The 57,671-nt window shown below is 66.5% G+C and carries 50 protein-coding genes (2 of these 50 running past the window's edge); 16 read left to right on the top strand and 34 right to left on the bottom strand.

Annotation, left to right across the window (positions count from 1 at the left end; all coding sequences use genetic code 11):
• On the top strand, nt 1-216 hold the 3' end of the coding sequence (locus tag DC434_RS01635) for an ROK family protein (RefSeq protein ID WP_116633527.1). The gene continues 1,005 nt to the left of window position 1, outside the view; only the last 216 of its 1,221 coding nucleotides appear in the window; its start codon lies beyond the left edge, outside the window; it ends in the stop codon at nt 214-216.
• 19 nt (nt 217-235) lie between these two features.
• Here the strand turns inward: DC434_RS01635 and DC434_RS20050 are convergent, their stop codons facing one another.
• The 8 genes from DC434_RS20050 to DC434_RS01605 all read right to left on the bottom strand — a co-directional run bounded on the left by DC434_RS20050 (nt 236) and on the right by DC434_RS01605 (nt 8,532).
• A complete protein-coding gene (locus DC434_RS20050; RefSeq protein ID WP_165807966.1) occupies nt 236-409 on the bottom strand; it encodes a hypothetical protein in 174 nt (57 codons plus the stop codon).
• 108 nt (nt 410-517) lie between these two features.
• Entirely contained in the window at nt 518-685 is a 168-nt protein-coding gene (locus DC434_RS20045; protein ID WP_165807965.1) for a hypothetical protein, read from the bottom strand.
• 125 nt (nt 686-810) lie between these two features.
• Complete coding sequence (locus tag DC434_RS01630; RefSeq protein ID WP_116633526.1) at nt 811-2,319, bottom strand: helix-turn-helix domain-containing protein; 1,509 nt, start codon at nt 2,317-2,319, stop codon at nt 811-813.
• Nucleotides 2,316-3,353, bottom strand: a complete 1,038-nt coding sequence (locus tag DC434_RS01625; protein ID WP_116633525.1) for a DUF917 family protein — start codon at nt 3,351-3,353, stop codon at nt 2,316-2,318. The genes DC434_RS01630 and DC434_RS01625 overlap by 4 nt, the downstream gene beginning before the upstream one ends.
• Before the next feature lie 4 nt (nt 3,354-3,357).
• The gene (locus DC434_RS01620) at nt 3,358-4,470 is read right to left on the bottom strand and encodes a DUF917 domain-containing protein (protein ID WP_116633524.1); all 1,113 of its coding nucleotides are present in this window, start codon (nt 4,468-4,470) and stop codon (nt 3,358-3,360) included.
• Nucleotides 4,467-5,561, bottom strand: coding sequence for a DUF917 domain-containing protein (locus DC434_RS01615; protein ID WP_116633523.1), 1,095 nt, complete (start codon nt 5,559-5,561; stop codon nt 4,467-4,469). Before DC434_RS01615 ends, DC434_RS01620 begins: the two co-directional genes overlap by 4 nt.
• Nucleotides 5,558-7,111 (bottom strand): hydantoinase/oxoprolinase family protein, encoded by a 1,554-nt coding sequence (locus DC434_RS01610; protein WP_116633522.1) that lies wholly within the window; start codon nt 7,109-7,111, stop codon nt 5,558-5,560. The genes DC434_RS01615 and DC434_RS01610 overlap by 4 nt, the downstream gene beginning before the upstream one ends.
• A gap of 56 nt (nt 7,112-7,167) precedes the next feature.
• Complete coding sequence (locus DC434_RS01605) at nt 7,168-8,532, bottom strand: cytosine permease (protein WP_116633993.1); 1,365 nt, start codon at nt 8,530-8,532, stop codon at nt 7,168-7,170.
• Nucleotides 8,533-8,676: 144 nt separating this feature from the next.
• On the opposite strand from DC434_RS01605, the gene DC434_RS01600 reads away from it, so the two are divergent.
• Nucleotides 8,677-9,420, top strand: coding sequence for an SDR family oxidoreductase (locus DC434_RS01600; RefSeq protein ID WP_116633521.1), 744 nt, complete (start codon nt 8,677-8,679; stop codon nt 9,418-9,420).
• A gap of 407 nt (nt 9,421-9,827) precedes the next feature.
• Here the strand turns inward: DC434_RS01600 and DC434_RS01595 are convergent, their stop codons facing one another.
• Nucleotides 9,828-12,449, bottom strand: coding sequence for a hypothetical protein (locus DC434_RS01595; RefSeq protein ID WP_133192761.1), 2,622 nt, complete (start codon nt 12,447-12,449; stop codon nt 9,828-9,830).
• Nucleotides 12,450-12,744: 295 nt separating this feature from the next.
• Between DC434_RS01595 and DC434_RS01590 the strand changes: the two genes are divergently transcribed.
• Nucleotides 12,745-13,956, top strand: a complete 1,212-nt coding sequence (locus DC434_RS01590; RefSeq protein ID WP_116633519.1) for an MFS transporter — start codon at nt 12,745-12,747, stop codon at nt 13,954-13,956.
• Between the two features lie 333 nt (nt 13,957-14,289).
• On the opposite strand, the gene DC434_RS01585 is transcribed toward DC434_RS01590, so the two are convergent.
• Nucleotides 14,290-14,817 (bottom strand): gluconokinase, GntK/IdnK-type, encoded by a 528-nt coding sequence (locus DC434_RS01585; RefSeq protein WP_243408752.1) that lies wholly within the window; start codon nt 14,815-14,817, stop codon nt 14,290-14,292.
• Nucleotides 14,818-14,982: 165 nt separating this feature from the next.
• Between DC434_RS01585 and DC434_RS01580 the strand changes: the two genes are divergently transcribed.
• Nucleotides 14,983-16,077, top strand: a complete 1,095-nt coding sequence (locus DC434_RS01580; protein ID WP_116633518.1) for a LacI family DNA-binding transcriptional regulator — start codon at nt 14,983-14,985, stop codon at nt 16,075-16,077.
• A 193-nt stretch (nt 16,078-16,270) separates the two neighbouring features.
• Here DC434_RS01580 and DC434_RS01575 read toward each other — a convergent pair whose 3' ends face one another.
• The 3 genes from DC434_RS01575 to DC434_RS01565 are packed head-to-tail and all read right to left on the bottom strand — an operon-like array spanning nt 16,271 to nt 19,874.
• Complete coding sequence (locus DC434_RS01575) at nt 16,271-17,137, bottom strand: ATP-binding cassette domain-containing protein (RefSeq protein ID WP_116633517.1); 867 nt, start codon at nt 17,135-17,137, stop codon at nt 16,271-16,273.
• Nucleotides 17,134-18,936 carry a dipeptide/oligopeptide/nickel ABC transporter permease/ATP-binding protein gene (locus DC434_RS01570; protein WP_243408751.1) on the bottom strand — a complete coding sequence of 601 codons (1,803 nt, stop codon included), beginning with the start codon at nt 18,934-18,936 and terminating at the stop codon, nt 17,134-17,136. Before DC434_RS01570 ends, DC434_RS01575 begins: the two co-directional genes overlap by 4 nt.
• A complete protein-coding gene (locus tag DC434_RS01565; RefSeq protein WP_116633516.1) occupies nt 18,933-19,874 on the bottom strand; it encodes an ABC transporter permease in 942 nt (313 codons plus the stop codon). Before DC434_RS01565 ends, DC434_RS01570 begins: the two co-directional genes overlap by 4 nt.
• A gap of 273 nt (nt 19,875-20,147) precedes the next feature.
• On the opposite strand from DC434_RS01565, the gene DC434_RS01560 reads away from it, so the two are divergent.
• Complete coding sequence (locus DC434_RS01560; RefSeq protein WP_116633515.1) at nt 20,148-21,140, top strand: D-2-hydroxyacid dehydrogenase; 993 nt, start codon at nt 20,148-20,150, stop codon at nt 21,138-21,140.
• A 217-nt stretch (nt 21,141-21,357) separates the two neighbouring features.
• On the opposite strand, the gene DC434_RS01555 is transcribed toward DC434_RS01560, so the two are convergent.
• On the bottom strand, nt 21,358-22,908 hold the full coding sequence (locus tag DC434_RS01555; protein WP_116633514.1) for an ABC transporter substrate-binding protein: 1,551 nt from the start codon (nt 22,906-22,908) through the stop codon (nt 21,358-21,360).
• Nucleotides 22,909-23,085: 177 nt separating this feature from the next.
• On the opposite strand from DC434_RS01555, the gene DC434_RS01550 reads away from it, so the two are divergent.
• Nucleotides 23,086-24,192 (top strand): mandelate racemase/muconate lactonizing enzyme family protein, encoded by a 1,107-nt coding sequence (locus DC434_RS01550; protein WP_116633513.1) that lies wholly within the window; start codon nt 23,086-23,088, stop codon nt 24,190-24,192.
• A gap of 33 nt (nt 24,193-24,225) precedes the next feature.
• Here the strand turns inward: DC434_RS01550 and DC434_RS01545 are convergent, their stop codons facing one another.
• From DC434_RS01545 to manD, 8 genes are all read right to left on the bottom strand, one after another.
• The gene (locus tag DC434_RS01545; protein WP_116633512.1) at nt 24,226-25,182 is read right to left on the bottom strand and encodes a DUF4862 family protein; all 957 of its coding nucleotides are present in this window, start codon (nt 25,180-25,182) and stop codon (nt 24,226-24,228) included.
• Between the two features lie 144 nt (nt 25,183-25,326).
• Nucleotides 25,327-27,534, bottom strand: a complete 2,208-nt coding sequence (locus tag DC434_RS01540) for a malate synthase G (RefSeq protein WP_116633511.1) — start codon at nt 27,532-27,534, stop codon at nt 25,327-25,329.
• A gap of 65 nt (nt 27,535-27,599) precedes the next feature.
• A complete protein-coding gene (uidA, locus tag DC434_RS01535; protein WP_116633510.1) occupies nt 27,600-29,429 on the bottom strand; it encodes a beta-glucuronidase in 1,830 nt (609 codons plus the stop codon).
• A 76-nt stretch (nt 29,430-29,505) separates the two neighbouring features.
• Entirely contained in the window at nt 29,506-31,182 is a 1,677-nt protein-coding gene (locus DC434_RS01530) for an MDR family MFS transporter (RefSeq protein WP_279303199.1), read from the bottom strand.
• A gap of 13 nt (nt 31,183-31,195) precedes the next feature.
• Nucleotides 31,196-31,990: an SDR family NAD(P)-dependent oxidoreductase gene (locus DC434_RS01525; RefSeq protein WP_207769869.1), complete on the bottom strand. Its 795-nt coding sequence runs from the start codon at nt 31,988-31,990 to the stop codon at nt 31,196-31,198.
• Nucleotides 31,991-32,007: 17 nt separating this feature from the next.
• The gene (locus DC434_RS01520; RefSeq protein WP_243408750.1) at nt 32,008-33,444 is read right to left on the bottom strand and encodes a mannitol dehydrogenase family protein; all 1,437 of its coding nucleotides are present in this window, start codon (nt 33,442-33,444) and stop codon (nt 32,008-32,010) included.
• Nucleotides 33,441-34,856: a glucuronate isomerase gene (gene uxaC, locus DC434_RS01515; protein ID WP_116633507.1), complete on the bottom strand. Its 1,416-nt coding sequence runs from the start codon at nt 34,854-34,856 to the stop codon at nt 33,441-33,443. Before uxaC ends, DC434_RS01520 begins: the two co-directional genes overlap by 4 nt.
• Before the next feature lie 35 nt (nt 34,857-34,891).
• Entirely contained in the window at nt 34,892-36,130 is a 1,239-nt protein-coding gene (gene manD / locus DC434_RS01510) for a D-mannonate dehydratase ManD (RefSeq protein ID WP_116633506.1), read from the bottom strand.
• A 324-nt stretch (nt 36,131-36,454) separates the two neighbouring features.
• Here manD and DC434_RS01505 point away from each other — a divergent pair, with 324 nt between their 5' ends.
• The gene (locus DC434_RS01505; RefSeq protein ID WP_116633505.1) at nt 36,455-37,534 is read left to right on the top strand and encodes a LacI family DNA-binding transcriptional regulator; all 1,080 of its coding nucleotides are present in this window, start codon (nt 36,455-36,457) and stop codon (nt 37,532-37,534) included.
• A gap of 505 nt (nt 37,535-38,039) precedes the next feature.
• Here DC434_RS01505 and DC434_RS01500 read toward each other — a convergent pair.
• The 4 genes from DC434_RS01500 to DC434_RS01485 form a co-directional block, all read right to left on the bottom strand.
• On the bottom strand, nt 38,040-39,386 hold the full coding sequence (locus DC434_RS01500; RefSeq protein WP_116633504.1) for a dihydrolipoamide acetyltransferase family protein: 1,347 nt from the start codon (nt 39,384-39,386) through the stop codon (nt 38,040-38,042).
• A gap of 22 nt (nt 39,387-39,408) precedes the next feature.
• Nucleotides 39,409-40,374, bottom strand: coding sequence for an alpha-ketoacid dehydrogenase subunit beta (locus DC434_RS01495; protein ID WP_165807986.1), 966 nt, complete (start codon nt 40,372-40,374; stop codon nt 39,409-39,411).
• 11 nt (nt 40,375-40,385) lie between these two features.
• A complete protein-coding gene (locus DC434_RS01490; RefSeq protein ID WP_243408749.1) occupies nt 40,386-41,513 on the bottom strand; it encodes a thiamine pyrophosphate-dependent dehydrogenase E1 component subunit alpha in 1,128 nt (375 codons plus the stop codon).
• 105 nt (nt 41,514-41,618) lie between these two features.
• On the bottom strand, nt 41,619-42,686 hold the full coding sequence (locus DC434_RS01485) for a histidinol-phosphate transaminase (RefSeq protein WP_116633501.1): 1,068 nt from the start codon (nt 42,684-42,686) through the stop codon (nt 41,619-41,621).
• A gap of 63 nt (nt 42,687-42,749) precedes the next feature.
• Between DC434_RS01485 and DC434_RS01480 the strand changes: the two genes are divergently transcribed.
• Genes DC434_RS01480 through DC434_RS01470 form a run of 3 tightly spaced genes read left to right on the top strand, consistent with a single transcriptional unit; the run spans nt 42,750 to nt 43,778 of the window.
• Nucleotides 42,750-42,956, top strand: a complete 207-nt coding sequence (locus tag DC434_RS01480) for a ribbon-helix-helix protein, CopG family (protein ID WP_116633500.1) — start codon at nt 42,750-42,752, stop codon at nt 42,954-42,956.
• Entirely contained in the window at nt 42,953-43,339 is a 387-nt protein-coding gene (locus tag DC434_RS01475; RefSeq protein ID WP_116633499.1) for a Fic family protein, read from the top strand. The genes DC434_RS01480 and DC434_RS01475 overlap by 4 nt, the downstream gene beginning before the upstream one ends.
• Nucleotides 43,340-43,373: 34 nt before the next feature.
• Nucleotides 43,374-43,778 carry a phage holin family protein gene (locus DC434_RS01470; protein ID WP_116633498.1) on the top strand — a complete coding sequence of 135 codons (405 nt, stop codon included), beginning with the start codon at nt 43,374-43,376 and terminating at the stop codon, nt 43,776-43,778.
• 129 nt (nt 43,779-43,907) lie between these two features.
• Here the strand turns inward: DC434_RS01470 and DC434_RS01465 are convergent, their stop codons facing one another.
• The gene (locus DC434_RS01465) at nt 43,908-45,197 is read right to left on the bottom strand and encodes a hypothetical protein (protein WP_116633497.1); all 1,290 of its coding nucleotides are present in this window, start codon (nt 45,195-45,197) and stop codon (nt 43,908-43,910) included.
• The gene (locus tag DC434_RS01460) at nt 45,194-45,457 is read right to left on the bottom strand and encodes a hypothetical protein (RefSeq protein WP_116633496.1); all 264 of its coding nucleotides are present in this window, start codon (nt 45,455-45,457) and stop codon (nt 45,194-45,196) included. Before DC434_RS01460 ends, DC434_RS01465 begins: the two co-directional genes overlap by 4 nt.
• 115 nt (nt 45,458-45,572) lie before the next feature.
• Between DC434_RS01460 and DC434_RS01455 the strand changes: the two genes are divergently transcribed.
• Nucleotides 45,573-46,112, top strand: a complete 540-nt coding sequence (locus DC434_RS01455; protein WP_207769868.1) for a low molecular weight protein-tyrosine-phosphatase — start codon at nt 45,573-45,575, stop codon at nt 46,110-46,112.
• Nucleotides 46,109-47,491: an adenylosuccinate lyase gene (gene purB, locus DC434_RS01450; protein WP_116633494.1), complete on the top strand. Its 1,383-nt coding sequence runs from the start codon at nt 46,109-46,111 to the stop codon at nt 47,489-47,491. The genes DC434_RS01455 and purB overlap by 4 nt, the downstream gene beginning before the upstream one ends.
• A 151-nt stretch (nt 47,492-47,642) precedes the next feature.
• On the opposite strand, the gene DC434_RS01445 is transcribed toward purB, so the two are convergent.
• From DC434_RS01445 to DC434_RS01435, 3 genes are read right to left on the bottom strand one after another with little or no spacing between them, the layout of a single operon-like run.
• Nucleotides 47,643-49,076 carry an MFS transporter gene (locus DC434_RS01445; protein WP_116633493.1) on the bottom strand — a complete coding sequence of 478 codons (1,434 nt, stop codon included), beginning with the start codon at nt 49,074-49,076 and terminating at the stop codon, nt 47,643-47,645.
• Between the two features lie 51 nt (nt 49,077-49,127).
• Entirely contained in the window at nt 49,128-49,481 is a 354-nt protein-coding gene (locus tag DC434_RS01440; RefSeq protein WP_116633492.1) for a hypothetical protein, read from the bottom strand.
• Nucleotides 49,478-50,173, bottom strand: coding sequence for an acyl-CoA synthetase (locus DC434_RS01435; RefSeq protein ID WP_116633491.1), 696 nt, complete (start codon nt 50,171-50,173; stop codon nt 49,478-49,480). The genes DC434_RS01440 and DC434_RS01435 overlap by 4 nt, the downstream gene beginning before the upstream one ends.
• A 313-nt stretch (nt 50,174-50,486) precedes the next feature.
• Here DC434_RS01435 and DC434_RS01430 point away from each other — a divergent pair, with 313 nt between their 5' ends.
• On the top strand, nt 50,487-51,419 hold the full coding sequence (locus DC434_RS01430; protein WP_116633490.1) for a hypothetical protein: 933 nt from the start codon (nt 50,487-50,489) through the stop codon (nt 51,417-51,419).
• Here DC434_RS01430 and DC434_RS01425 read toward each other — a convergent pair.
• Entirely contained in the window at nt 51,407-52,246 is an 840-nt protein-coding gene (locus tag DC434_RS01425; protein ID WP_116633489.1) for a sulfurtransferase, read from the bottom strand. The genes DC434_RS01430 and DC434_RS01425 overlap by 13 nt on opposite strands.
• A gap of 103 nt (nt 52,247-52,349) precedes the next feature.
• On the opposite strand from DC434_RS01425, the gene DC434_RS01420 reads away from it, so the two are divergent.
• Genes DC434_RS01420 through DC434_RS01410 form a run of 3 tightly spaced genes read left to right on the top strand, consistent with a single transcriptional unit; the run spans nt 52,350 to nt 54,379 of the window.
• Entirely contained in the window at nt 52,350-53,234 is an 885-nt protein-coding gene (locus DC434_RS01420; RefSeq protein ID WP_165807963.1) for a DMT family transporter, read from the top strand.
• Nucleotides 53,235-53,261: 27 nt separating this feature from the next.
• A complete protein-coding gene (gene ribA / locus DC434_RS01415; protein ID WP_116633487.1) occupies nt 53,262-53,921 on the top strand; it encodes a GTP cyclohydrolase II in 660 nt (219 codons plus the stop codon).
• Nucleotides 53,921-54,379, top strand: a complete 459-nt coding sequence (locus tag DC434_RS01410) for a MarR family transcriptional regulator (RefSeq protein WP_116633486.1) — start codon at nt 53,921-53,923, stop codon at nt 54,377-54,379. Before ribA ends, DC434_RS01410 begins: the two co-directional genes overlap by 1 nt.
• A gap of 19 nt (nt 54,380-54,398) precedes the next feature.
• Here the strand turns inward: DC434_RS01410 and DC434_RS01405 are convergent, their stop codons facing one another.
• Nucleotides 54,399-54,773 (bottom strand): hypothetical protein, encoded by a 375-nt coding sequence (locus DC434_RS01405; protein ID WP_116633485.1) that lies wholly within the window; start codon nt 54,771-54,773, stop codon nt 54,399-54,401.
• Between the two features lies 1 nt (nt 54,774).
• Nucleotides 54,775-57,671 carry the 3' portion of a tandem-95 repeat protein gene (locus tag DC434_RS01400; protein WP_133192760.1) on the bottom strand. The gene runs 2,191 nt beyond the window's last position, so 2,897 of the gene's 5,088 nt are visible here — the last part of the coding sequence; the start codon falls outside the window, past its right edge — the gene reads right to left on this strand; its stop codon occupies nt 54,775-54,777.

Here is a 57,671-nt window from a genome sequence, read left to right as displayed (position 1 = left end):
ATCGTGTGCGGCGCCGTCGCCGAGAGCGTCGAGCCCGTGCTGGCCGCGGCGCGCCGCGTGCTCCCCGGGGAGCTGCACCTGCCGGCACCCGAGATCCTCGCCTCCCAGCTTGGCGCCGAGGTCGTGTCGGTCGGCGCCGTCGCGACCGCCCGCCGGGCCGCGCGGGAGCAGGCGGTGCCGAGGCTCGCGGAGCAGCGTCTCCGCATGCGCGCCTAGCCTCGGCCTCCGGCTTCCTCTACTTCCAGCCGCGGAGGACCTTCTCCTCGAGGGAGATGTTCCCACCCCCGCGCCCCTGGTCCGGGTAGGCGCCGCCGCCGGCGACCTGCTCGAGCTGCTCTTCGGTCAGCTCTGCCGCTGCCGTCTCTTCGGGGGCGGGGGCTTCCGCAGCGATCTTCTTCTCGTCGGACATGTCGTCTCCTCACGCAGGCGAGGCCTTGTGCACTCGCAGAACAAGTGTGTTCCGCCGGCGAAGCCGCCTCCATAGACGCAGGTCGCCTCCTCTGCCGCGTCGGGCGCGCTAATTCCCGCCGCGGAGGGCCTTCTCGATCTCGGCTTTGTCCATGTGCCGCCCCGGAATCGGATGGCCGTTGCCGCCGGCGACCTCGGCGAGCTGCTCGTCGGTCAGTTCGGCGGACGCTGTCGCGCCGGCGCCGGCGTCGGCAGGGATCTTCTTCTCGTCGGACATGTCGTCTCCTCACGCAGGCGACGCCTCGTGCGCTCGCCGTCCCCAGTGTGATCCGCTGCCGAGGCGCTCTCCATAGACGCAGGTCGCCACCTCCGTCTGGTTTCCGCGACTCGGGGCGCGAGCCGTCAGCGCACCGCGCGGCAGGCGAGATGCAGCGCCAACCGCACCTCGGGATCGCTCATGTCCACGCCGAGCAGCTCCTGTGCGCGATGGATGCGACTGGCGACGGTGTTCCGGTGGAGACCGAGGGCGGCCGCGGTCGGAGCGAGGGCCGACTCATGATCCAGGTACGCCGACAGGGTCGTCAACAACTCGCCGCGTCCCTCCTGCAACGGCGCGAGGAGCGACTGCGCCGCCGGGACGAACGTGTCGTTGCCGGTCCATGCGAGCAGGAGCCGTTCGAGCCCGAGTCCGTCGACACGCACGAACCAGCCGGTGGCCGAGCGGTTCACGGCGATCTTCGAAGCATCGGACGCCTCGCTCAACGATGTCGTGAGCCCCGCGGAGCCGTTCGCCACCGACCCGACCCCGGTCGCGACGTTGAACGAGCGTCGGGCGGCGACGTGGAGCTCCCGCAGGGCCGCCACGCACTGCTCGATCTGCGGCGGCGCCGGCGGCTCGGTGAAGGTCAGCCAGCCGGTCACGCCGCGACCACCCGTGGTCGCGTGCGAATCGACGGAGATGCGACCGAGCTCGCCGATCACGAAACGGAGGAGCTGGAGCGCGTCCACACGGGTGCGCCCGATGAGCCGGAAGCCGAGGTGGTATCCGCTCGTCCGCCATCCGCGCTCGAGCATGCGGCGCTCCACATCGAGATCCGGTGTGCCGCGCAGATCGACGAAATCCCGCAGCACTCCCGACGACACCGAGGCGTCGTTGACCTCCTCCACCTCGTCGATCAGGATCCGGGCGGCGACGGCGGGCATCGCCACCTCGGCGGCGACCGCGAGCGCGGTGACCTGGCGCTCGTCGAGGCCTTCGCCGAAGAACGCCAGTCGCAGACCCTCTCTGCTCGGACTGTCGACACGCACGGAGGCCGCGGAGCCGCCCGGCGCACGCACGATGTCGAGCCACGGGGCGAAATCGATCGACGCGTGCACGTCCGGGGCCAGTGCTCCTCCGGATTCGAGCAGCACGCCCTCGGCATCGAGCAGAGCGACGCCGTGCCGCACGCTCGTGGAGAGGTGGCGGAGCAGGTCGGCAAGGCTGTCCGCGTGGTACTCGATCGACTGCGCGACCTTCCGCACGTAGTGCAGGGCGAGCGCATCGCGCGCTTCGACCAGCTGCCAGCAGGCCTTCGCCAGCAGGATCGGTCGATCGACGTGCAGCACGGTGAACCCGAGCCGCGCGGCGAGCGCGCGGGTACCCGGGCCGAACCCCTCGGCGCGGGGCACCGCGAGTGCCCGGAAGCCGCGATCGCGCGTGCGGCGGATGAGCGCGTCCTGCTGCCAGGAGCGGTCGGGCGGCGACTCGGTGAGGATGACCAGGCGCCCGGCACCGTCCGACGGCAGCAGGGTCTCGTCCGACTCCACGACGACGCCGGTCCACTCGACATCCTCCGGTCCGGCGATCGCACGGACGCCCCCGTTCTCGGGATGGGCGAGCAGGGCGCTCAGCAGGAGGGCGTCGCTCATGAGAGGCCGTCCAATTCATCCAGCCCGTAGACCGAGGGGACCACATGGCGAAGGCGCTCGGTGGAGTGCGACCACCACGCCGGTCCATCCAGCTGCATCACGGCGACGTACCGGCCCATCGACAGACTGGGGACCTCGAGGATGTCGCGCGAGATCGCGTCGAGCACGACCACCAGATCCGGGGCTGCGGCCTCGAGCCTTCCGTCGGTCATCAGCGCGAGGCTCTCGGACCGGGCCACGAGTCTGTGCACCTCGCCCGCGCTCCCCTCGATTCCGAAGACGGTGACGTGCGGATCCCGCTCGTCGATCTCGATCGCGGTGATGCGCCCCTCCGCGAGCAGCCGCCCGCCCAGCGTCCCGGCCAGATGATCGAGCGGCCCGGTCTCGGCGCCGAGGAACGCCTTTCCCAGCCGCAGCGCGTGCGCGGCATTGCCGACGATCGCGTGCTCGCGCAGGGACCCGACGGTGAAGCCCGCGAAGACCATGCCGCCGGCACCGCCCGCCTGGACGGTCGCCGCCCTCACGATGCGTTCGATGTCGAGCGCGCGGTCGGTCTCGACGAGGGCGACTCCGCCGGCACCCGTGTCGCACGTGACGATGATGTTCGGGACGCCGTCGACCAGGAGCGACATCTGGTCGAGCGCCGGAACGGCCCGGCCGGTCAGATCGGCGTCGACGATGATCCGCTCGCCGGCCAGCGTGAACGACGCGAGGCCGTTGAGTCCGCCGCCCTCGAGCGAGCAGACCACCGGAACGCGATATCCCAACCAGCGCTCCGCCGCGGCGATGAGCCGAGCGAAGGGGGCGGTTCCCGGGAGCCGCTCGCCCAGGAGGATGGTCGAACCGACGAAAGCGGCCCCGAGGACCGGGAGGTCGGGATCCAGCTCGTCGACGTCATGCAGGGTGATCGGCCAGTCCGGGGAATCCCGCAGCACGAGCTCGAGCATGGTCGTCCCGCCGCCACCGCCCGAGCCGAGCAGCGCGAACCCCGTTGCCAGCGCGGGGAGGCTGTCGAGATCGAGGGTGACCGGCATGGGCTCAGCCTAGGCTCGCCACCTCCGCTGCCTCCACCGGCGAGAAAGGCTCGGTCAACCCGAACGCCCCGGGCCCGAATGCCTGCAGAGCCTCCGGCGTGCGCATCATCTCCGGCGTCGAGATGCCGAGCACGCGCACGCGCTGCCCGTAGCGCAGCCCCTCCGTCGTGATCGGCTCCGCGGACTCGTGGTCCACCACGCAGATCAGGTCGGGCACGATGGCGACCACCTCGCCGTTGCGGCGCGCGATGAGGTTCTCGTTCTGGAAGGAGATCTCCAGACGGTCGTCACTCGACGGATCGGATGCCGAGACGATCGCGGTGCCTCTGGCGAACCCCTCGGTCGTGCGGCGCTCCACGTCGGTCACCTTCCCGACGAACAGCTCACGCACGTGCGGGTAGAGCGTCGTGGACAGCGTCGCCGCGATCGCCTCGAACGGGGATCGATGCGCCTCTCGCGCCTCCCGGATCGTCCGCCCCAGCGCGAGCGCCATCGAGATGGTGCGCGGGACCGCCGTACGCTTCACATCCGCGCCCGACATCGCGTACTCCGCGATGTGACCGACGCCGCCGAGGCGGATGGTGATCCCGCGCGCCAGCCACTCCATCTGCCGGTCGTCATCCCCTGTGTCGATGATCACGCGCTCGCCCCGTTCGCCCGCCAGAGCGAGCGGGGAGCCGTGCACACCGTAGACCGCGAAGGTCTCCATCGACAGCTCGGGGAACGCGCGCCCCATCCCGTCCGCATCGACGACCGGAAGGCCGGTCTCGGCGGCGACCATGAGGGGGATCATCGAGTTGATGCCGCCGCACTCGATCGGCATCGTCGCATCCGCCGTCCGCCCGAGGTGCTCCTCGAGCGTGCGCAGGGCGAGCGTGGCCTCGAAGCCGGCCGGGATCTTCTCGATCATCACGGTCGGCGCTCCCATCTGCGCCGTCGGGATCACGAACATGTCGTCGGTCAGATCCTCGGGGTCGAGGATCGTGATGGACCGATCGCCGAGGACCTGTTCGACCAGCATCTTGCCGATGTACGGGTCCCCTCCACCGCCGGTTCCGAGCAGCGTGGCGCCGCGAGCGAGGTCGGAAAGATCCGCACCGGTCAGCTGCCAGCTCACGCGGCATCCTCCTCGACGAGGGTCTCGACCCGGCCGTCGAATCGATGGGAGGGCAGGTCGTACCCGAAGTAGCCGGGCCCGACCATCGCCAGCGCGGCGGCGCCGTGCCAGCGCTCGTCGCTCGGTGCGGCGATCACGCGGACCCGCTGCCCGTAGCGCAGTCCCTCCGTCGTGATCGGCTCACCCGAGTCATGGTCGAGCACGATGATGAGGTCCGGTGTCGTCACGAGGGTCTGTCCGTCGAGCGTCGCGATGAGGTGCTCGTTCTGGAACGAGAGCTCCAGTGCCGAGTCCGCACCCTCGATCCTCGCCCTGCCGCGGGCGAAGCCCGTGGTGGTCGCGCGCTCCACGTCGACGACCTTCCCCTCGAACAGCTCCCGTCCGCCGAGAAGAGCCACCACCCGCGCGACGGGATCCGTCTTGGCCTCCCGCGCGGAGTCGATGCCCTCGCCGATCTCGCGGCACAGCGACAGGGAGTCGGCGACGAGCGCCTCGCGCGCCTGCGCCCCCGACATCCGGAAGCCGGAGATCATCACAGAACAGCCCATCTCCACGCAGGCGACGCGGGCGATGCGCTCGGTCCAGCTGTTGTCGACGGTGTTCAGCACGCCCACGTTGCCCTTCTCATCGCTGAACGCGAGCGGCGACGCTTCGATGCCGTACAGCGTCGGCAGCACCATCTGGAGCTCCGGGAACGCGCGGCCCATGCCGTCGCCGTCGATGAGCGGCAGACCGAGCGCGGCGGCCGCGGCGATCGGGATCGTCGAGTTGACGCCGCCGACCTCCGCGCACGCGATGTGCGTGACGGCGCGGCCGAGGGCCGCCCCCAGCGCTCGCACCGGGGCGGTGACCTCGTCGAGACTCGGCAGCTTCTCGACCATGACCGTGGGCGCACCCATCATCGCCACGGTCAGCACGAGCGCGTCGTCCGGCACCTCGTCGAGCGACACGACCGTGACATCGCCGTGCAGGCGCAGGGCCTGCGAGGCGAGCAGGGCACCGATGTACGGGTCGCCGCCGCCGCCCGTGCCGAGCACGGCGGCACCGCGGGCGAGCCCGGGGATCAGGTCGCGGGTGATCGTCCAGCTCATCGCACACCGCCCATGTCGAGGTCGCCCACGGCCTTGACCCGGATGCGGGTGGCGTTGCCGGGGAGATACGGGATCGGGACCTCGTCGAAGTCGACGATGTCGACCGAGGCGGGGAAGGCGCCGGCGGCGATGGCCTTGTCGACGGCTTCCGCCCGCACCGCGGCGATGGCCTCCTCGCGGCGACCGGGCTCGATCGCGTAGACCTTGTCGATCTCGCCGCCGACCTGGGCGATGGAGGCGCCGATCGCGTTCGCGACCGCGTAGTTCTCGGGCCGCTGCACGGCACCGAAGATCGGCAGCTCGCCGGAGACGAGGATCGATCCGCCACCGACGGCGACCACCGGGATCGGCTCGGGCGAGGTGCGCATGCGATCCACCGCCTCAGCGACCCGCTCGCCGATCCGCTCGAGCACCCGCTCGACGAACGCGCGATCGAGGTGAGCGACCTTCGAGGCGTCGCCGATGTCGGCCCGACCGGCTGCGACGGCGATGTCGGTCGCGGTGAGCGTCGACCCGCCGAAGACGAGAGCCTCGGTCGTGAGCCGGTAGCCCACGGATTCCGGCCCCACCTCGCCGGTCTCCTCGTCGACGATGGATCCGCCGCCGATTCCGATGGACAGCACATCCGGCATCCGGAAGTTGGTGCGGATGCCGGCCACCTTCACCTCGTTCGCCGTCTCGCGGGGGAAGCCGTTGATGAGCAGTCCGATGTCGGTGGTGGTACCGCCGATGTCGACGACCGCGCACGTCGCGAGACCGCTGGTCAGGGCGGCGCCTCGCATCGAGTTCGTCGGCCCCGACGCGAAGGTCGCCACCGGATACAGGCGCACGTAGTCCTCGTCCATCAGCGTGCCGTCGTTCTGGCTGAGGAAGATCGGGGCCTCGATCCCCTGCCGGCGCACCGCGGCCGTGAGGCCGTCGACGATCTCCGACGCGAGCTCGCGCAGGGCGGCGTTGATGATCGTGGCGTTCTCCCGCTCGAGGAGCCCGATCCGTCCGATCTCATGAGAGAGCGAGATGGCGACGTCATCGCCGAGCTCCTCGGCGATGATCTGCGCCGCCTCGACCTCCAGGTCGTGATTGACCGGGCTGAAGACTGAAGAGATGGCGACGGAGCGGATGCCGTTGGCGCGCATGTCAGCGGCGTGCGCGCGGAGTTCGTCCGGGTCGAGCGGGGAGATGGGCCGCCCGTCGAACTCGTAGCCGCCGTGGGCGAGGTAGCTCCGGCCCTGGATCGCCTCGACGAGTCCGGCGGGCCAGTCCACGAGCGGCGGAAGGGCCTTCGTGGCGGGGAGGCCCAGCCGGAGCGCCGCGGTCGGCGCGAGCCGCTTGGCCTCCACGAGCGCGTTGATGAAGTGCGTCGTGCCGATCATCACGGCGGAGATGTGGTCCCCGTCGAAGTGGTGCCCGGACCGCAGGGCGTCGATCGCCTGGACGATGCCGCTCGTGACATCCTCCGTCGTGGCGTGCTTCACCGCCGCCAGGGTGAGGGTGCCGTCCATGAGCACGGCATCGGTATTGGTTCCGCCGACATCGATTCCGATGTGCATGAGGGTGGTTCTCTTTCTGTTGCTTCTGCTGCGTGTGTTGCTTCTCTTGCGGTGGGTCAGTTGGTGGCGCCGAGACCGGGGACCGCGTCGGTGGCGGCATCCGTCTCGAGCTCCGGCTGCGCCGTGCGGGCGGTGCCGATGCCGCGCACCCAGCCGAGCTTGCCCGCGATCACGTACAGGACCATCGAGAGGAGCAGCGACAGCACGGGCGGGATGCCCCACGTGACGACGTAGCCGACGACGGCCGACACCAGCCAGATCACGAGCGTGGCCGGGACGATCCGCGGTGCCGTGTCGGGGAGGCGTCCGGTCTCCCTGCTCGCATCGAGCTCGGGACGCCAGCGGCGCACGATGAAGTACTCGGCGACCATGATGCCCGCGATCGGCGGGAAGGCGACGCCGAGGATGATGAGGAAGCCCGAGAACTGGCCGAGGATGCCGACGGCGGCGAGCACCGAGCCGACGACGCCGAGGACGATCGTCGTGGTGACGCGGTGGAGGTTCTTGCTGAACGCGGTCGAGATGAAGTTGACCAGTCCGAGCGTCGACGAGTACAGGTTCCAGTCGTTGATCTTGAGCGTGCCCGTGATCACGATGATCAGACCCACGAAGCCGATCGACGAGGTGACGATGGCCACGATGTTGCCCGAGGCCGCGGCGTGCGCCAGGAGCACTCCCGCGAGCCCGATGACGAACTCGCCGAGCGAGACGCCGACCACCGTCTGCTTGATCACGTCGGCACGGGACCGGTTGAAGCGCGTCATGTCGGCGGTGATGATCGCGCCGACGATGAGCCCTCCGGCGACGATGCCCGTGCCGGCGAAGACGCTCATCGTGGGGCCGGGAGCGGGTCCGGTGATCAGCTCGCCGAGATCGTGGTCGACGAGTTCGCTGATGATCGACCATCCGACGAGGATCAGGAAGAGCGGCACCGTGATGTTCGCGAGCCACTGCATGCCCTTGAATCCGAAGGCGACGATCGCGGTGACCGCGAGGCCGAAGAGCAGGCTCCAGGCCCAGATCGGCATGACACCGGGCAGCAGCGCATCGAGCGACTCGGCCGAGATCGCGCTCTGGATGCCGAACCACCCGATCAGGCTGATGCCGATAGCGAGCCCGACGAGGGAGGCGCCGACCTCTCCGAAGCCGGTCCATCGGGCCAGCAGGGCCGTGTTGAGCCCTTCCTTCTGACCGATGATGCCGACGATGCACATGATCACCTCGAGGATGATCGAACCGAGGAGGAGGGCGAGGAAGGCCTCGCCGAACGTCATGCTGTAGCCGAGCGTGGCGCCCAGCAGGAACTGCGAGAGGGCGGAGACCTGACCGAATCGCTGAACCGCGATCCCGAACCAGGGCTTCTGCGCTTCCGGACGGACGCGACTGAGGGCGAAATCGTCGGCGTGTGCCGTGGTGGCCATGGTGTTCTCCAGAGTCATGTGGACGGGTTGCGGCCACGGTATCCGTGCAGCCATCGCACAGGAACGTGCAGAGTGCCCTGATTCTCGTGAGGGATGTGCACACCGCATATCCGCACGTCGATGAAGGCGTCGCAGAATGGGAGCATGTCCCTCTCCACAGACCCCCTCGACACCCGCCTGCGTGATCGGACGATCGTCTTGATCGGCGGCGGCTCCGGAATCGGCCTCGAGGTCGCGCGACGATCCCTCGCCCTCGGGGCCGAGGTCGTGCTGGGCGGGCGCACGCCGAGCCGTCTCGAGGCGGCCGTCGCCGAACTCGGTCCGCGGGCGCGCTGGAGCGCGGTCGACACCTCCGACGAGGAGTCGATCACCCGCTTCTTCGCCGACATCCCGACCGTCGACGGCGTCTTCACCACCGCGGCCGACTATGTCGTCGGGTCGATGCGGACGCTCGACCATGAAGCGGCGGCATCCCCGTTCGAGTCGAAGTTCTGGGGTCAGTACCGGGTCGTGCGCGCCGCCCTGGACCTGCTCTCCCCCGATGCCTCGATCGTGCTGATGTCCGGGGCGGCGAGCGTGCGCCCGCCCGCTTCGGCGCCCGCGTACGTCGCCGCGAATGCGGCGATCGAAGGGCTCGCTCGTGGTCTGGCCGTGGAACTCGCACCGGTCCGCGTCAACGCGGTGTCGCCCGGGACGATCGACGGGAACCTCTGGGCGAACCGCGACGAGGCCGCCCGCGCGGCTGCGTTCACGCAGTTCAGCGCCGACACTCTGCTCGGTCGCCCCGGGACCGAGGGCGAAGTGGCGGATGCCGTCATCCACCTGCTCGTGAACGGCTACACGACCGGCTCGACGCTCTACGTCGACGGCGGGTACTCGCTGCGGTGAGCCGGGTCGCATGCGGCGGTGAGCCGGGTCGCATGCGGCGGAGAGTCAGTTATGGGTCGGCCTTTATCCTGCTCCGGAACTGTCCGATGTGATCCAGACGAGCACTGACATCGCCAAGAAGTCCAGCAAGCCGGAATCGTCAAACTATGTGATCCGGTGCAGCACCCCCGGAAACAGTGGACATCGGGTCCAGGAAGAGGTCGACTCGCCTTAGGATCCTTCCCTACGCGACGACGGTCGGCGACGCACGGGAAGTGGGCCCTCGCGTAGTCAACCTGCGGCGCAGCGATGGTCTCCGCCACAGCCTTCTGCGGTTCCAGCCTGTGCGGTATAGACAGTGTGGATGGTGTCGATCTTCCCCATTGCCGCGCTCATTACGGCGACGCTTAGGCCATCCCCGGGGGGTGTCAGCGTATCAGCCGTTCTGCCGCTGAACTGTAGATAACGATGTACGGCTGGTTCGCCAACGTTGATCCGAGTGCTGGGACGAACACGGGGTGGTCGCCTTCTCGATACACCTCCGCGAAAAAGGCGAGCGGGTACCCGGACCCGGTGTAGTCGCCCGGGACGGATATGGCATAGTCGGTTCCGGTTCTGCGCATCGGCATACTCTGCCAGCGTTCACCCTGATTGAGATGACGGAAATGCAACACTGCCGCGTCAATCGATGTGTCTTCGCAACGAAGTTGCACTGGCATTTCTGAGCCTCGTTCGAATGTCGCCGGAACCTCGAACACTGCGTCAGCAGCCCAGCGGCCCGAGCGATGAACAAGCCTCTCCCGCTTCTGAGGGGCGACCAAAGCCATGGCCCGTAGTTGCGCCTTCAAAGCGTCCAAGTCTCGAAGCATCGAGGGGAGCCGGTCCGCCCAGGTTCCGCGATCAGATGGTCCGATACCAAAAGCGATGTCGTCTCGATAGACGCCCGCGGCTACTTCGGGGATGCGCGCGTACTGGTCGTGTGCAGCATCGAGAAAAGTAATGCTCGACTCTAGGTGTGAGGGGTCTCCCGTTCGACGGTGGAGAGCGTACTGAACCGCAGCACGAAACTTGTCTGCGAAGAAGCGGCCCAGATGAGCGACGATCCGAAGATCGGTGACCGTCCGCTGAGTTTGTGGATTGTCGACCATCGATGACGCGGCGACGTTGTCGAGAGCGGCCTCGCCCTCGACAACGAGGTCCTCGAGCCAGCGTGCCACCTCGAGAGGCGAGTACCTCGCGCTCAGACTGTTGGACATCACTGCATCGGCATACTCGCCGACGCTATAGAAGAGCGTCGGATCGAAACTGCTCACGCCTTCCCACGTCCGCGGATCCGGAGTGTCCCATGCGTAGTGCATGCACTTGATCTGCTCGGAAATCGGCAAGTCGACATAGAGCTCTGGAGAGTAGAAGTTGTTCGCCGCGCTCACTCCGTGGACGTGGGCGACCAGCGGTAGCACGCGGCTCAAGCTAGCCAACGCGACCTCAAGATGTGGCGCGGCGTCAGACCCGTGGTCTGCTCGCAAAGACCGTTGCCAGACCTCAGCGTTCGCATCGGGGTTGTACATCAACTGCCCCCACAGCACGTACGTGTACCGATACTTCTTCCAGTCCGCCAGGCCCAACCGAAGGTGTTCGCTGAGATACGGGTCCCTGCACCCCAACTGGCCGCTCCCGCGCCTTCCCTTGAACGTCAGGGGTTCACAAAACTCAAGCCCCTTGGCGCCGCCGATGGTCGCGTAGCGCCCGTAGCCGCTGGCTAGTGCTGGGTCCCCCCACAACAGTAGCTTCTGAGTTCCGGGCCACATTCTGAACATGACATCGGTGCCTCGATCTTCATCGAGGTAGTCGGCGTAGCCATACCGGGTGAACCTGCGTGCACCGTCCGTGACCCCGGTCACGGACGTGTCCTGCCCGGCAAACTGCAGAGGAGTCTGTTCACGGGGACGGATTGACGCTTGGTGGTAGGCGAGTCCCATATGCTCGGACAAGTACTTGGCCGAGATCATCGGGACGAGGTTCGGCCTACGCGTGGCACGCACGAGAGCATCGTCGACACCCTTCGCATGGAGGTCGATCTGCAGTGGCCGGCCGACCGCGGAGGCTGCGTCGAAGATCTTCCCCCAGAAGGCCTCTCGGTCGCCCTCCGGTATTCCTCCTTCGTGGTGTACGCGGAAGGTTATGCCCGCTATTTCAGGAACGGCCTCCAAGAGTGTGCTGAGGGCAGCCGCACAGTAGTCGGCATGCGAGGACGGGCCGACGCCCGTGATCGGGTACCACTCTTTGGATTCATACCCGAAGTCGTACGCGTGATTCCACAGGCCGAGTTGGAAGCTCATGCCGCGACGGGTTGTCTCGCGAGCGATGTGAGCGAGCGACTCGAGGTTGCGCTGCCTTTCGACATCGTCGACCCCGGCGGCGCGCACATCGAAGCCAGGCACGGCCGTTAGGAACGGATAGGCGAAGACGAGGTAATTGTCAGTGGCTGCTCTACTCTCCCAACCGGTGCCGTAGTTGTACTGCATACCGAAGGCGAGATGGAATCGATTGAAGCGTTGAGACGCCAGGTGGTCGAGATACTCGGTCCAGAACGCGCGGTCGTGAAACCACGGCAGATCCTCGTGGACGCTTGAGAAGTTTCGCTGAATGCCGCGAACGGAGACGGCGGGAGACCCAACATCGCGCCAGCCGTCGAGCGCCGACAGGCCTTGTGAACGGATGCGCTCGCTGAGCTCGACCAAGGCGTAGGCGTACCCTCGATGATCTGTCGCCGCAACGACGGCGCGCCGGTCGCATCCCGCGCTCGCGGCCCCTCGAGTAACGCCGATGCAATACGACTCCTCCCCCCGCGGCGGGACGGGGAGCCCGACGGAATCCAACTCACGCACGTCTGTCGCACGCGCCAAGTGCACATGAAGCGTGCCGCGTTCATCGTCTTCCGGCGCAGACGTGCGGGACTCAAGCGCTTGCTTGACCAGCTCGAGCGCCCACGCGATGGGGGCGGCGTCAGCGACAGCGGTAAGACCATGAACCTGCATTGAATTCCGCATGGTGAGAGCCCCTTGGCCGAAACAGCTTTATCCGGACTGGCAACCGGTTGACAACATCCTTTGGGAATCATAACGTACTTATCGTGAGTTGCTACGCGTCATACGCCAGGTGGACTACCGATGTCTCGATGGAACTGAGCAATTGGTGAAGCCACCCGCGGCGGATGCGCCCGACGATGATGACCATGATGACGAATCGCATGTCGGCCATGACGGCAATCTCAGCCTGCCTGTCCTGCCGGGGGCCTCACCGTCGCGGACCCCCAACCGCGCGCGAGGTCTATCGTCCGCGGAGGTGACTTTAGTTCTCATCGCCACCTTCGGCGGTGCAGTATCCGCGCTGGTTCCGATGGCGTTCTCGCTCGCGCTTCGTATCGACCAGTTGACCCCCGGGCAGCCCGAACTGCTGGGGTTCGTCCTTGCGTCCAGTGCAGCAGCTGCGCTACTGACCGCCCCCCTGTCGGGAATGCTGAGCGACCGAACCCGCTCTCGATGGGGCAGGAGACGACCATTCACGTTGGGAGGTGTGGTCGTCGGCATTGCGGCGGTGCCCGCGCTGATTCTCGCAGACGACGTGCTCACCCTCGCGCTCGCATGGGTGGTCTGCGCGGTCGGCTTTGGCACCGCGAGCTCATCCGTCCGGAACTTTCAGGCGGACTACTTGGCTCCCGCCCAACGCGGGAAGGTCGTCGGGCTTGCCAGCCTGACTACCCAGGTGGCTCCAGTCCTCGGCATCCTGTTGGCAGGCACGCTCGTGCAGAACGTCGCATTCTTGTTTGCCGTGCCGGCCTCCCTCGGCGCCGCTTGTTTGCTCGTGTTCGTAGTACTGGTGCCAGAGCCGTCAAGTCGAGACCGGGTCGTTGAGCGTCCTCTCTCACTAACCGGCATCATTCGCAGCTATGGATTTTCACCTCGACGGCAACCCGATTTTGCGTGGCTGTGGCTCGGTCGGTTCGTCGTCTTCTCCGGGCTCACGATGACAACGAGTTACACGACCTTCTTCTACGCACAACGACTCGACCTCTCCGTGGCGGAGGTGGCCGCGATCCTCGCTGTTACGTCCATGCTGAGCATCGTGAGTTTGGGGACAGGGTCGCTCGGCTCCGGGTGGTTGTCCGACCGGCTCGGCCGGCGACGTCCATTCGTTGCTATTGGAGGTCTCACTTCGGCTTGTGGCTGCATCCTGTCGGCCACCGCAACCGATCTGCCGTTGCTGCTCACGGGTTCATTCATGATGTCTCTCGGTGTCGCTATGTTCACGACCGCGAGCGCGGCCATCGGCCTCGACGTTCTTCCGGAGAGAGACGCTCAGGCCGGTAGATTCATGGCCATCACCATGTTCGCCCAACGCATCCCTGCCGTTATCGTCCCACTGATATCACCTGCGCTACTCGCGGTTCCCGGGGGGCCGGAATCTGGAAACTTCGCCGTTCTCTACATCACAGCAGGCCTATTGCTCGCGTGCGGATCGGGAACCATAGCGGTCATGGTGCGAGGTGTCCGGTAGTTCGCGCTGCGGGACCCGAGCAGGGGCAGTGTTTCACGCCCCGGCTCACACTCGAGGCCGCAGCACACTTGAGCGTGCGCTCGGCCGAGGCGTACCCGCGGCACGGACAACCCCGCCCCTAAGGCTGCGAGGCCGGACAAGACTCCCGTCGCCTGCGGGACAAGGCAGCGCCTCGCCGGACGACACATGGGGTGGTCCCGCAGAAGCCGCGATACGACTCCACGGCCAGGGAACCGTATTGCGGGACGTGGATCACAGGGCGTACATGCGATGTCGCCTATGTGCTTAGCCACCCAGGAGGACGGGCGGAGCGCTCGCAGGGTGTCCGCGTGCCTATGACGAAGAGGTGGCCTGGAGGCGGAGATAAAGCTCGGCCTCCGTCACGATCTCGGACGGGTGAGCGGTGATCGAGACCGTCGCCCCATCCTCGTCGATATCCAGAGGCTCGAGCGTGTCGAGCTGTGAACGTAGCAGAGACACAGGCATGAAATGCGAGTCGCGCTCCTGCATCCGGTGGGCCAGCAAATCGGCATCGCCCGTCAAGTGCACGAAGAACAGAGGCCGGCCCGATGCGCTGCGGAGTCGGTCTCGATAGTCGCGGCGGAGCGCTGAGCAAGCCATCACCAATTGCCCCTCCGTTTCCCGGCCCAACAGCTGCCCCACACGCTCCAACCATGGGTACCGATCTTCGTCTGTCAGAGGCCGCCCGGCCGCCATCTTCGCAACCGATTCGGGAGAGTGCAAACCGTCCGCGTCCGCGAATGCCGCGCCCAACCGCTCAGCGAGCAGGCGCCCAACGGTTGTCTTACCGCACCCTGCAACACCCATTACCACGACCTGCAACTTGTCCGTTTCGTTCACGGTTGAGCTCCTCCCGACGGCAGCGCCTGCACCCCTCGAGTATGCCGCAAATAGAGTATAATTGACAACCGATTGCCAACCGCGCTCCCGGGAAAACCTGAACGGTCGTCTCCGCGTTGGGGCCGTCTCCCGGTAGCGTGGATCTCGCACACAGGAAGGCGGCGAATGGGCGACCCACAGCAACCCACTGACGCGAACCCGTCGAAAGAGTTCGATGAGATTCCCGCCACGTTGGCTGAGCGCATCGCTCGACGTGGATCCGGAGCCACGATCTACGACATCGCCGAACTTGCGAACGTCAATCCCTCGACCGTTTCACGGGCGCTCTCGAAACCCGGACGCATCAGCGAGAAGACAGAGGCGCGGGTTCGAGCCGCCGCCGAGAGACTCGACTTCCGCTTCAATGCGGCGGCTCGCGCCCTACCGACTGGGCGGAACCACATGCTTGCGGTGGTCGTCTCGGACATCACCAATCCGATGGTTTTCGGTATCCTGCGTGGCGCTGAGCAGGCGGCGGCCGCTTCCGGGTATGCACTTGTCATCGCGGAGTCACAGGAATCGGGCCTCGCCGAGGCTGAGGCGATCCAGCGCTTGATCCCAAGCGTTGACGGTTTCGTACTCGCGACCACGCGCTTATCGGACCTGCGAATCCGCGATATTGCCTCGCGGCGTCCGGTGGTGCTGATCAATCGCGCCGTGGACGATGTTCCCGGCATACTCCCCGATGTGAATAAGGGCGTCGACCAGTTGATGGACCATCTTTTGGAGGGCGGTCATCAAACCATCGCTTACCTTTCGGGACCCGCATCCTCCTGGGTGAGTCAGCGTCGATGGGAGCGAGTGGTTCAACGGGCCGTCGAAGCCGACGTCGCTGCAGTCGAGATCGGACCGAACGCCCCGACTATTGAAGGAGGGGCGGATGCGCTCTCCCGCGTCAAGGCCGCGCGGTCGACGGCAGTCATCGCTTTCAACGATCTCATCGCCATCGGCCTGATGCGCGCTGCGGCCTCTGATGGCATGAACGTGCCGCAAGATCTCAGTGTGGCGGGTTTCGACAACATCTTCGGCAGTGAGCTCATCGTTCCCGCTCTGACCACTGTGCGGTCGGACCTGGAGAAGGCAGGCGAGCGTGCCGTCGAGCAATTGCTCGCAACACTGGGAGTATCTGAGGCGTCGGTACCCTTGAGCGAGTTGCTCGACACAAGCCTGCTTCTGCGTGAGTCCACGGCAGCTCTTGCGCCAAAAGAAATCCTGAGATGAGCGTGCCGCTCGCCACGCATAAGATGAGCATCCCGCTCGCGACGCAACGGTGACCCGGTTGACCGTGGATTAGCAGGACGCTGATGTCTGTCAGAGAGTCAGGCCCACGGTCGATTCGTCGCACACGGAGACGCCCTGGGCAGAGACTGGGATGATCTCATGCTCTCAGGGCGCCCTGCGCGCGCGGTGCTACCTATGTCGGTATCGTGATCGAGCTGCGCGTGTCGAGGAGGCCGGCCTCCTGAAGGCGGCGTCTCGTCGCACGACGCTCCCGCTGCAGCACGGGGTCGGCAACGGGGGAGGCGAAGAGCAGCCTGCGCGTGTAGGGATGCTCTGGTTTGGAGGTAACCGCTTCGGCCTCGCCCTCCTCGACAATGTTTCCCTTATAGATAACGGCCACTCGATCACTAACGTGCCGCACGACCGCAAGATCATGCGAGATGAACAGCAAAGCGACGCCGGTGTTTCGCTGGATATCCTGCAGCAACTCCAGCACGATGGCCTGCGTCGACAGGTCAAGGGCTGAGACGGCCTCATCGCACACGATGAGTTCGGGCTCCGGGGCAAGCGCGCGAGCGATAGCGACCCGCTGACGTTGCCCGCCACTGAACTCCCGGGGGAGGCGGTCTGCTGCGTCCTTCGGCAGTCCCACCCGGTCCAGTAGTCCAGTCACCCTCTGCCGAGCGTCTCGAGCCGTTGCACCCTGCACGATCAACGGTTCGCTCAGGATGTCGCCGACGTTGAGGGCAGGGTTGAGAGAGGAGTACGGATCTTGGAAGATCACCTGGATCTGTCGAGCCAGCTCGCGTCGACGCTTCGGGCTTGCATGCGTGATGTCTTCATCGTGGAAGCGGATGCTCCCGCCAGACGCCTTCACAAGCCCGAGGACTGCGCGACCAATGGTCGTCTTACCCGAGCCCGACTCACCGACCAGCCCGAGCACCTCCCCGGCGCGAATCTTGAGATCAACGCCATGCAGCACCTCAGTCGGCTTGGCTCGGAAACCACGGCCCGGGAAGGCCACCTTGAGCCCTTCCACCTGCAAGAGCTCTTCGTTCATTGTGCCGCTCCGCTCGTCGTGGGGGTGAGATCCTCAACGTCAATCTCCACGAAGTCGTCGTCGAGAATCGAGTCGAGAAGCTTGCGCGTGTACGGATGTGAGGGTTCGCGGAACACGGTGAAGACATCGCCTGTCTCGACGATCTCGCCATGACGCATCACTACAATGCGGTCGCACATATCCGCGACGACTCCGAAGTTGTGGGTCACCAGCAAGATGGCCATCCCCATCTCTTCCTGAAGGTCGCGAAGAAGATCGAGGATCTCTGCCTGGATGGTGACATCCAGCGCCGTCGTCGGTTCATCCGCAATCAGTACCCGCGGCTTGGCGGCAACGGCGGCAGCTATCAGAACTCGCTGGGCCATTCCACCGGAGATCTGGTGCGGGTAGGAGGCGAACGTTGAGCGAGGATCTGCGATACCGACACGCGCGAGCAGCTGCAGTGCGTACGTCTTCGCTTCGGCTCGGGACCTGGATGTCGTCGCCATAATGCCTTCTACGAGCTGCGAGCCAATGGTGAACGTCGCGTCAAGACTGGACATCGGCTCCTGCGGCACGTACGCGATAGTCCCTCCCCTGACCGAGCGAAGCTCCTTCTCGCTCAGATCGAGAACCTCGCGCCCCTCGAGCAGGATCGACCCGCCAGTGATCCGCGCAGCAGGGGGAAGTAGCCCCAGCGCGGCGAATGCGGTCTGTGTCTTGCCGGAGCCGGACTCGCCGACGAGGCCGAGGGTCTCTCCAACCCGGAGATCCAACGAGACGCCCTTCAGGATCTCCCGCATCTCGCCGTCTGGCTTGGGGTACCCCAACCGCAGGTCACGAATGGACAGAACCGTGTCCTCGGGCCGGGCCGACGTCGCCCCCTCGGCGTCTGCCGCCGACCGTTTGCGCCGCTCCGTCCGTGAGCCCAACTTGGCCGCCTTGGGGCGCTCCCCCTCCAATGCGTCCCGGAGCGAGTTGCCCAACAGTACAAGGCTCGCGCTCATGAGACCCCACAGTGCAGCGGGCCAGATGAACTGCAATGGGTACACGTACAGATTTTGGAACCCGGAGGAGAGCATGGCTCCGAAACTCGGCTCCTCGGCCGACCCGAGTCCTAGGAACGCGAGACCGGACTGCACCCCGATGGAGGTTCCGATTAGAAACGCCGTCGCGATGATCACGGGGCCCCGCACAACCGGCATGACGTGGCGTAGGAGGATGCGCACGGTGCTGACGCCGGATACACGAGCCGCGTCGACGAACAGTTCGCCCTTCACACCGACGGTGACGTTGCGCACGATGCGGTAGATCCCCGGGGAGAGAAGAATTCCGAAGATGAGCATGGTCGCACGGAAATCGCCTCCCGTGAGGGGCATGAGTGCAATGAGGATCAGTAGCCCGGGGAACGCCATGATCAAGCTGAACAGCCACTCGACGCCTGCACGGAGTCGGGCACCGAAGTAGCCTCCGATCAGCCCGGCGGTCATGCCGATGACGATGGCCACACCTGCACCGATCAAGCCGGAGATCGCCGCGGTGTTGATCGAGTAGATCAGTCGCGCGAAGATGTCACGACCACTCTGGTCTCCGCCCAGGAGATATCCCTCGGTGCCCACGGGGGCATTCACGGCGTCCAGAGACGAGTCGTTCGGACCGTGTTGGGTGATCAGCGGAGCGAGGACTCCGGCGGCGAATGCCAGCACGAGAAAGACTCCCGTGATGACTGCCTGCGGATCGCGAAGAAGGCGTCGCCAGGCGTTGCGTCGCGGACTCTTTGAGGCCGCTTCGGCCTCGATCAAGATCGTGTCGGTACTCAATGGACTCTCGCCTTCGGGTTGAGCCAACCATTGACCAGGTCAGTCACGAGGTTGACAAAGACAACAAGGGAGACGCCGAACACGATGATCCCGAGGATCACTGGCAGGTCGCCCTGAAGCGAAGAATTGAACGCGAACGAGCCGAAGCCCGGGAGCGCGAAAACGTTCTCGATGATGATCGCGCCGCCGAACATGCCGATCACCTCGAGCGAGAGCACCACCAGAGCCGGCGATGCAGCGTTCCGCAGCGCGTGCTTGTAAACGATGGAGCGGGTGGAGATCCCTCGTGACCGCAACACGCGAACGTAGTCTTTCTGCAACTCGCCGATCATCGTTCCGCGCACCTGCGCGGACATGTTCGCAACGCCATTGATGACGAGCACGACAACAGGGATGGTGATCGCAGCGGCCCACGCCGACGGGCTCTCCGAGAATGGAGTGAAGCCGGTCGCCGGCACCCACCGCAGGTTGATTGCGAACACGACGACAAGCGCGATAGCGATAAGAAGGTTCGGCAACAGATGCCCGATGAGCGAGATCCCTTGCGCCGCCCGGTCGACCGCTCCTGCGCGAGAAGCTGCGAGCACACCGAGCACGACGCTGAGGACGGTGCTGATCGCGAGGGCAACGAGCACGATGGAGAATGTCACACCCAGGCGCTGGGCCACCGCGGGAGCGACCGGCTCGCTGGTGAAGTATGAGACTCCAAAATCACCGCGGAAGACCCCGCCGAGCCACTCGCCGTACTGAACAATGAGCGGTTGGTTGAGCCCGAGCTCAGTCTTCTTCGCCTCGATGGCCTCGGGCGACGCAGCTGCGCCGAGCAGGTTCGCGGCGATCCCATCGAACGAGAAGCTAAGCAGCCAGTAGGTGATGAAGGTAACCAAGATCGCGAGCACCACACCACTGGCGATGCGGCGGAGCGAATACATGATCATGACACTCCTCCCGCCCGCCGACCGGCAGAGCTGGGCCAGCACGATCCGCTCGCGTCGGAGCGGCGCTCCGACAGGATCCGGCTAGCGGGACAATCCACCATGGAAGTGACTCCTTCGTCATCGGGTCGGGCGGCACTGTGATGGTGACCGCGCTCCTAGTGAACCACGCAACGGGTCACTTCGCAACCGGTTGCCAAAATCGGTTATGGTTGCAAGGTCAGAGCTCTGCACGGGATACCCGGCTACCGCTCTACCTCCCTGAAAGGCTGTGAAATGCTCAACCGAGAGATTCGAAGCGTACTGGTGACGGTCCCATTCCCCGACTCCGACCTCGACGACCTCCGCAAGGCGTTCGCACCCGCCGATGTCGTCGTGACGCGACCCAATGACTCAGCCGCAATCGCCGAGGCGCTTGAACACGTGGATGTTGCTGTGCACGTGTGGGAGATCGACGACCGCTTCCTCGCCGCACCGAACCTCCAGTGGGTGCACTGCGACCGAGCGGGTCTTACGAAGTCAGCGCGACCCGAAGTCTTCGAGAAAGGCCTCATTGTCACGGGCTCAGCTGGGCGGTCAGCGTCGGCGCTTGCACAGCACGCCTTCTTCTTCGCCCTCGGTCTCGCGTTCGACGCACGAGCGCTGGCAGACAAGCAGTCGAGGCACGAATGGGGCGGCATTCCCGGATACCACGACCGGCTCGCTCTGCATGGGCAGACCCTCGGGGTGGTCGGGCTGGGTAGTACGGGGCGAGAGATCGCCCGCCTGGGCCGTGCCTTCGGCATGAGGGTCGTGGGCTACACGCGTAGCGCGAACGTGCCGGACGGGCTCGTCGACCTCCTTCTCGTCTCGCAGTCGGGCGATGACATCGGCGAACTCGTGTCGCAGTCCGACGTCATCATGATCGCAGCGCCGCTGACCAATGACACCTTTCACCTCTTCGACGAGGAACGCATCGGCGATATGAAACGGTCGGCCGTTCTGATCAACGTCGCACGTGGCCAGCTCATCGATCAAGAGGCGCTCATCGCCGCGCTGATGGAGAACCGTATTGCCGGCGCAGGGCTGGACGTCACGGATCCCGAGCCGCTCCCGCCAGAATCGCCGCTCTGGGACCTGCCCAACGTCATCATCACGCCGCACGTCACACCCAAGCTGGTTGACCGGACACAGCGTTCGGTGCAGATGATCGTGGAGAACGTCCGCCGATACCGCGCGGGAGAACAGCTCATCAATCAGCTACGCCCCGAGGACCTCTTCTCCCGCTGACTCCCCGGGTAAGCCGTCGACGGCCCGCGGAGGAGACCCGGGTCGAGCATGCGACGGCGTCCGCCTTACTCGAGTACCGCTCCTGCTTGGGCGACTTCACTGCGCCGTGTGCTGCCCGCCAACTTCACCCGGGACATGAAGATCTGGCACCAACGGCACCGCGGCCCGCTTCACGAAAGAAGCGGGCCGCGGTGCTGTGGCGGTGTTCGGGATGGCCTCAGTCGGCGACTCCGTAAAGGCGCACGGTCGAGAACGGGGTTGTTCCATCGCCGAGGCGCTCGATTCCGTCCTTGATGCCCAACGTGGTTCCGAGGTAGAAGAGCGGCGCGAACAGCGCGTTCTCGGTGACGTACCGGTTGACGTCCTGGTAGATCTCAGCTCGCTTCTCGTCGTCGAGCTCGTCATTCGCCGCTGCAATCAGCGCGTCCAGCTCCGGATCATGCCAGCTGAACGGATTCTGAGCGGCACTCTGAAGCTGACGCACCACCTCACGCTCCGGCGGCACGGCGGCGGACGTGGCGAAGAATGCGGGGTACTCCCCTGTCGCCACAGCTGCGTTGGCACTGCCAGCAGGCACTGCGTCCCAGACCACTGTGATCCCGATGTCAGCGAGCGCCTGGCTGATCGTCGGCTCGAAGTTCAGCGACACCGGGGAACTCGGCATCGTCAGCGTGAAGCCATCTGCGTATCCAGCCTCGTTCATCAGTTTCTGAGCCTTGTCCACGTCAAAGTCGTAGTAGCCCTCGAGTTCTTCGAGGTACGCGGACCCCTTGGCGTTGAAGAGCTGGTCCGTGGCCTGCCCGGCCCCGAAGAGCAGCTGCTTCACCATCTGCTCGCGCGGCAGCGCGAAGTTGATGGCCTGGCGCACCCGAACGTCCGCTAGCGCGGGCTCCTTGACTCCGCCGCGGTCAGCGAGGTTGATGAAGGCACCGGAGATTGCGGGAACGAAAACCGTCGAGATCCCGTTGCCCTCGACGCTGCTGACCTGGTTCGCCGGCACGCTGGCAACGTCGACCTGGCCTGAACGCAGCGCGTTGAGAGCCGCCGTCTGGTCCTGCAGCACCTTCACCGTGAACGTCTTGAATGGGTACTTGTCCACGTTCCAGTAGTCGTCTCGGCGCTCGAGGACGTAGCTAGAACCATTGACGCTCTTCTCCGTGTTCAGCGTGTACGGTCCCGACCCGATGGGGTTGGTGGTCGTCCGCTCCTCGTCGACGGTCGCGGGGTGTGAGATCACGCCGCCGTCCTGAGTCATGTTGAAGATAAACGCGGGGTCATGCGTCGAGAAGGTCAGGACGACAGTCTCCGCGTCTGGCGCCTCAATCGCGTCGACGTACTGCATCTTTTCCTGCTGCTGACCCGTGCGTTCCGTATTTCTTTCGAAGGTCGCCTTCACCGCCTCAGCGTCTACGGGGTCGCCGTTGCTGAAAGTCATCCCGTCGCGGATGGTGAAAGTCAGGGTGAGGCCGTCCTCACTCCACTCCCACGCGGAAGCCGCGTTGGGCTGAATCTCGCCCTCGTTGTCGCGGTAGAGAAGCGTGTCGTAGATCGATGACCACACGAACGCCTGCTGGCCTGCGTCGAGGTCGACGGGGTCGAGCGAGCGTGGCGGACTCTGCACCGCGAGGCTGAGAGTTGCTGTGCTGTCCGCGCCCTCGCCCGACTGGGGCGACGGTTCGGCGGCACCCGCACAACCGGAGAGTCCGACCGCAACGGCCAGGGCAGCAATGAACGCGACTGCCCGCTGCGGGCGTTTCACTAGAGACATAGGCACAACCGAACTCCTTCGTTGGTGACTCCGGCCTCGGATGCCGGATGGCTGATGCACGCTCACGATACGCGCTTGGCAACCGATTGACTATAGGTGGAGGAAAATAATGACAACCGGTTGCCGATTCGTTATCCTTTGGTAGCAGGGCCACGAGAGATCACACGAGGAGCATCGATGAAGATCACCAGCATAGAAACGTTCTCCCGCGGCCCCCTGCTCGCGGTCGTGCGTGTCCGCACTGACGACGGTCATGAAGGATGGGGACAGACCGCTCCGTACTACGCGGACGTCTCGACGGGGATGCTTCATTCCTACGTTGCGCCCTTCTTCATCGGTAAGGACCCGTGGGACTGGGAAGCGCTCGTGGACGCCTTCACGTCGAAGAGTCACAAGGTGTACGGGTCCGTTCTCTGGCGCGCACTGTGCGGCATCGATTCAGCGATCTACGACCTGCTGGCCAAGTCCGTACAGCGCCCGGTCTACCAGCTACTGGGCGGGACGGTGCGGACGAGCATCCCCGTGTACGGCTCCTCCATGAGTCGGAAGACCACTCCGGAAGCGGAGGCGGAGCGCATGCTCGCGCTGCGGGAGTCGCACGGTTTCGAAGCGTTCAAACTCCGGATCGGCAATGTCATGGGGCGCGACACCGACGTCTGGCCAGGGCGCTCGCGCTCGATGATCGCGACCGTCCGCGAGATGCTCGGATCTGACGTCGTCCTGCACGCCGACGCGAACGGCGGCTACTCCGCTCCTGAGGCCATCCGCGTGGGTCGCATACTCGAAGACAACGGCTACGGTCATTTCGAGGAACCGTGCGCGTATACCGACCTCGAGTCCACTGCGCACGTCGCCGACGTTCTCGACATCCCCGTGGCCGCAGGCGAGCAGGAGACCTCATTGCCACAGTTCCACCGCATGATCCGAACGCGGACGGTCGATATCATCCAGCCCGACATCGGGTATGTAGGCGGCCTGGCGCGCGCACGCAAGGTTCTGCAGATGGCCGAGGCGGCCGGCCTGACCGCTGCCCCCCACAGCGCGAACCCCTCGATGATCCAGGTTTTCAACTTGCATCTTGCAGCGTCTCAGCCCTCGGCGAGCGGGTATCAGGAGTGGGGCATCGAAGAGTTTCCCTACTTCCAGGGAATCTACTCTCCGATGCCGCAGGTGGAGAACGGTCACGTGCAGATGACCACCGCTCCTGGATGGGGAGTCGAGATCCTGCCGGAGTTCCTCAAGGCCGCGGATCACGCCATCACGGACAAGCCGTCGACGCGCTGAAGCCGTAGCCCGCGCGTCACCGGGCTGGTGCCATCACGATCCGGCGGCGGTCACCAATCCTGCACTTCGCGCATGCTGGTCGGTCACGGCCAGCAACCTGAAGGTCTCGACGAGACGGTCGATGCCTTGCCGGTCGGGGCGGGAGGTGGTCTTCACCCCTACATAGTCCAGACTGAGCGGCAGCCGTTCGACAGCAGCCTCGATATCCGCGGCTGTCAGGAGCGAGGTCGGCTCGTCCTCTGCGAGCGGAAGGTGAACGTCTCGCCATGCTGGGCCGAATGCGCTGTCGACCGCGGCTGCGCCGGAAAAGACGAAGGCACTCAGTAGTCCCGATTCGAGTGCGAGCTCCAGATGTTCCTGCGCCCCCCGAATATCTTCGACCTCGATCACTGAGCGACCCCAATTCAGAGCCATCGCCAGGTTCGTGCTTTGCTGCGTCGACAGGTCGCGGACGACATCGAGCTCCTCCACCAGCGAAAGGTAGCCCTTTTGGACGTGGTTCGACGTACGGAAGGCGTCGCAGTGCTCCAGCACGATCTTGCTGTCTCCCCAGTCCCAGGACAGGATTTCTTCCAGGGAGTGCTTGAGATCAGAGGCGCTTGATTCGGCCCGACCGCGGTTGGGGGCCGAGTGGAGCTCCACAGCGAGAATCGGTCGGTCAAGCTGCGCGATTTGACGCCGGAGCTCCGCAACGTCATCGACGGCTGCCCGGCGTCCAGCTTCATCCGCTGAAGCCAATCCGTATGCCGGGTTCCGGTAGCCGGCTCCGAGCGTTCGTCGGATGCTCGTCACTACCAATGACCATTCCGGGTCGAGGAGGGCCGTCAGATGATCACTGCCACCCGGGTGGAATCCATTCGTGTACGACAACTCGAGGCCATCGACCAGCTCCGAGTCGCGGAGGGCCCCGTACCACTTGGCCTCGGCTTCCGGGTCGCTCGACAGCTCGCGCGACGCGGCTGCGTATGCGGAGACGATGCGCTTGGTCATAGTCGTTCAGTCCTTCGATCCGTTTCGCCGTCACAGAGCTCGGCTGAGCCGCCTGCGCTGTGTCGAGCGGGGCAACCAGGTGACCCGAGAGGTGCGCGCAGACAGCGCCGTTCAGCTCGGTGCATGGAATCGCTGCCGCTCTCCCTACCGCGCGCTGACTTCCGCTCCCGCTGCAGCGAGCGAGTCCTGACTCTTCTTCATTCGCCGCAGCTCGTGCAGGAGCGGTTCGGTGTATCCGTTCGGCTGGTGCACTCCTTCAAAAATCAGCCTGCGCGCCGCGTGAAAAGCCAAGCTCCCTCCGCTGTCGCCCTCCAGAGACGAGTAGGAGGGGTCAGCGGCGTTCTGCTCATCCACAACAGCTGCAAGGCGTCGCAGGCTGTCGTCCACCTCAGTTTCACTGACCACTCCATGGAGCAACCAGTTCGCGAGGAGCTGGCTCGAGATGCGCAGAGTAGCGCGATCCTCCATGAGGGCGACGCCATGGATGTCTGGCACCTTCGAACATCCGACGCCCTGATCCACCCAGCGCACGACGTATCCCAGGATCGACTGGACGTTGTTGTCGAGCTCAGTTCGAACCAGAGCGCCTGACAGGTCCTCCTCGGCGAGCGGGAGCGTCAACAGTTCGTCCAGATCGGGAACCGGATGGCCCGCCAATCCTTCTGCGACCTGGCGACTGTCGACCTCGTGATAGTGGAGCGCGTGCAGAGTCGCGGCTGTGGGAGACGGCACCCATGCGGTGGTGGCGCCCGCGCGGAGCTGGCCTCCCTTCTGCTCGATCATGTCGTTCATGAGGTCGGGCATAGCCCACATCCCCTTTCCGATTTGACCGCGTCCTCGCAACCCAGCCTGTGTCCCGACTGCGACGTTCGCAGCTTCATAGGCGCGAAGCCAGGTCTCGTCGCGCATGCGACCCTTCGGAATCATGACCCCCGCGTGCATCGACGTATGGATCTCGTCACCCGTGCGGTCGAGGAACCCAGTGTTGATGAACGCGACCCGATCTGCCACGGCGTGGATGCATGCGGCGAGGTTCGCGGAGGTGCGGCGTTCCTCGTCCATGATCCCGATCTTGACCGTCGCGTGCGGGAGACCCAGCAGAGACTCCACTCGTGAGAACAGCTCGCCGGCGAAGGCCACCTCAGCGGGCCCATGCATCTTGGGTTTGACGATGTAGACGGATCCGGATCGCGAGTTGTTCTTCGCAGTCGGACCTCGCAAGTCGGCCAACGACCCGAGCACGGTCACGACCGCATCGACGATACCCTCCGGCACAGGCTCCCCGTCAGCCGTTCGAACGGCATCCGTTGTCATCAGATGCCCGACGTTTCTGATCCACAGGAGGGAGCGACCGGGCAGGCTCACCGAGTTGCCGTCGCTGGCGGTGTACTCCCGGTCCGGATTCAGAACGCGCGTGAAGGTTTGTCCGCCCTTGTCGACGTCCGCGCTCAACGTACCGCGCATGAGCCCGAGCCAGTTTCGGTACCCGAGAACCTTGTCCTCGACGTCGACTGCCGCGACTGAGTCTTCGAGGTCCATGATCGTCGTGATTGCTGACTCGGCGACGATGTCCGCGATTCCGGCGCGGTCGGTGGCCCCAATTGGGTTCTCGCGGTCGATCACGATCTCGATGTGGAGGCCGTTGTGCCTCAGCAGTACGCCACGCGGAGCTTGCGCCTGCCCTGCGAATCCCACGTAGACCTGCGGATCAGCGAGTCCCGAGATGACGTCGTCGATCTGCACCCGCAGTGATCCGTCTTCGATCCAGTAAGCATCGGCGTCGGCGTGAGATCCTGACTGCAGCGGCGCGACCTCGTCTAGCAGGCGTCGTCCGAACGCCACGACGGCAGCTCCTCGCTCCGGGTTGTATTGCCTGCGCCTGGCGAGCGTGCCCTCTTCGGAGATCGCATCGGTGCCGTAGAGGGCATCGTACAGCGAACCCCACCGCGCGTTGGCGGCGTTCACTGCGAACCGAGCGTTGAGCAGCGGGACTACAAGCTGTGGACCGGCCATACCGGCGATCTCCGCATCAACATTCTCCGTCGTGACGTTCACCGATTGGGGTGACGGTACCAAGTAGCCGATGGACTGAAGATGGCTCCGGTAGTGTTCGGCGTCCGGGCGCCCGGGGTGACGACGATGATACGCGTCGATCTCATCTTGGAGCCCGTCGCGTTCGGCGAGGAGTGCCTTGTTCGTCGGCGTGAGATCGCGAAGAATCTCGGCGAAGCCCTGCCAGAAGTGCGCGGCCTCAACTCCGGTCCCTTCGAGCGCTTCCCGCTCGACGAAGTCGACAAGCGGCGAACCGATATCGAGCCCGGCCCGCTCTGTTCGTGACTCAGTGATGCTCATGATGCTCCTGTCGTGCGCCCGTTTGCGCCAAGTGTGTCGAAGTGGTGGGCGGTCGGTCGTCGGTGTCAGACGCCTTGATCGTTCTGTGGGTTCGTCTCCACCGCACGCCCGGGCTTCTGCCCGTCGAGGCCGACCCAACGCTTCTTGAGCGAGTGAGCGGCGGCCTTGGGCTGGCGATCCCGGGTGAAGACGCCCTTCTTGTTTCCGCCCACACGGTGAAGGCCGGCCCCGGTGCGGAAGTCCGCGAAATTCCACACGTGTTCGCCGACAAACTCGGGGTAGTCGTCGAAGACCCGATGGTGCATCTCCAGGTAAGCCTGCTGATACTCCTCGGACCAGGGAGCGGCATCCACTGCGTGCAGGCCGGCCATCGTGTCGGCTCCATACTCCATCATGAAAACGGGCCGCTGGAACCGCGCGATCCACGCCTCGATGTCTGCGCGCAGCTTCTGCTCAGCCGAAGCCAGATCTCCGAGATCGATGTACCAGCCGAAGTAGCGATTGATGCCGATGACGTCGAACAGGTCCGCGATCTGATCGTTGTGCGCGTTGGCCATCAGCCAGGCGGTGTAAGTCACGGGTCGAGTCGGGTCGAGCTCGCGGGCGAGTGTCGTCAGCGGCTCGAAGTACTCCCGTGCTCCGTCCTCCTGTCCCGCTGGTTCATTCGCGATACACCACATGACCACGGACGGGTGATTCTTGTCGCGAGCGATGAGCTCGCGCAGGTGCTGCGCATGGGTCTTCTGGGTCTCGTCGCCGAGCGTCTCCGGGGAGAACGTGGGCGGAGGGTTGCGCTGAGTCATGCCTCCGGCGACACCGAGGTTGAAGCCGACCGCCGAGGTCTCATCGATCACGACGATGCCGTGTCGGTCCGCGTAATCGAGGACTTCTTCCGCGTACGGGTAGTGCGAGGTGCGGAAGGAGTTCGCGCCGATCCAATCCAGCAACTGGAAATCATGGACGAGGTACGCGTTGTCGTGCCCCTTCCCTCTCACCGCAGTGTCTTCGTGCTTTCCGAAGCCCGTGAAGTAGAAGGGCTCGCCGTTCAACAGGAACTGAGTGCCCCGAACCTCTACAGTCCGAATGCCGACATTCAGTGTGTAGACATCTGCGATCTCGTCAGTGGAGGGGTCGACGACCGTGACTTCGAGGACGTACAGGTATGCCGCCCCGGCACGCCAGAGCTTTGCATCCGCGACCCGCAGCTGGGCTTGCGGCCCCGTTCCCTCGGCGACCACGGCGCCGTCCTCGTCCCGCAGCGAGAGTCGGATGTCGGCCGCGCCGGACGCCTCGACCGTCACGTCGACGATTCCATCGGCATCCTCGATGGAGGTCAGCACCGTGACGTCCGTGACGCGGAGCGCGGGAACGTGAAGCAGCGACACCGATCTCGCCAGACCTGCATAGTTGAAGAAGTCGTGGTGGTACTGCTGCTTCCGTCGCCCGTCCGGGAGATCGAAGATGTGCCCCGGAGGGACCGTGTGCTCCGTCAGTTCGTTGTTCACGCCGACGGTCAGGCGGAAGCGCCTTCCGGGCTCGACCAGATCAGTGACGTCGAATTCGAACGGCGTGTAGCCGCCGACATGATCACCCACGAATGTGTCATCGACATACACGCGACCTTCGTGGGTCGCAGCATCAAAGCGAAGGACGATCCTTCCGTCTACCCAAGGACGCGGAACGTCGAAAGAGCGCTGGTACCAGACCCATCCAACGTGGTTCCGGATTGCTCCATTGACAAACTGGTCGTTATAGCTTGCCGGGACCGCAACGTCCAGAGTCCCGGGCAGTGCGCCTTCCCAGGGTGCGGGATGGGCCGCCTCGTCGAGTGCGAAGCGCCAGACTCCGTCGAGGTTGTTGATTTCGCGGGTCGCTCCGGTCTGGGGTTTCAGCATGTCAACTCTCCTGAGTGTCGTCGATGTCGAACGCCGCAGTCGGCGGCGATGACTTCTCTTTCATCAAATCACTCGGTCACCGTTTTGGCAACCGGTTTCCGTTTTCATCTCTGGGTGCTTGTGGCGGGTGTGGTCTCGTGTCGGGTGCCTCAGCTGCGTCGCCGTGTGGCGCAATATCCGCTACCCCGCCCGCGAGCGCGATGGCAGCTTCTCGTTCTGCATCCGCAACCCGTTCCGCTCGGGTCCTGGTGCTGAGTGGCCGAGATGGCAAGAATGCGATGCAGAGGACTGCGACTGCTGCTAGAGCGGCGCAGACGATGTACGCATCACCGGCTCCCCTCGCGTAAGACTCGGCGACGATCTGTTGAACAGTGGCTGGTAGTGGGCCTTCATCCCCGAGCCGGCTGAGTTCCACCCTGCTCACGTCTACGGACGCTTCCTCCGCTAGGCGGGGTACGAGGGTGGAGACACGCCACGCGACGACAGCGCCGAGGGCGGCAACCCCAATCGTCCCGCCCAGTGTCCGAAAGAAGGCAACGCCAGCGGTGGCGACACCGAGTTGGCGCGGATCGACGACGTTCTCCGCCACCAAGACGAGGTTTTGCATCACGCTACCGATACCCACTCCGACCAGGGCGAGGTATACCCAAAGGAGTGGCACCGGCGTCGAGATGCTTATCGTCCCTAGGAGCGCCAATCCAAGCGCCTGGCATGAGGCTCCGGCGACCATCCAGCGCTTCCAGTGGCCGTAGCGGCTGACGAGAGCACCCACGACAGTTGATGCAAGAGTGACGGCGACCAATTGAGGCATTGTGATGAGGCTGGAATCGGTTGCGCTGGCATCTCGAGCCACCTGCAGATACTGGCTCATGAAGATGGCAACTCCGTAGGTTGCCACACCCACCGCCACGCTTGCCACTACCACCAGAACAAAGGCTCGGTTGCGGAAGAGGCTCAGCGGAATGATTGGTTCGCGTGCGCGTGACTCGACCCATCCCGCAACGCCGAGGAGAGCAAGCGTTACTGCAAGGAGGATGCCGCTGGGTGCTGAAAGCCACGGGAAATGAACCCCTCCGAAGGATACCCAGATGAGGAGTCCCGAAACGCCCAGGGTGATGAGCAGCGCGCCGAGAACATCGACTGAGTGACGCATGCGGCCCGAGCTTGGAGGTAGCGTCAGCGCAACCACGACTAGTGAGCAGGCAGCGATGGCTCCGGAACCGACGAAGTTCCATCTCCAGCCGAACAGATCGGTGATCACCCCTCCCAGGAGTGGTCCTCCAATCGTCCCGGCGGCCGTGACAGCTCCGAGAAGGCCCATATACTTACCGCGCTCCCGAGGACTGATGATGTCAGCGAGAACGACCTGCACGAGGGACAGCAGTCCACCCGCCCCGATGCCCTGGGCTGCTCGTCCGGCGATTAGGGTCACCGTCTCAGGCGCAGCAGCGGCAGCAACCGAGCCGACGATGAAGAAGATCAGCGCGACAAGAACGAGCCCGCGTCTATCGAACAGATCCGCAAGCTTGCCCCATATAGGCGTGCTCACAGTGATCGCGAGGAGCGTGGCTGTCACTATCCATGTGAACGATGTCTGCGACCCTTTGAGATCTTCGACCACCTGAGGAAGCGATGTGGACACGATGGACGTCGCCAGCATCGCCACGAGCAGTCCGCTGAGGAGACCGACCAGGGTGCGGCCGATGGGCGGGCGGGCATCCTTGGACGGCGCCGGAAGCGTATCAGCAGGCACAGATCACCCGTCTCTATGGCGCGACGCTTGCAATGTCACGAAGTAGCTCGTCGACCCGACTGCGGGCGCGTTCAAGAACATCTCCGCCTGGCGCTACGTGGACACGGCCAGCCTCAACCGCATTGATGGCCGCTTCTGCCACTTGGCGTGGCGACAGGATGTCCGGGCGAAGCGCTCGCATGTCTACCGGCGGGCCGGCGGGAGCTGCGATTGCCCCGAGGGCGGCCGAGTTTGCTCCCAGGGGGGTGTCCACTAGTCCCGGGCAAAGCACCGTGGCGCCGAGTTGCGAGGAGAGGCGCTTCAACTCGACATCCAAAGTCTCGGTCAGGCCGACTACAGCATGCATCGTCGTCGTATAGGGCGACCTATCCGCTAGCGGCGCGAGCCCCGCGGACGACGCGGTATTTAGGATGTGCCCGCTTCCCTGCGCGACCAGGTGCGGCGCGAACGCACGTACCCCGTGGATCACTCCCATGATCTTCACCCGGATCATACGATCCCAGGTGGCGAGGTCCTGCTCCCAAGTCGGCGCTGCTGGAGAGACCAGCCCCGCGTTGTTGCACACGAGGTCGACCCGGCCGAAGGTTTCCAAGGTGAAGGCAGTGAGCGTTTCCACCTCAGCGGCATTGGAGACATCCGCGACGATGCCGGCGGCTCTTGCCCCCTCCGCCCGCCCGTTGAGGTGGTCGAGCGCTGCGGGAAGAGCATCCTGGCGGATATCGGAGATGACGACACGTCCGCCACGGTCGACGATGGCCTCAGCGATGCCAAGACCGATCCCACTTGCCCCGCCGGTGACGACAGCCACAGTCGCAGATGTAATTCTCATTCTTCCCTCCGCGCGCCTTCTCCTGCTGCGCATGCTTCTACCTGGGTCCGGACCCGCTCGACGAACGCAGTGTTTTGACTGAGCTGTTCGCTGACGAGTGTGATCAGCGCGGAGCATGGGTCCTGCGCGGACCTCGCCACCAGAATGTCTCTCGCCCGTGCGTCCGCCATCGGGCGCCCCGATAGAACTGCGCGAATCCAAGCGGCCAGAGCGACGGCGCAGGCCTCGCCGGTTCGTCCCGCGTCCAGTTCCGCGAGTGCCACGGGTGCGATGCGGACGCGAAACTTCGCCACACTTTCAGCTTCGATCTGTCGCAGATGATGCGCAATCCGACCATTTCCGAAGCGTGCGAGAAGCGAGGACCGATAGTTCCCGAGGTCCAGGTGGCTGGGTAGATGACGGCATGCCTCGTCCCAGAAGTCGGTCACCGCGCTCGCACAGTGCTGGTCAGCGATTGCCGCGGCCACCGTCTCGTGCCCGCGTGACGGCCCCACGTGCGCCAGGATGCTGTGCGCACCATTGAGCAACCAGAGCTTACGTCGCTCGAACGGCCCGATCTCATCGGTGAAAACCGCGCCCATCCGCTCCCAAGCGGGACGCCCTGCTGGAAACTCGCCGGACAGGGTCCAGCTGGAGTATGCCTCTGTCACCACGGGTGCCGCGTCCCGCCAACCGGTGCTCGACTCGACACCCCTGATGTCTTCCTCAGTCGCTCGGGGGGTGATCCTGTCCACGGAGGTCGAGACAAAGGACACGGTTGACGCAATCCAGTCCGCGAGTTCGGGATCCCATTCGCGTGCGAACGCGATAGTACCGGTGCGAACGTAGGTGCCGTTGTCGGGGATGTTGTCACAGGGAACGACGGCTAACGCCCCGCCTCCGGCCCGGCGCCGCGCAGCAAGCCCCCGCACGAGGCGACCTAGTGCTGTACCGAGTGGCCCCGGCTTGCCCGGGAGCCGCAAGGCGTGTAGGTCCGCGACTACGGCCGGGTCACTCACGTCAATGTTTCCGTCCGGAAGTAGCCGGTATCCGGACTCGGTAACCGTCATCGTGATGATGGCGGTCTCCGGAGACGCGATGTGCGCATCCATCAGGTCAGCCCGCTGGCCGTCCACTGCCAGACTGATGCTCGTGATCAACTCCGCCCGGTCACCATCTGGTGCGCGTTCAAGCAGGGTGAACAGCCCGTCTTGAGGCGTCAGTAAATCGGCCACACCGGCCGACCGCCCGGTGAACGCAGCGATACCCCACTCGTTCGCGTCGTCGACCCTCGAGGTGTACCAAGCCTGGTGCGCCCGAGCGAAGGCGCCAAGTCCGATGTGGACGATACGTACCGGCGCGGCAGCGGTGCGATCTCCGGTGGTCGCGCCATATGCAGCTCTCGAGAGTTGTGTCGATCCGGAGACCACCGTGGGTGTCACACTCTTGATCACAGTTTGAAAGCCCTCCGCGGGATGGCATCGACAAGATCGACAACGATACGTTCCGCCTTCTCCATGCCGATGCGCCCTTCGCGCACGTACCCGGCGAGAAACCCCGCGTCTAAGCGACGCGCGGCGTCGTGCCTGGCCGGGATGGACAGGAACGCGCGCGTGTCGTCGATGAATCCGGAGCCGTTGTAGAAGCCCGCGGTTTCTGTTGTGCTCGACCGGAAGCGTCTGATGGCGTCGGGGGCGTCGAGGAACCACCACGGCGCGCCGATGAAGACACTCGGGTAGAACCCCGCAAGCGGTGCAATCTCACGACTGTAGGCCGTCTCATCAACCGTAAAGAGGATGAGGTGAAATTCTCTTTCGTTGCCGAAACGCTCGAGGAGCGGACGCAGGGAGCGGGTGAACTCCGTGACGACGGGGATGTCATGCCCGGTATCTGGACCGTACTTCTGGAACGTGGCGGTGGAGTGATTGCGGAACACCCCCGGATGCACGGTCATCACCAGGCCATCCCGCACGCTCATCTCAGCGGACTTGAGCAACATGTGGCCGGCGAACAGTCTCGCTTCATCATCGGTCAGGCGACCAGCGACTGCACGCGCATACAGGCGTGCGGCATCATCGTGCTCAATTTCCTCGGTATAGGGCTGCCTCACTCCGTGGTCGGCGGAAACCGCACCATTTTCGATGAAGTGCTCACGCCGAGCACGGAGCCCCTCTAGGTAAGAGTCGTAGTCGTCGAGCGAGGAGCCCGACCACTCCGCCAACCTCTCGACGCTCGACAGAAATGTCGGGGCGTGCGGATCGATGTAGGCGTCGGGACGGAACGTGGGAAGGACTCTTCCCGAAAATGTCCGATCCTCGGCGAGGGTCCGATGCTCGGAAAGGTCGGCCAGGGGGTCGTCGGTAGTCGCGAGCACTTCGATCCCGAAACGATCAAACAGCGCGCGAGGACGGTATTCGGGAAGTCGCAACCGTTCCGAGATGGCGTCGTAGTGGGCGTCAGCCCGGTCTATGGATAGCTCTTCGTGAAGGTCGAACAGGCTCGTGAGTTCGTCCTGCAGCCAGTATCCGGACGCGGTACCCGCGAAAAGGTGCCAACGCGAGGCGAGCGCTCGCCACACCTCCCGAGGCTCGCAGTGCCCGCCCCCGATCCCAAGGTCCGACAGGCTCACGCCAGCCGAATGGAGAATCCGCGTCACATAGTGGTCCTGCACGATGAACAGGTCCGCGGGATCCGCGAATGCCCTGTCCTCGATGAGGAGCGAGGGGGAGACATGACCGTGCGGCGAGATGATCGGTGCGTCAGCCACCAGTTCATACAGGTCACGAGCTATCGCGCGAAGCGACTCCTCCGCGGGGAGCAGCCGATCCGGGTCGAGTACCGAGGTGGCGGGTGAGACAGGGGTCATCGTCATCCTTGTTGGAGGTGTCGTTGGAGGGCGGTTCACCAGTCGTGGACGGTGCCGTCAAGCAGACGGTTGTAGGGCAGGTACGCCTGCTCGTACGGATATTTCCCCGCCTCATCGACGTCGAGCTCAACGCCGAGACCGGGCTTAGCACCGGGGTGGAGATATCCATCGGTCCACGTGAATGACTGCTGGAAGACCTGGTTGGTGCGCTCGCCGTGCTTCATGTACTCCTGGATGCCGAAGTTGTGGACTGCGAGTCCGAGGTGCATCGCGGCGGCCATCCCGACTGGCGAGATGTCGGTGGGCCCATGCATGCCGGACTTGATCTGATACATAGCGGCGTAGTCGAGAGTCTTCTTCAGCGCGCTGATGCCGCCCATGTGAGTCACGGCGCCGCGCACATAGTCGATGAGCTGGTCGCGGATGATGTCCTTGAAGTCCCACACCGTGTTGAAAATCTCCCCGATGGCGAGCGGGGTGGTGGTGTGCTGGCGGACCAGGCGTAGCGCCTCCTGGTTTTCGGCAGGGGTGCAGTCCTCCAACCAGAAGAGATCGAACGGCTCAAGGTCTTTGCCGAGGCGCGCGGCCTGGATCGGGGTCATCCGGTGATGACCGTCGTGAAGCAGGGGAATGTCAGCGCCAAACTCATTCCGCACCGCCTCAAAGACTCCGGGCAGGTGAGTTAAGTACGCGCGAGTATCCCAGTCCTCTTCGACTGGCTTTGCCCCACGGCGAGCCGGCTCGTGGTCGTACCGGACCGTCGCGTCACCGACGTCCGCACCCTGAGCGGCAATACCGTAAATCGCCTTCAGCGTCGGCACACCGGTCTGCACCCGAATCGCCTTGTACCCCTGTTCCTGGTGCGCCCGGATAGAGTCGAACAACTCGGGTAGCTCTTTGCCAGAGGCGTGCCCGTACGCCATCAGCCCGTTGCGCGACGCGCCCCCGAGCAGCTGGTAGACGGGCAGGCCGGCGACCTTTCCCTTGATGTCCCACAGAGCCATGTCGACTGCTGCGATGGCCGCCATCGTCACTGGCCCGCGGCGCCAGTACGCACCTCGATAGAGGAACTGCCAGGTGTCCTCGATTCGGGACTCATCTGCGCCGATCAGAAGGGGGACCACATGCTCCGTCAGGTACGCAACTACCGCCAGCTCGCGTCCATTCAGCGTCGCATCGCCGAGCCCCGTCACGCCGTCCGCTGTGGTGATCTTCAGCGTGACGAAGTTGCGGTCAGGGCTGGTCACGATCACGTCGGCCCGGTCGATGGTCATTGAAATCTCCTTGGCCTTATCGCGACTCGTGAGTGGGTCACAACATCCCGTCGGCGATCATCCACATATCGCCGAGCGGCCACGCGTCCTAGCGGGCCGTGCGAGAAGTCAAACACAGTCGGCGCTTATTGGCAAGCGGTTGCCAGTCGCGAGGGCGAGGGACTTCACAAAGACGATGTCGGAAGAACAGACTTTCCTGAAATATCAGGCTTGCTAGCCTGAGAGGGCATCGTCGGTATACGCTGTCCACCGAATGCCAAGAGTGCCGTAACAAGTCGGGTAACTGGCGAATGAGGCCGGGCATCTGACGGGAGGGGATCGAGCATGAGTGGCAACGATCACCTTCATGCTGCGGTTTCACCCGACTTCTCCGACATCCCTGCCGAACTCAGCGCGAGGATTGAGCGCCGGGGTGCATCGACGATCTACGACGTTGCAGCACTGGCTGGGGTGAATCCGTCCACGGTGTCTCGCGCCCTTACCAAACCTGGCCGCATCAGCCAGAAGACGGAGACCCGAATACGGGCGGCGGCGGACAGACTCGATTTCCAGTTCAACCCCATGGCCCGGGCCCTACCGACAGGGCGAAGCCACACGATTGGGGTCCTAGTTGCCGACATCACGAACCCGGTAATCTTCGGCATCATACGAGGCGCAGAACAAGCCGCGTCTGAGGCCGCATACACGTTGGTCATCGCAGAATCACAAGAGTCTGAAGCGGCTGAGATCGAGACCATTCGGCGGCTTCTTCCCAGTGTTGACGGACTCATCCTCGCGACCACGCGCCTTCCGGACGCAGCGATCTCAGACATCGCCGCGCGCCGTCCGGTCGTGGTGCTGAACCGCTCCGTCGAGGGGGTTGCGAGTGTGCTGCCTGATGTTCGCAAAGGGGTCAGCGAGCTCTTCGATCACCTTGTTGCGCTCGGCCACAGTTCGATTGCCTACGTCGCCGGTCCAGCGACGTCCTGGATCAGCCAGCAGCGGTGGAACGAGTTGGTGGCCAGAGCCGTGGACGCCGGCGTATCGGCGGTCGAGATCGGACCGAATCGGCCCACCATCGAAGGCGGTATCTCCGCATTCGACCGGGTATCTGCCGCACAGCCAACCGCGGTTGTGGCGTTCAACGACCTGCTCGCGATTGGACTCATGCAAGCGGCCGCGAGCAGGGGCGTCCGCGTACCGGAGGGCATCACGGTAGCCGGGTTCGACGACATCTTCGGAAGCGAATTGATCGTTCCGGCGCTAACGACTGTCCGGTCTCAGCTCCCCACCGCCGGAGCGCGTGCAGTTGGTCATCTCCTCGCTGAGCTCGGAGTCGACGGTGCGCAGAGCCAAATCGATCAGCTTCTTGACACCTCATTGGTCATCCGGGGATCGAGCGGCCGCCGCCTCGGCCCCGCCTGAGCCGGCTCGGCGCATCGCAGCTCTCTCAAGCCGAGAACTGCGTCTCCGTGATGCATGCGACGACTCGTCGCTACGATGAACGCTCCGCCCGTCCTCGCCTTAGCTATAGCGGTTGGGATATAGACGTCGGCCAAGCGCCTCTTCCAAGAGAGCGATGGTCCGAAGATCTGGCCACGTTGCGCCAGCCAGTATGTGGCGGATAGTGCCTTCATCGACGTGCGCGGCTCGCCCCACGGCCCGGAGGCTCTGATCTCCGATGGCAGAGCGAACGTTCAACGCGAACAGCCGGGCGGTTTCCGCGGCGTGGTCGAGTGACGGGCCCACCGGCCAAGAAGGCGTCATATCGGCGGGCGAGGGGCGGGCGTTTCGTGGCAACTCACACCCTCCGTGAGACAATTACGAGAGATCCCAGTGTTCTCATGGCGCAAGTCCCTGATTCGGCGCACATGGTCTGGCTCGGATCAACTTCAACCGTCATCTGGATCATTTAGGGCGACGTCTCACATCAGTCGACAAGCAGCGCCGGCTCCTCGAGCACGGATGCCACGTCGGCGATGAACCGGCTCATGCCGTCGCCGTCGATCACACGGTGGTCGAAGGAACCCGCGACCGTCGTCACCCAGCGGGGACGCACCTCGCCGTCGACGACCCACGGCTTCTGGCTGATCGTGCCCATGGCCACGATCCCGGCCTCGCCGGGGTTGATGATCGGCGTGCCGGCATCCATCCCGAACACGCCGATGTTGGTGATCGTGATCGTGCCGCCCTGCTGGTCGGCGGGCGAGGTCTTGCCCTCGCGGGCCGTGACCGTGAGGCGGTTGAGCGCGCGGGCGAGGTCCTTCATGCCGAGGTCCTGCGCGTCCTTGATGTTCGGCACGAGCAGGCCGCGCGGGGTGGCGGCCGCGATGCCGAGGTTCACGTAGTGGCGCACGGAGATCTCGGCCCCGGCATCCGTCTCGATCCACGCCGCGTTGACCATCGGCGTGCGGCGGGCCGCCCAGATGACGGCGCGCGCCATGATCAGCAGCGGCGAGACGCGGATGTCGGCGTAGTCGGGCGAGGCCTTGAGACGCTTGACGAGCTCCATCGTGCGGCTCGCGTCGATCTCCTTCCAGACCGTCACGTGCGGCGCGGAGTAGGCACTCTGCACCATCGCCGACGACGTGGCCTTGCGCACGCCCTTGACCGGGATGGACTCGGTGCGTCCGTCGTCGCTCGCGCCGGCGGGAGCCGGAGCAGGGGCGAGTCCACGGGCGAGTCCGGCCGGGGCGCTCTGCGGAGCGGGAACCGTCTCCTCGCGCACCTCGCCCCACTCGGGGGTCTCGATGTTGCGGAACACGCTCGCCTGGGAGGCGTGCTTCACGACGTCGTCACGCGTGACCTCGCCGTCGGCGCCGGTCGGCGTGACCGCGGTGAGGTCGACGCCGAGGTCACGGGCGAGCTTGCGGATCGGAGGCTTCGCGATGACGCCGACGGATGACCGCACGGCGCGCTCGGCCGGGCGCTTGCGGCGCGAGGTCGCTCCTCCCCCGGTGCCGTAGCCGACGAGCACGGAACCGCCGCCCTCCTCGGGTGCCGGGGCGACCGCGACCGCGGGCGCTGCAGCGGCATCCGCCGTGGTGAAGGCGATGATCGGCGAGCCGACCTCGACCGTCGTCCCCTCGGCCGCGAGCAGCTCGCCCACGACGCCGGCGTGCGGCGACGGCAGCTCGACGAGCGACTTCGCGGTCTCGATCTCGCAGATCACGTCGTTGATCGCGACGGTGTCGCCCGGGGCGACCTTCCACGACACGATCTCGGCCTCGGTCAGGCCTTCACCGACATCGGGGAGGTTGAAGTTCTGCGTGCTCATGAGGATGCCTTTCGGAACAGCGTCAGTAGGCCAGGGAGCGGTCGACGGCTTCGAGGATGCGGTCGGCATCCGGAAGATACACGCCCTCGAGCTTCGCGGGCGGGAACGGGGTGTCGTAGCCGGAGACGCGCAGCACCGGAGCCTCCAGCGCGTAGAACGCGCGCTCCATCACGGTCGCGGCGATCTCGCTGCCGAGGCTCGTGAAGCCCTGCGCCTCCTGCGCGTAGACCATGTGACCGGTCTTGCGCACCGAGTCGAGGATCGGCTCGTAGTCGACCGGCGACAGCGATCGCACGTCGACGACCTCGCAGCTCGTGCCCTCGGCTTCGGCGAGCGCCGCGGCCTGGAGCAGCGTCGTGACCATGGCGCCGTGGCCGACGAGCGTGACGTCGCTGCCGGTGCGCACGACGCGCGAAGCGTGCAGCGGGGCGGCAGAGGCGTCGAGCTCGACCTCGCCCTTGGGCCAATAGCGGCTCTTCGGCTCCATGAAGATCACGGGATCGTTCGAGGCGATCGCCTCCTGGATCATCCAGTAGGCGTCGTTCGGCGTCGACGGCGAGACCACCCGCAGCCCCGGGGTGTGCGTGAAGTACGCCTCCGGGCTCTCCTGGTGGTGCTCGACCGCGCCGATGTGCCCGCCGTACGGGATGCGGATCACGATCGGCAGCGAGAGCTTCCCCTCGTGCCGGTTGGTCAGCTTCGCCAGCTGCGTGGTGATCTGGTCGAACGCGGGGAACACGAACCCGTCGAACTGGATCTCGATGACCGGACGGAAACCGGTCATCGCGAGTCCGATCGCCGTGCCGACGATCCCCGACTCGGCCAGCGGGGTATCGAGCACCCGCTTCTCCCCGAAGTCGCGCTGCAGGTGCTCGGTGACGCGGAAGACGCCGCCGAGCTTGCCGATGTCCTCCCCCATCAGGATGACCTTCGGGTCGTTCTCCATCGCCTTGCGCAGACCGGCGTTCATGGCCTTGCTCAGGGGCATCGTCTCGAGAGTCACAGTGCTCCTCCCTCGAACGACGCCTCGTACTTCGCCTGCCAGGCCTTCTGCTCCTCGATCAGCGGATGCGGATCGCTGTAGACGTGGTCGAACATCCGGCTCACCGGCGGCGGTCCGAGCTCGACGGTCCGGGCACGCAGATCCTCCGCGGCATCCGCGCCCTCGGCATCCGCATCGTCGAAGACGGAGGCCGCAGCTCCCCGACCCTCGAGGAAGGTGCGCATGCGCACGATCGGGTCGCGGAGCGCCCAGATGTCCTCCTCGTCGGTGTGCCGGTACTTGGTCGGGTCGTCGCTCGTGGTGTGCGCGCCGAGGCGGTAGGTGACCGCCTCGATCGCGCGCGGACCCTGGCCGCTGCGGGCCTCGTCCAGCGCCACGCGCGACACCGCATAGCTGGCGAGCACATCGTTGCCGTCGACCCGGACGCTCGGGATGCCGTAGCCGGCGCTGCGCTGCACCAGCGGCACGCGCGACTGTGTCGTGACCGGAACCGAGATCGCCCAGTGGTTGTTCTGCAGGAAGAAGACCGTGGGGGCCTGGTAGCTCGCGGCGAAGACCATGGCCTCGTGCACGTCGCCCTGGCTCGAGGCGCCGTCGCCGTAGTAGACGATGACGGCCTCGTCGCGATCGGCATCGCCGGTGCCGCTGCGTCCGTCGAAGGACAGGCCCATCGCGTAGCCGGCCGCGTGCAGCACCTGCGAGCCGAGCACCAGCGTGTAGAGACGGGTGTTGCCGTTCTTCGGGTCCGTCGGGTCCCACCCGCCGTGCGAGACGCCGCGCATGAGCTTGATGATGTCGAGCGGGTCGACGCCGCGGATCCGCGTCACCGCGTGCTCGCGGTACGACGGGAAGATCGTGTCCTGTGCGCGCGCGGCACGGCCCGATCCGACCTGTGCCGCCTCCTGGCCGCGGCTCGGCGGCCACAGGGCGAGCTGCCCCTGACGCTGCAGGTTGGTCGCCTGGGTGTCGATGGCGCGGATGACCACCATGTCGCGGTAGAACTGCTCGAGCTCTGCATCGCTGATCGCCTCGATCAACGGCAGATACTGCTCGGCGGCGGGGCTGGGAGCGTAGCGGCCGTCCTGATCGAGGACGCGGACGAGTTCAGTCTCAGACGAGGTCACATCCTCACGGTACCCGCGCCGGCATGCCCGGTCACGCATACCTAGGAGGCCCTCGTATCTCCCGGGAAACCGGAGAATCGGGGCGGAACGACGCGCGACGCGAGCTCAGCGGGCGGCGGCCGCGACCTCGAGGACGCGGGCGATGGAGCCCTCTTCGCCCACGGAGATGCGGATGCCGTCGCCGGGGAACGGCCGCACGACGAGGTCGTTCTCGATGAAGGCGGCGGCCACCTCCTCGGTGCTCTCCCCCGTCGGCAGCCAGACGAAGTTCGCCTGCGAGTCCGGGACGTCCCAGCCCTGCGCGCGGAGGCCCTCCACCAGGCGGGTGCGGCGCTCGACGATCACGGCGACGCGCTCGAGGAGCTCCCCCTCGGCGTCGAGGCTCGCGATCGCAGCGTTCTCGGCGGCGGACGTGACCGAGAGCGGGATGCCGGTGGTGCGCGCGGCATCCAGCACCTTCTCGTGTCCGATCGCGTAACCGACGCGGAGTCCCGCGAGCCCGTAGGCCTTCGAGAAGGTGCGCAGCACCACGACGTTCGGGTGCTGCTCGAAGACGCGCTCGGCGAGGCCGTCGACCGCGTCGGACGCCGTCACGAACTCGGCGTACGCCTCGTCGAGGATGATGAGGACGTCGGCCGGGACCCGCGCGACGAACGCGGCGAACTCCGCGCTCGTGACGATCGGCCCGGTCGGGTTGTTGGGCGTGCAGACGATGATCGCGCGGGTGTGGTCGGTGACGGCATCCGCCATCGCGTCGAGGTCGTGCCGGGAGTCGGCCGTGAGGGGCACCTGCACCCCGGTCGCGCCCGCCACGAGCGGGAGGCTCGGGTACGCCTCGAAGGAGCGCCACGCGTAGATGACCTCGTCGCCCACCGACGCCGTCGCGAGGATCAGCTGGTGCAGGATCGACACGCTGCCGGACGCGACGTGCACCTGGTCGGCCTCGACCCCGTAGCGCTCTCCGAGCCGCGTGCGCAGACGCCCGGCGGTCGCATCCGGGTAGCGGTTGATCGGCGTCGTGCGCTGGAGAGCGTCGAGCACCGACGGCAGCGGTTCGAAGGGGTTCTCGTTGCTGGAGAGCTTGAACGCATCGGGACCCGCCTGCCTGCCCTGCCGATACGGCGCGAGCGCAGCGATGGCGGGGCGGATGCGGGGCAGGATCGGCTCGGTCACATCGCCAGTCTAGAAGTCTCGGGGTCCCGGGTTCCGGGGGATAGCGAGTGGTACCATTCTGGTATGGCTATGACCGTGCGGCTCCCGGAAGAACTCGATGCCCAGCTCGAGGCGATCGCCCGCGCCCGGCACACGTCGAAGCACGCGGTGATCATCGAAGCGGCGACGCGATTCGCGAACGACACCTCGCGCACCGCACTCGTGAACTCGGCGGTCGACTTCGTCCTCACCAATGACAGTGCACTCCTGGAGCGTCTCGAAGACGCATGACCGAGTACCTCACTCTCGAAGACGGACTCCTCATCGTCGACCGGCTCGGCTTCCACGTGCGCGACGCCGGGCTTCTCGCGTCCGCGCTTGCCCGCCCGGCGGCATCCTTGTTCGGCGATGATGCCTACGGGACGATCGACCGAAAGGCTTCTGCGCTGTTGGAGTCGCTCGCTCGCAACCATCCCCTTTCCGACGGGAACAAGCGCACGGCGTGGACCACCTTCGTCGCGTTCCTCTGGATCAACGGCTGGAAGCACAACTTCGCGACCGACGATGCGTTCGACCTCGTCGTCGGCGTCGCGTCCGGAGAGATCGACCTCGATGAATCCGAGCGGCGCATCCGAGCGCATCGCATTCCACTGCAAGGGACGTCCGCTTCCTGACAAGCGCGGGCGGGCGTGCGACACTGGACGCACTATGCGCTTCATCATCCGCGTCGTCGTCAACGCCTTCGCCCTCTGGGTGGTCACTCTGATCCCCGCCCTGCAGGTCGTGATCACCGCGTTCCCGCCCGGCGAGACCCTTCAGCTGGTGCTGACGCTGCTCGCGGTTGCCGCGATCTTCGCGATCGTGAACACCATCATCGGCACGGTCGTGAAGATCGTCGCCTTCCCGCTCTACATCCTCACGCTCGGCCTCATCGGGCTCATCATCAACGGCTTCCTGCTGTGGCTCACGGCCTGGATCACGAGCGGGTTCGGCTGGGGCCTGACCGTCGGCGACTTCTGGTGGGGCGTGCTGGCCGCGCTCATCATCTCGGTGATCAACGGCATCTTCGGCTTCATCCTGCGCCCGCAGACGAAGAAGCAGCGCCGCGACTGAGACGGAGTCGGTCAGCCGCCGACCGCGTGCAACCGCAACGGACTGATCTCAGCGAGGAACGCGAACTCGCGATCCCGCTGCAGGAGCGGAACATCGCGACGGATGGCGACGGCGGCAATCAGCCATCTCTCACCGGATGCGCTCCGCGTGATACTCGGTGCGCTCGACCGAGACGGCTTCGCCCAACCGCGTCCAGTAGTCGTCGAGTGCGACAGCCCGCGGGTCGTCTGATTCGTCGATCATCTCCGCGGTCTCGAGGTAGGGCTCGAACCTGTGCGGCGCGAGCGCCAGATCCTGGATCCCGGGATTCGGATCGGCCACCCGGGTCGCGATGAAGCTGTCGGGCGATCCGCTGCCCGCGGGCGATCCGCCGCCGGACATGCTGCCCACGACGTCGTCGGTGTGCAGGATCTGCACGGCCAGCTGGTCGTCGCGGAAGGTGCCGACCGTCGGGCTGCCCGCGGTCGCGACGAACTCGACATCGAAAGAGCTCTCCATCGCCATGTGCACCGCGATCATTCCCGCCTGAGAGTGGGCGACGACGCCGATGGTGTCGCCGGATTCCGCGCCCGCGGCATGGAGCGCGTCGATCACCGCCTGGTACGACGCCGACTTCTCACCCGTGTACAGCTCGGCGTTCGACTTCATGTCCCAGGGTTCGGGCCCGCCGGCCTGCCAGGGCACGAAGTTCTGCGTGCCCTTGAGATACACCATGTACTTCGTCGACCCGTCGTCGAAGCGGAGCTTCTCGACGGCCACCTGCGCACTCGCGTCCTTCGGCATCCTCTCGAAGGCCCCGCGAAGGGTTGCCGGAGGCGCATCCGGCGTGGAGGACTTGACGGTGGTGACGGACACCGGCTCGACATCGCCCTTGAGCGTCATGCCCGGCAGCACATGGCCGAGCCGCGCGGTGGTGCCGATGAACGCGCCGATCGTGAAGAACGGCGGGAGGAGCTCACCCATGTCCCACTGCGTGTCGAGCCCCTCGAACCGCTCGTTCTCCCACTGGGCGACGAGCTGGTCCGCCATCGCGCCGATGCGCGCGTCGGCGGCCACCATCCGATCGATCCGGGCCTCGAGCGCGGCAGCGGCAGCGGCGTCGGTGTGCGCCAGCGCCTCGGCCTCGGCGCGCAGTTCGACGATCTCGAATGCATCCGCCATCAGCAGCGTGCCGATGCTGGCCTCGTCCACTTCGGATCGCAGCGCGCCGATGCGATCGCGGCTCGCCTCCAGCGCGCCGACGTCGACCTGCTCGGCGAAGCCCGGTGCGCCGACGATGATCCCGCGAGCCCGCATGACCGCGTCCCGCGCCTCCTCGAGATGGGATGCCAGCGACGTCATGCGCCTGCCCACATCGCGCATCGCCTCGGTGTCGACGGCGATCGCACCTCCGTGATCGATCTCCAGGTCGCCGCTCATCCCTGCACCACCGCCTCCAGCTCCCACGCGCGCACCTGCAGTCCGCCGATCTCCGATCCTGTGCCGTCCTGGACGCGACCGAGCAGTTCGTGAAGCGCCCTGACCCCGTCCGACTGCCAGTCGGAATCGTCGACGAGAGCGACCAGCGCGGCCCCCGCCGATTCGAGCGCGGTGATCGCGGCGTCGATCTCTCGCCGCGCGGTCGCCCACGCCCAGAAGGCGTCCGAGGCGTAGGCCTCTGCATGTGTGAAGGAGTGCATGCGCCCAGCATCCGTGATCCACCACTCCCATCCGACCCGGAACATCCGCAGCGGTGGAGAGCCGGTATGCCGGCGCCCGCTGTGCAGGACAGCCGACGCCAGGCAGAATGGACGGGTGACTTCCCCGGATCCCTTTCGCGTGATCTTCGTCTGCACGGGGAACATCTGCCGGTCTCCCATGGCCGAGGTCGTCTTCCGCGACCTCGCCGAGCGGCAGGGACTCGGGTCCCGCATCATCTCGCGCAGCGCCGGCACGGGTGACTGGCACCTCGGCGAGCGCGCCGACCACCGCACGATCGACTCGCTCGCTCGGCGGGGCTACGACGGGTCCCAGCATCGCGCGCGGCAGTTCACCGCGGCGTCCTTCGCCGACAACGACCTCGTCGTCGCGCTCGACCGCACGCACGAGCGCATCCTCCGCGAGTGGGCCCGCGACGAGGACGAGGAGGGCAAGGTCACCCTGCTGCTGGCCTTCGATCCGGATGCCTCGACGCACGACGTACCCGACCCCTACTACGCGGGCGCCGACATGTTCGATTCGGTGCTCGGTATGATTGAGGCGTCGACACGGGGCCTGTTCCGCCAGCTCGAACCCGCCCTTCGTCTCCCCCGCACGCCCCGGAACTCCGGGGCCTCATCAGGAGGACTCCCCTGACTTTCCAGCCCTCGCTCCCGCCGCAGCCCCTGAGCCCTCTCGACGGCCGCTACCGCGGCGCCGTCACCGGCCTCGCCGACTTCCTCTCCGAGGCCGGACTGAACCGCGCACGCGTCGAGGTCGAGGTCGAGTGGCTGATCGCCCTCACCGACCGCTCGCTGTTCGAGACCACACCGCTGTCGGATGCCGACAAGGAGCGTCTGCGCGCGCTGTACCGCGACTTCGGCCAGGCCGAGATCGACTGGCTCGCCGAGAAGGAAGCCGTCACGCAGCACGACGTCAAGGCGATCGAGTACCTGGTGCGCGACCGTCTCTCGACGCTCGGGCTGGATGCGATCGCCGAGCTCACCCACTTCGCCTGCACGAGCGAGGACATCAACTCCGCTTCCTACGCCCTCACGGTCAAGCGCGCGGTCGAAGAGGTCTGGCTGCCCGCTCTCGACACCGTGATCGCCAAGCTCCGCGAGCTCGCGGTCGAGCACGCCGACGCCCCGATGCTCTCCCGCACCCACGGCCAGCCCGCGACGCCGTCGACCATGGGCAAGGAGATCGCCGTGTTCGCGTGGCGCCTCGAGCGGGTGCGCGGTCAGATCGCGGCATCCGACTATCTGGCGAAGTTCTCGGGCGCGACCGGCACCTGGTCGGCGCACCTCGCCGCCGACCCTGACGCCGACTGGCCGACCATCGCCCGCGAGTACATCGAGGGCCTGGGGCTCGGCTTCAACGTGCTCACGACGCAGATCGAGTCGCACGACTGGCAGGTCGAGCTCTACGACCGGGTGCGTCACGCCGGCGGCATCCTGCACAACCTCGCCACCGACATCTGGACGTACATCTCGCTCGGGTACTTCGCGCAGATCCCGGTCGCCGGCGCCACCGGCTCGTCGACGATGCCGCACAAGATCAACCCGATCCGCTTCGAGAACGCCGAGGCGAACCTCGAGATCTCGGGCGCCCTGTTCGCATCGCTCGGACAGACGCTGGTCACCAGCCGTCTGCAGCGCGACCTGACCGACTCGACCACCCAGCGCAACATCGGCGTGGCCTTCGGTCACTCGCAGCTCGCGCTCGACAACCTGCGCCGGGGTCTGAACGCGATCTCGCTGTCGCGCGACGTGCTGCTCGCCGACCTCGACGTCAACTGGGAGGTGCTCGCCGAGGCCATCCAGACCGTCATCCGCGCCGAGGTCGTGGCCGGCCGTTCGACGATCAGCGACCCGTACGCCCTGCTCAAGGAGCTCACCCGCGGACACCGCGTCGGCGGCGCCGACCTGGCGGAGTTCGTCGAGGGCCTCGAGATCGGGGACGCCGCGAAGCAGCGCCTGCTCGCTCTGACTCCCGCGACCTACACGGGCATCGCGGAGCAGCTCGCGCGCTGACCAGACCTCCGACTCAACGCGGCCGAGCAGACCACGTTCACAATTCAGCAAGACCGTGGGCGTCGGGACCGGACGTCCCCGTCTTTCCCGGGCGAGGTTCCGTCCCGACCTGAGTCCTGACTGAATACCGCACGCCGAGCCGGCTGCGGATCTAGTCGTCGACCTCGCCGGAGCGCTCCGGCACCGAGTCCTTCGGCATGAAGGCGGCGGCGATCAGCGTGAGCACGGCGGTGACGGCGACCGCGACGAACACCCAGACGGATGCCGAGATGATCGTGTCGGGGTCTCCCGGTCCGCGACCCTGCGCGATCACGGAGTTCGAGATCGCACCGAACACGGCGACGCCGACGGCGCTGCCCGCCGACCGTGCGAACGCGTTCATCCCGGTGACCGCGCCCCGCTCGCCCCAGCCGACCGAGGCCTGTGCGGCGATGAGGGTGGGGGCGGCGCTCCAGCCCAGACCGAAGCCGAACAGGAACGCCACCCCGGCGATCACGAACGGATTCGGCCACGGTGACACGGCGGCGAGCGCGATGGCCGCGATCGTCGCGATGCTCATCCCGATCAGAGTGGTGCGGCGGAAGCCGATCCGCAGGTAGAGGCGTCCGGCGTTCGCCGCTGAGAGCGGCCAGCCGAGGGTCAGCGCCGCGACCGCGAGTCCGGACAGCAGCGGTGCGATGCCGATGGACCCCTCCAGGTAGGCGGGCGCGAAGCTCGTCACTCCGATCATCAGCGCCCCGACGCCGAGCGAGACGATCGTGGTCGTGAGGATGAGCCGCCTCCGCGCGAGGCGCAGGTCGACGATCGGCTCGGGCGTGCGGCGCTCCACGAGCACGAACGCCGCCAGGGCGAGGATGCCGATGCCGAAGCAGAGAGCACTCTGCACCGAGAGCCACGCCCAGGCGTTGCCGCCCTCGAGCATCCCGAGGATGATGCCGGTCAGTCCGATGGTGAGCAGTACCGCTCCGGCGTAGTCGATCCGGTGCCGCTGCGTCTGCTTCTTCTCGTGGTACTTGCGCAGCAGCATCCATCCGGCGATCAGACAGAGCGGGATGTTGACCCAGAAGATCCACCGCCAGGCGTCCAGCTGCGCGAAGATGCCGCCCAGTGCCGGACCGACGACCGACGAGACGGCCCAGACGCTCGCGACGTAGCCCTGCACCTTGGCGCGCTCGGCGACGGTGTAGATGTCGCCGACGATCGTCATCGACATCGGAGCCACCGCCCCCGCGCCGAGGCCTTGTATGACGCGGAAGACGATGAGGGCGGGCATGCTCCACGCGAACCCGCAGAGGATCGAGCCGAGCAGGAAGAGACCGATGCCCAGGAGGATGATCGGCTTGCGCCCCACCGTGTCGGCGAAGCGCGAGTAGATCGGCACGCTCACCGCCTGCGCGAGCAGGTAGACGGAGAACAGCCACGGGAACTGCTGGTAGCTGCCGAGCTCGCGGACGATGCTGGGCACGGCCGTCGCGAGGATCGTGGCATCGATGGCGATGAGTCCGGTGGCGAGCATCAGCGCACCGAGGACCGGTCCGCGTGCCGAGCGCAGCCCGATGGAGGCGCGGTCGACGGAGGCAGTCACTCTAGGCACAAGCCCCGCGTCTCCAGGAGTATTCCGGATCGCGAAGAACGGTCAGGAGGAAGCGGGGCGAGCCGGCTTGTCGGTGCCGGAGTCCTCGTCGGGCTCCGCGTCGTACAGCACCGGACGGTCGATCGTCTTGGTGACGTCGGCCGGATCGACGGCGAGGATCAGCATCGCGAGGATCAGCAGGGTCGCGATGAACGCGCCGCCGCCGACGACGAGGCCGAGTGCGACCGGCGTCAGGCCGTCGTAGCTGCCGTCCGCGATCGCCGAGTTCACCCGCGCGGTGAAGGCGCCGGTGGAGACCAGGGTGACGACCATCGCGAAGATGCCGCAGCCCAGCGCGATGCCGAGCAGGTGCAGCGGACGCAGGATGTCCCGCCGGGTCGGCTTCTCGTCGCTCATCGCTCTCCTCCGCGCTCGGCCGAGGCTGCGCTCTGATCGGTACCGGATGCCACGGCGCGGTCAGCACCGGCGGCAGCGGACGCTGCGGCGAGGTCGTCGGCGGCGGCATCCGCTCGCTTCGGGGTGAGGCCCGCGATGCCGAGGAAGACCGCGACGATCGCGGCGTAGCCGCCGAACATGCCGACCCCGAGGATGATGCCGGAGAGCAGGAAGGTGCCCGCCTTGTCGATCGTGTACTCCTGCACGAATCCGGCCGGGATCAGCAGGAGGACGACACCGAGGAGGATGCCGAGCGCACCGATGGTGATCGCGTCACGCGCGAGCGGGTCGGCCGTGCGGCGCGCGCGGATGCCGGCGAGGAGTTCGACCCCGCCGGTGACGATGGCCCAGACGGAGACCACCACGAAGAACAGATCATCCGACCGCCAGGCGGGGATGCCGCTCGCCATGCCGGCGATGACGCCGAGCGCCGCGAGCAGGACCTGCGGCCAGCGCGACCCTTCCGGCAGCACCAGCCACGCAGCCAGCACCTGCACGAGCGCCGTGACGAACACGAAGCCGCTGAAGACGGAGAGCCCGACCGGGGCCGAGTGGTCGGAGGAGAACGTGATCATCAGCGCGGCGACGGCGGCGAAGAGCGCGCGCAGCAGTTGCACGTGTCGCATGGTGAATGCGCGGGCAGGGGCAGACATGACGATCCAGAGTCCTCCGGGGTGTTCCTCCCAGTCTACGCGGGGCCGCGAAGCCGCGGAGCCGCGCGCGGGAGCGCACGGGAGGGGTGTTCGTGAAGCCCGGTGGATCTCCCCAGATCGATCACCGGGCTTCACGACGAACGCAGTAAGGGGGCGTCACTGCGTGAGACTGGTCGTACGCAAGGTCGGGCACCCTGCCCTTCGACGACACAGTCGATCGACCCCACTCGCCCACCCGGTCCCCTGAGGTGCGCGTGTGCGGTCGTATGCTCACTTTAGGACGATGGCCTTCACATACCGGAGGGGTGGTGTGATGAGTTTCGAATATGACGATCACGGGTCCTCCTCGGAGGCGTTCGCCGGGGCCCTCCGCAACGCCATCAACGCGAAGGACGTCACTCTCTCCTGGCTGCAGCGGCAGTTGAAGCGTCGGGGGAACCGCGTCTCGATGGCGACGCTCAGCTATTGGCGCTCCGGCGCCCGGCGACCGGAGGGCGCACAGTCCCTGGCGGCGCTGGCCGACATCGAGCAGCTGCTCGGCCTCGACGATGACGCCCTGGCCGGGCTCCTCCCGTCCACCAAGCGGACGGGCCCCCTCGGGCCGAGTCAGTTCCCGATCGACCAGCACGACCTCGAGACAGCGGTGAAAGACGCGTACGCCGCGCTCGGAGCCCCGTATCCCGACCATTCACGCGAGATCACGACGCACTCCGTGACCGACGTCGACGCCGACGGCAACGTGTCGTACTGCATCACGAGGAGCGTCCTCCAGGCGACGTCCGGCACGATGACGGGCACCCCCTTCCTCGAGCTGACGCCCGGCACCCGCACCCCCTCGCCGATCTTCCGCGCGGTGTCGGGAGGACGCATCGCGGGAGAGTACTCGCATGCCGGCGGCGAGGTCCACGGCGTGCTGTTCGAACTCGACGCTCCCCTGTCCGCGCCCGACACGACGATGGTCGAATGGTCGGTCGAGTACCCGCCGGACTATCCGCCGACGCGCGAGACCGGCCACGGCGTGGCCCGGCAGTGCCGCGAACTGCTGGTCTGGGTGCGGTTCCATCCGAATGCGCTGCCGGACTGGTGCGAGGAGCGCGTCGAGACGGCATCCGGGATCACGATCACCCCGGTGACGCCCAACGGCGGCGGGTCGGTGCACCTGGTCCACCGCGCCTTCGGCCCGGGCGCCGTGGAGCTGCTGTGGGGGTACGGCCCCCGCGATGACGCCGGTGATCAGCCGGGCTGATCACCCGTCGCCACCGGACGACCCGGCGTGTTCGACCACTGGCTCCACGACCCGGGGAACACCTTCGCGTCGATGCCGACCTCGCTGAGGATCAGCGCCGTGTGCGCGGCCGTGACGCCGGAGCCGCAGTACGCGGCGACAGGTGTGCCCGGTGCGACTCCGACGCCCGCGAATGTCGCGCGGACGGTCTCCGGATCGAGCAGGCGCCCCTCGGCGTCGAGATGCAGCATCGTCGGGAGGTTGCGTGCGCCGGGGATGTGCCCGGCCTGCGGGTCGAGCGGCTCGGTCTCGCCGCGGTAGCGCTCGGGAGCGCGCACGTCGAGCAGGACACCGGATGCCGGGAACGCGGCCGCCTCGTCGATCGAGAGCGCATCGCCGCCGATCTCCTCGAGCACGACCTCACCCGTCTCGGGGATCACGTCGTCGGTGGCGATGTCGAACCCGGCGGCCTTCCACGCGCGGAGGCCGCCGTCGAGCACGCGCACGTCGACGCCGGCCTGGCGGAGGAGCCACCAGGCGCGCGACGCAGCCGTGCTCTTGGCGTCGTCGTATGCGACCACGATGTCGCCGTCGTTCACGCCCCAGCGGCGCGCCGCCGCCTGGAGGGTCGCGGTCGACGGCAGCGGATGCCGACCCTCCGACGGCTCGCCGTGCGTCGAGAGCTCCGTGTCGAGCGAGGCGAAGACCGCACCGGGGATGTGCCCGGTCAGATAGTCGTCATGCCCGGCCTCCGGACGATCGAGTCGCCACCGCACGTCGATCAGGCGCACCGGGGCGCCCTGAGACAGGAGGTCATTCACCGCGTTCACGCTCACGAAGCTGCTCATCCTCCGAGGCTATCGAGTGGATCCGGCATCCGGCGCCGGCCCGTCTTCTCGCGTCACCGTCGGGCGGATAGGCTCGATCCGGCAACGTCGAGAAAGGGCAACGATGCCCTCTCGTCTTCGCTGGATGCGCTTCCGCCCGCAGGAGGCCGCCCTCATCGCCATCACCGCAGTATGGGGCAGCACGTTCCTGCTCGTGCACTGGGCCATGCAGCATTCCGGGCCGTGGTTCTTCGTCGGCGTGCGCTTCCTCATCGCCGGACTCATCAGCGTCGTGATCTTCCGGCGCGTCCTGAGCGGCATCCGGTGGCGGGACGTGGGAGCCGGCGTCGCGATCGGCGTGATGATCTACCTCGGCTACGGCCTGCAGACGTTCGGGCTGCAGACGATCGACAGCAGCACCTCCGCGTTCATCACCGCGATGTACGTGCCGCTCGTCCCGTTCGCGCAGTGGGCGGTGTTCCGCAAGCGCCCACCCGCCATGGCCTTCATCGGCGCGGGACTCGCCTTCGTCGGATTGGTGCTCATCGCCGGCCCCGACGCCTTCACGCTCAGCCTCGGCACCGGCGAGATCGCGACAATGATCAGCACCCTCCCGATCGCCGCGGAGATCATCCTCATCAGCGTGTTCGCCGGGAAGATCGACCTCGGACGCATCACCGTCGTGCAGCTGCTGACCGCCGGCGCGCTCGGGCTCCTGACCATGCCGGTCGTCGGCGAGGGGATCCCCGAGTTCTCCCGGATCTGGGTGGGCTGCGCAGTCGGGCTCGGCGCCGCCAGCTGCCTGATCCAGCTCACGATGAACTGGGCGCAGAAGTCCGTGTCGCCGACCCGCGCGACGATCATCTACGCCGGAGAACCGGTGTGGGCCGGGGTCATCGGGCGGATCGCCGGCGAGCGTCTGCCGGTCACCGCACTCATCGGTGGGGCGCTCGTCGTGCTCGGCATCATCGTCAGCGAGCTGAAGCTGATCCGTCGTCGGCGGGAATAGACGACCCGTCGACGCGTTGCATCTCGCATGATTGAAACTTCAACCGTCGTTCCGGTCGCCACCGAGCGCACGCGGGTACGCGTGCCGCTGCGCTTCGCCGACGGTTTCGCCACGACCGCCGATGTGGTCACGTTCGACGGACTCGTCGACGGCCGTGAGCACCTGCTGCTGGGACTCGGAGACTGGCGCGCGGCGATGGAGCGAGCGGATGCCGGTGGCGACGCACCGCTGGTGCGCCCGCACAGCGAGTGCCTGACCGGCGACGTGTTCGGCTCCGAGCGCTGCGACTGCGGCCCGCAGCTGCGCGAGGCGGTCGAGCGGATCTCGGACGAGGGCGGTTTCCTGCTCTACCTGCGCCAGGAGGGTCGCGGCATCGGCCTCTACGCCAAGCTCGACGCCTACGCCCTGCAGGACTCCGGCCTCGACACCTACGAGGCCAACGTCGCTCTCGGCCATGGCGAGGACGAGCGCGACTACACCGTCGCAGCCCAGATGTTGCGGGCCGCGGGGGTCGACGGCATCCGTCTGCTCAGCAACAACCCCGACAAGGCGGTGCAGCTCGAGGGACTCGGCATCCGGGTCACGGACCGTGTGCCGACCGGGGTGCACCTGTCGGACGCGAACTCGCGCTACCTGCAGGCCAAGCGCGATCACACCGCGCACACCATCGACCTGTCCGCCGCGTGATGGACGAGCGTCGGCTCGACGACGCCGAGATGGCGACGTGGCTGCCGACGATCCGGTTCGTGCAGCTGCTCCCGCAGGTTCTCGACCGCACCCTCAAGGCCGAGACCGGACTCAACCACGCCCACTACGCGATCCTGATCACGCTCGCCGGCCGGGGCGAGAGCACGGTCACGATGACCGAGCTCGCGCAGATCGCCGGGCTCAGCAGGTCGCGCCTCAGCCACGCCCTGGACTCTCTCGAGGAGCGCGGCTGGGTGGCGCGGTCGTCGTGCGGCAGCGACCGGCGAACGCTCTCGGCGACCCTCACCCCCGCCGGACGTGAGCTGCTGCGGTCGGCGGCGCCCGTGCACGTCGCGCAGATCCGCGAGCTGGTCCTGGGTCCGCTCAGCGACGAGGAGCGCGCGCAGCTCGGCACGATCCTCACCAAGCTGCTGCCCGGGGTGACCGCCGCTCTGTAGCGCCCGTGCCTCGGTGGGGTCAGAGAACGCCGCGCGTGAGAGCGACGGTGCAGCTGCTCGCGGAGGCCTCGCCGAGATCGGCGGAGACGGACCAGTCGGCGGATGCTCCCGCATCCACCGCCTCGATCTCCTGCCACGCCGACGCGATCACGGATCCGTCGGTGTCGAGCCAGCTCACGCGCACGAGATAGTCGCCCGCGTCGCCTTCGCTGTTCTGCAATGAACCCGTCGACGCCAGACGTCCGCTCCCCGGCGGGCACTCATCGATCGTCAGATCGTCCACGGCACTCGTCCCCCCGGTGACCGAGGGCGCGGGCGGTCCGTACGGGCTGCATCCGGCGAGGACCGCCGCCGCGGCGAGCGCCGCGACGACGGTCGGGACGGTGGCCCTCACGTCAGGCCGAACGTCGACGGATCAGGATCGCGATCCCGGCGAGCAGCAGCAGGAGGCCCGCCCCGAGGGGGATCCACGGCACGGCACCACCGGTCGTCGGGAGAGCGGTGCCCGCGCCAGCGGCCACCGTCACGGTCACGGTCGCGGTGACCCGCGTGCCGTTCGCGTCCGCCACCGAGTAGGTGATCGACGTGGTCCTGCCGACGAACCCGGGCGCGGGCGTGAACACGATCTTGCCGTCCACCACGGTCCAGACGCCCTCACCGGGGACGGTGAGATCTGTCACGAGCGCGCCGTCGGCGCCCACGATGCGGAGGGTCGAGCGGTCGAGCGGCACTCCGGTGGTACCCGGAGCGTCGTCGCCGATCACATCGATCACCACCGGGACTCCCGGCGCGGTGGTCGCCGCGTTGTTCCGCGCGATCGGATCGACGCCTGCGACCGTGATGGTCACCGTCGAGCTGGCGGAGTTGCCGAGCGAATCGGTCACGGCGTACGTCACGGGCGTCGCCGCTCCGCGGAACGCGGGAACAGGCGTGAAGGTCACCCGTCCGTCCGATCCGATCTCGTACGTGCCCTCGCCGGGGACGTCGAGCGTCTTGCCGCCTCCGCCGACGGTCGAGCCGACCGGCTGACCCGTCGCGGGGAAGACCAGGGACGCGGGGTCGAGCACCCCGTCCGTCCCGTCCGCCTGCTGCCCGGGGCTGTCGTTGCCGAGGATGTCGACGGTCACGGGCACGTTCTGCGGCGTGCTCTCGACATCGGCGTTCGCGTCGGGCCCCGGTCGCACGGTCACGGTGAGCGCCGCGTTCGCGGACGAGCCGTTCTCGTCGAGGATCGTGTAGCGGACCGGGGTCGTCGTGCCGCTGAAACCCTCCGCGGGCGTGAACGTCACCGTCCCGTCGGCGCGCAGCGTGTAGACGCCCTCGCCGGCGACGTCGAGCGTCTTGCCGCCGTCGCGGATCTCGGCCGTGAGGCCGGCGGGGATGCCGGACGCCTCGAAGACCACGGAGGCGAGGTCGAGAGGAACCGCGGGGTCGCCGGGCTCGTCGTTCCCGGCGAGGTCGAACGTCACGGGAGTCGCGAACGGTGTCACGGCCGCGTCGTCGGTCGCGGTCGGGATGACCGGGGTGACCTCGATCACGATGGTCGAGGTGACCCCGTTCCCGATCGCGTCTGTGACGGTGTACGACACCACGGAGGCGAGGCCGGCGAAGGCGGGGAGCGGCGTGAACGTGACCGAGCCGTCGGCGGCCGCGGTGTAGGTGCCCTCCCCGGGCACGACGAGGCGGGTGCCCCCGTCGAGCACCTGGGCGCCGGCCGGCTGGCCCGTGGTCGGGAAGCGCAGAGTGCTCGCATCCCACGCGCCCTCCGAGTCGTCGGCGTTGCGGGACGGGGTGTCGTTGTCGAGCGGCCGCAGGGTCACCGGGACGCCCTGCGGCGTCGAGTCCGTGTCGGGAGCCGCGACCGGTCCGGGCCGGACGGTGATCTGCACGCGGGCGTCGTCGGTCGTGCCGTTGGCGTCGGCGATCCGGTAGATCACGGGGGTCGTCGTTCCGCTGAAGCCATCGGCCGGCGTGAAGACGACGGAGCCCGCGGCGTCGAGCACGTACGTGCCCTGCCCGTCGATCGTGAGCGTCTTTCCGTCGGCGGAGACGGTGACGCCGGACGGCTGTCCCGTGGCCGGGAACACCGTGGCGGCCGGCACCAGCGGCGCCGAGGCGTCGCCGGCGCTGTCGTCGTCGAGCAGGTCGACGGCGACGGGCACTCCGAACGGTGTGGTCGCGCTGTCGTCCTGAGCCTGGGGCGTCACACCGGTGACGGTGACGGTGATGGTCGATGAGACGGTCGCGCCGTGCGAGTCGGTCGCGCCGTAGACGACGCTCGTCGCGGTTCCGGTGAAGGCCGGTTCCGGGGTGAAGGTGACTCTGCCGGCAGGATCGGCCGAGTACACGCCCTCGCCCGGCACGGTCAGCGTCGTGCCGCCGTCGGTGACGATCGCGCCCACCGGCTGACCCGCCGTCGGGAACATCACGCTCGGCGGGACGAGGATCCCCGTGTCGCACCCGGCCGGCACGTTCGTCTCACCGGGATCGCACGGGCTCCCGAGATCGCTCGCGAAGTCGTTGTCCAGGACGTCGAGGACGACCGGTGTGTTCTGCAGCGTCGTCTCCGCGTCGGGTGCAGCGAGTGCCCCGCTGCCCACGGTGACGATGATCTCGGCCGTGGCGAGGGTGCCGTTCTCATCGGCCACGCGATAGACCACCGGCGCGGTCGGACCGGCGAAGCCCGGGACGGGGCTGAAGCGCACCGTGCCGTCGTCCCGCACGACCCAGGTCCCCTCGCCGGGAACGACCAGCGTCTTGCCCCCGTCCGTCGCATCCGGCGAGGTGAAGACGACCGATGAGGGCACGAGCGGCGCCGAGGGAGCGCCCGGCTCGTCGTTGGCGAGGATGTCGATGTCGACGGGAGTCGACCCGGGAGTCTTCGCGGCGTCGCCGATCGCCGTCGGCGTCACCGCGGTGACCGTGACGGAGACCGTCGTCGACGCGTCGTTGCCGAACGAGTCGGTGACGATGTACGTGACCGGCGTCACAGCGCCCGTGAACAGCGGCTCGGGGTCGAAGGTGACGTCACCGGTCGCCGGATCGAAGGTGTACACGCCCTCCCCGGGAACCGTGAGCACGCGACCGCTGCCGCCCACCGCGCTGCCGGCGGGAAGCCCGGGCGTGACGCTGAACCGGAACGAATCACGGTCGAAGGCGCCCGCGCTGCCGTCGGCCGCCGTGCCGGGCACGTCGTTGCCGAGGACCGGGAACGACACGTCGACGTTCTGGGGTGTCGAGGCGCTGTCCGGGTTCGCGGTCGGTCCTGGGCGAACGGTGACCGACACGGTCG

This window comes from Microbacterium sp. TPD7012, assembly GCF_003075395.1.
GTDB lineage: Bacteria > Actinomycetota > Actinomycetes > Actinomycetales > Microbacteriaceae > Microbacterium.
The sequence above is the reverse complement of the archived record's forward strand: the minus strand, read 5'-3'. Positions and strand labels throughout refer to the sequence as shown.

What these genes read in the sequence shown, in the direction of transcription:
- DC434_RS20050 (WP_165807966.1), bottom strand. Translation starts at nt 409, where the DNA reads ATGTCCGACGAGAAGAAGATCGCTGCGGAAGCCCCCGCCCCCGAAGAG.
- DC434_RS20045 (WP_165807965.1), bottom strand. Translation starts at nt 685, where the DNA reads ATGTCCGACGAGAAGAAGATCCCTGCCGACGCCGGCGCCGGCGCGACA.
- DC434_RS01630 (WP_116633526.1), bottom strand. Translation starts at nt 2,319, where the DNA reads ATGAGCGACGCCCTCCTGCTGAGCGCCCTGCTCGCCCATCCCGAGAAC.
- DC434_RS01625 (WP_116633525.1), bottom strand. Translation starts at nt 3,353, where the DNA reads ATGCCGGTCACCCTCGATCTCGACAGCCTCCCCGCGCTGGCAACGGGG.
- DC434_RS01615 (WP_116633523.1), bottom strand. Translation starts at nt 5,561, where the DNA reads ATGAGCTGGACGATCACCCGCGACCTGATCCCCGGGCTCGCCCGCGGT.
- DC434_RS01610 (WP_116633522.1), bottom strand. Translation starts at nt 7,111, where the DNA reads ATGCACATCGGAATCGATGTCGGCGGAACCAATACCGATGCCGTGCTC.
- DC434_RS01605 (WP_116633993.1), bottom strand. Translation starts at nt 8,532, where the DNA reads ATGGCCACCACGGCACACGCCGACGATTTCGCCCTCAGTCGCGTCCGT.
- DC434_RS01600 (WP_116633521.1), top strand. Translation starts at nt 8,677, where the DNA reads ATGTCCCTCTCCACAGACCCCCTCGACACCCGCCTGCGTGATCGGACG.
- DC434_RS01595 (WP_133192761.1), bottom strand. Translation starts at nt 12,449, where the DNA reads ATGCGGAATTCAATGCAGGTTCATGGTCTTACCGCTGTCGCTGACGCC.
- DC434_RS01580 (WP_116633518.1), top strand. Translation starts at nt 14,983, where the DNA reads ATGGGCGACCCACAGCAACCCACTGACGCGAACCCGTCGAAAGAGTTC.
- DC434_RS01575 (WP_116633517.1), bottom strand. Translation starts at nt 17,137, where the DNA reads ATGAACGAAGAGCTCTTGCAGGTGGAAGGGCTCAAGGTGGCCTTCCCG.
- DC434_RS01565 (WP_116633516.1), bottom strand. Translation starts at nt 19,874, where the DNA reads ATGATCATGTATTCGCTCCGCCGCATCGCCAGTGGTGTGGTGCTCGCG.
- DC434_RS01560 (WP_116633515.1), top strand. Translation starts at nt 20,148, where the DNA reads ATGCTCAACCGAGAGATTCGAAGCGTACTGGTGACGGTCCCATTCCCC.
- DC434_RS01555 (WP_116633514.1), bottom strand. Translation starts at nt 22,908, where the DNA reads ATGTCTCTAGTGAAACGCCCGCAGCGGGCAGTCGCGTTCATTGCTGCC.
- DC434_RS01550 (WP_116633513.1), top strand. Translation starts at nt 23,086, where the DNA reads ATGAAGATCACCAGCATAGAAACGTTCTCCCGCGGCCCCCTGCTCGCG.
- DC434_RS01545 (WP_116633512.1), bottom strand. Translation starts at nt 25,182, where the DNA reads ATGACCAAGCGCATCGTCTCCGCATACGCAGCCGCGTCGCGCGAGCTG.
- DC434_RS01540 (WP_116633511.1), bottom strand. Translation starts at nt 27,534, where the DNA reads ATGAGCATCACTGAGTCACGAACAGAGCGGGCCGGGCTCGATATCGGT.
- uidA (WP_116633510.1), bottom strand. Translation starts at nt 29,429, where the DNA reads ATGCTGAAACCCCAGACCGGAGCGACCCGCGAAATCAACAACCTCGAC.
- uxaC (WP_116633507.1), bottom strand. Translation starts at nt 34,856, where the DNA reads ATGACCCCTGTCTCACCCGCCACCTCGGTACTCGACCCGGATCGGCTG.
- manD (WP_116633506.1), bottom strand. Translation starts at nt 36,130, where the DNA reads ATGACCATCGACCGGGCCGACGTGATCGTGACCAGCCCTGACCGCAAC.
- DC434_RS01505 (WP_116633505.1), top strand. Translation starts at nt 36,455, where the DNA reads ATGAGTGGCAACGATCACCTTCATGCTGCGGTTTCACCCGACTTCTCC.
- DC434_RS01500 (WP_116633504.1), bottom strand. Translation starts at nt 39,386, where the DNA reads ATGAGCACGCAGAACTTCAACCTCCCCGATGTCGGTGAAGGCCTGACC.
- DC434_RS01495 (WP_165807986.1), bottom strand. Translation starts at nt 40,374, where the DNA reads ATGCCCCTGAGCAAGGCCATGAACGCCGGTCTGCGCAAGGCGATGGAG.
- DC434_RS01480 (WP_116633500.1), top strand. Translation starts at nt 42,750, where the DNA reads ATGGCTATGACCGTGCGGCTCCCGGAAGAACTCGATGCCCAGCTCGAG.
- DC434_RS01475 (WP_116633499.1), top strand. Translation starts at nt 42,953, where the DNA reads ATGACCGAGTACCTCACTCTCGAAGACGGACTCCTCATCGTCGACCGG.
- DC434_RS01470 (WP_116633498.1), top strand. Translation starts at nt 43,374, where the DNA reads ATGCGCTTCATCATCCGCGTCGTCGTCAACGCCTTCGCCCTCTGGGTG.
- DC434_RS01465 (WP_116633497.1), bottom strand. Translation starts at nt 45,197, where the DNA reads ATGAGCGGCGACCTGGAGATCGATCACGGAGGTGCGATCGCCGTCGAC.
- DC434_RS01460 (WP_116633496.1), bottom strand. Translation starts at nt 45,457, where the DNA reads ATGCACTCCTTCACACATGCAGAGGCCTACGCCTCGGACGCCTTCTGG.
- DC434_RS01440 (WP_116633492.1), bottom strand. Translation starts at nt 49,481, where the DNA reads ATGAGCGACGAGAAGCCGACCCGGCGGGACATCCTGCGTCCGCTGCAC.
- DC434_RS01435 (WP_116633491.1), bottom strand. Translation starts at nt 50,173, where the DNA reads ATGTCTGCCCCTGCCCGCGCATTCACCATGCGACACGTGCAACTGCTG.
- DC434_RS01430 (WP_116633490.1), top strand. Translation starts at nt 50,487, where the DNA reads ATGAGTTTCGAATATGACGATCACGGGTCCTCCTCGGAGGCGTTCGCC.
- DC434_RS01425 (WP_116633489.1), bottom strand. Translation starts at nt 52,246, where the DNA reads ATGAGCAGCTTCGTGAGCGTGAACGCGGTGAATGACCTCCTGTCTCAG.
- DC434_RS01420 (WP_165807963.1), top strand. Translation starts at nt 52,350, where the DNA reads ATGCCCTCTCGTCTTCGCTGGATGCGCTTCCGCCCGCAGGAGGCCGCC.
- ribA (WP_116633487.1), top strand. Translation starts at nt 53,262, where the DNA reads ATGATTGAAACTTCAACCGTCGTTCCGGTCGCCACCGAGCGCACGCGG.
- DC434_RS01410 (WP_116633486.1), top strand. Translation starts at nt 53,921, where the DNA reads ATGGACGAGCGTCGGCTCGACGACGCCGAGATGGCGACGTGGCTGCCG.